54 protein-coding genes and 3 pseudogenes (2 of these 57 only partly in view) are annotated in these 57,671 nt (G+C 56.8%); 38 read left to right on the forward strand and 19 right to left on the reverse strand.

The genetic code is table 11. The features are described from left to right. From melB to LRS40_RS19885, 4 genes are all read left to right on the forward strand, one after another. On the forward strand, positions 1–70 hold the final stretch of the coding sequence (gene melB, locus LRS40_RS19870; protein WP_142489320.1) for a melibiose:sodium transporter MelB. Its footprint begins 1,358 nt before the window's first position; the window shows 70 of its 1,428 coding nt (coding positions 1,359–1,428); its start codon lies off the left edge, out of view; its stop codon occupies positions 68–70. Positions 71–72: 2 nt separating this feature from the next. Beyond that, positions 73–327, forward strand: a complete 255-nt coding sequence (locus LRS40_RS19875; RefSeq protein WP_142489319.1) for a SemiSWEET transporter — start codon at positions 73–75, stop codon at positions 325–327. Positions 328–514: 187 nt separating this feature from the next. After that, positions 515–1,942 carry a glycoside hydrolase family 32 protein gene (locus tag LRS40_RS19880; protein ID WP_142489318.1) on the forward strand — a complete coding sequence of 476 codons (1,428 nt, stop codon included), beginning with the start codon at positions 515–517 and terminating at the stop codon, positions 1,940–1,942. A gap of 83 nt (positions 1,943–2,025) precedes the next feature. Next, a complete protein-coding gene (locus LRS40_RS19885) occupies positions 2,026–3,381 on the forward strand; it encodes a carbohydrate porin (RefSeq protein WP_231312468.1) in 1,356 nt (451 codons plus the stop codon). Positions 3,382–3,523: 142 nt separating this feature from the next. On the opposite strand, the gene LRS40_RS19890 is transcribed toward LRS40_RS19885, so the two are convergent. Both LRS40_RS19890 and LRS40_RS19895 read right to left on the reverse strand, forming a co-directional pair. Beyond that, positions 3,524–3,919, reverse strand: coding sequence for an Imm63 family immunity protein (locus LRS40_RS19890; RefSeq protein ID WP_156263694.1), 396 nt, complete (start codon positions 3,917–3,919; stop codon positions 3,524–3,526). Between the two features lie 135 nt (positions 3,920–4,054). Further along, the gene (locus LRS40_RS19895; protein ID WP_231312469.1) at positions 4,055–4,576 is read right to left on the reverse strand and encodes a hypothetical protein; all 522 of its coding nucleotides are present in this window, start codon (positions 4,574–4,576) and stop codon (positions 4,055–4,057) included. A gap of 152 nt (positions 4,577–4,728) precedes the next feature. Between LRS40_RS19895 and LRS40_RS19900 the strand changes: the two genes are divergently transcribed. The 7 genes from LRS40_RS19900 to clcB all read left to right on the forward strand — a co-directional run bounded on the left by LRS40_RS19900 (position 4,729) and on the right by clcB (position 11,359). Continuing rightward, complete coding sequence (locus LRS40_RS19900; protein WP_231312470.1) at positions 4,729–5,352, forward strand: glutathione S-transferase family protein; 624 nt, start codon at positions 4,729–4,731, stop codon at positions 5,350–5,352. A 170-nt stretch (positions 5,353–5,522) separates the two neighbouring features. Further along, on the forward strand, positions 5,523–6,266 hold the full coding sequence (locus tag LRS40_RS19905; protein WP_156263691.1) for a YoaK family protein: 744 nt from the start codon (positions 5,523–5,525) through the stop codon (positions 6,264–6,266). A gap of 257 nt (positions 6,267–6,523) precedes the next feature. After that, positions 6,524–7,234 carry an osmoprotectant ABC transporter permease OsmY gene (gene osmY, locus LRS40_RS19910; RefSeq protein WP_032617901.1) on the forward strand — a complete coding sequence of 237 codons (711 nt, stop codon included), beginning with the start codon at positions 6,524–6,526 and terminating at the stop codon, positions 7,232–7,234. Positions 7,235–7,252: 18 nt separating this feature from the next. Next, positions 7,253–8,152 carry a glycine betaine ABC transporter substrate-binding protein gene (osmX, locus tag LRS40_RS19915; protein WP_231312471.1) on the forward strand — a complete coding sequence of 300 codons (900 nt, stop codon included), beginning with the start codon at positions 7,253–7,255 and terminating at the stop codon, positions 8,150–8,152. A 9-nt stretch (positions 8,153–8,161) separates the two neighbouring features. After that, the gene (osmW, locus tag LRS40_RS19920) at positions 8,162–8,809 is read left to right on the forward strand and encodes an osmoprotectant ABC transporter permease OsmW (RefSeq protein ID WP_142489310.1); all 648 of its coding nucleotides are present in this window, start codon (positions 8,162–8,164) and stop codon (positions 8,807–8,809) included. Next, a complete protein-coding gene (gene osmV / locus LRS40_RS19925; protein WP_156263689.1) occupies positions 8,809–9,960 on the forward strand; it encodes an osmoprotectant ABC transporter ATP-binding protein OsmV in 1,152 nt (383 codons plus the stop codon). The genes osmW and osmV overlap by 1 nt, the downstream gene beginning before the upstream one ends. Before the next feature lie 88 nt (positions 9,961–10,048). After that, positions 10,049–11,359 carry a voltage-gated ClC-type chloride channel ClcB gene (gene clcB / locus LRS40_RS19930; RefSeq protein ID WP_231312472.1) on the forward strand — a complete coding sequence of 437 codons (1,311 nt, stop codon included), beginning with the start codon at positions 10,049–10,051 and terminating at the stop codon, positions 11,357–11,359. On the opposite strand, the gene bioD is transcribed toward clcB, so the two are convergent. The 3 genes from bioD to LRS40_RS19945 form a co-directional block, all read right to left on the reverse strand. Continuing rightward, positions 11,294–12,001: a dethiobiotin synthase gene (bioD, locus tag LRS40_RS19935; protein ID WP_231312473.1), complete on the reverse strand. Its 708-nt coding sequence runs from the start codon at positions 11,999–12,001 to the stop codon at positions 11,294–11,296. The two genes, clcB and bioD, sit on opposite strands and share 66 nt — an antisense overlap. Positions 12,002–12,126: 125 nt before the next feature. Beyond that, the gene (gene mlc / locus LRS40_RS19940; protein ID WP_142489306.1) at positions 12,127–13,347 is read right to left on the reverse strand and encodes a sugar metabolism global transcriptional regulator Mlc; all 1,221 of its coding nucleotides are present in this window, start codon (positions 13,345–13,347) and stop codon (positions 12,127–12,129) included. A gap of 127 nt (positions 13,348–13,474) precedes the next feature. Beyond that, on the reverse strand, positions 13,475–14,374 hold the full coding sequence (locus LRS40_RS19945; RefSeq protein ID WP_231312474.1) for a LysR family transcriptional regulator: 900 nt from the start codon (positions 14,372–14,374) through the stop codon (positions 13,475–13,477). A gap of 122 nt (positions 14,375–14,496) precedes the next feature. Here LRS40_RS19945 and LRS40_RS19950 point away from each other — a divergent pair, with 122 nt between their 5' ends. The 10 genes from LRS40_RS19950 to LRS40_RS19995 all read left to right on the forward strand — a co-directional run bounded on the left by LRS40_RS19950 (position 14,497) and on the right by LRS40_RS19995 (position 25,242). Then, positions 14,497–15,750: an MFS transporter gene (locus tag LRS40_RS19950; RefSeq protein WP_231312475.1), complete on the forward strand. Its 1,254-nt coding sequence runs from the start codon at positions 14,497–14,499 to the stop codon at positions 15,748–15,750. Positions 15,751–15,951: 201 nt separating this feature from the next. Beyond that, positions 15,952–17,106 (forward strand): iron-containing alcohol dehydrogenase, encoded by a 1,155-nt coding sequence (locus LRS40_RS19955; RefSeq protein WP_231312476.1) that lies wholly within the window; start codon positions 15,952–15,954, stop codon positions 17,104–17,106. A 43-nt stretch (positions 17,107–17,149) separates the two neighbouring features. Then, positions 17,150–18,166, forward strand: a complete 1,017-nt coding sequence (locus LRS40_RS19960) for a 2-dehydro-3-deoxygalactonokinase (RefSeq protein ID WP_231312477.1) — start codon at positions 17,150–17,152, stop codon at positions 18,164–18,166. A 19-nt stretch (positions 18,167–18,185) separates the two neighbouring features. Beyond that, the gene (locus LRS40_RS19965; RefSeq protein WP_231312478.1) at positions 18,186–19,175 is read left to right on the forward strand and encodes a 2-dehydro-3-deoxygalactonokinase; all 990 of its coding nucleotides are present in this window, start codon (positions 18,186–18,188) and stop codon (positions 19,173–19,175) included. Between the two features lie 107 nt (positions 19,176–19,282). After that, positions 19,283–20,521 (forward strand): MFS transporter, encoded by a 1,239-nt coding sequence (locus tag LRS40_RS19970; protein ID WP_231312479.1) that lies wholly within the window; start codon positions 19,283–19,285, stop codon positions 20,519–20,521. A 46-nt stretch (positions 20,522–20,567) separates the two neighbouring features. Next, positions 20,568–21,215 carry a bifunctional 4-hydroxy-2-oxoglutarate aldolase/2-dehydro-3-deoxy-phosphogluconate aldolase gene (locus LRS40_RS19975; RefSeq protein ID WP_156263679.1) on the forward strand — a complete coding sequence of 216 codons (648 nt, stop codon included), beginning with the start codon at positions 20,568–20,570 and terminating at the stop codon, positions 21,213–21,215. A 123-nt stretch (positions 21,216–21,338) separates the two neighbouring features. Then, complete coding sequence (locus LRS40_RS19980) at positions 21,339–22,136, forward strand: IclR family transcriptional regulator (RefSeq protein ID WP_156263678.1); 798 nt, start codon at positions 21,339–21,341, stop codon at positions 22,134–22,136. 44 nt (positions 22,137–22,180) lie between these two features. After that, positions 22,181–23,668: a carboxypeptidase M32 gene (locus tag LRS40_RS19985; RefSeq protein ID WP_231312480.1), complete on the forward strand. Its 1,488-nt coding sequence runs from the start codon at positions 22,181–22,183 to the stop codon at positions 23,666–23,668. Between the two features lie 149 nt (positions 23,669–23,817). Next, positions 23,818–24,138: an acid resistance repetitive basic protein Asr gene (asr, locus tag LRS40_RS19990; protein WP_231312481.1), complete on the forward strand. Its 321-nt coding sequence runs from the start codon at positions 23,818–23,820 to the stop codon at positions 24,136–24,138. A gap of 279 nt (positions 24,139–24,417) precedes the next feature. Then, positions 24,418–25,242: a serine protease gene (locus tag LRS40_RS19995; protein WP_156263675.1), complete on the forward strand. Its 825-nt coding sequence runs from the start codon at positions 24,418–24,420 to the stop codon at positions 25,240–25,242. Between the two features lies 1 nt (position 25,243). Here LRS40_RS19995 and LRS40_RS20000 read toward each other — a convergent pair whose 3' ends face one another. The 3 genes from LRS40_RS20000 to mdtJ form a co-directional block, all read right to left on the reverse strand. After that, the gene (locus LRS40_RS20000) at positions 25,244–27,406 is read right to left on the reverse strand and encodes an EAL domain-containing protein (protein ID WP_231312482.1); all 2,163 of its coding nucleotides are present in this window, start codon (positions 27,404–27,406) and stop codon (positions 25,244–25,246) included. Between the two features lie 86 nt (positions 27,407–27,492). Further along, positions 27,493–27,822, reverse strand: a complete 330-nt coding sequence (gene mdtI / locus LRS40_RS20005) for a multidrug/spermidine efflux SMR transporter subunit MdtI (protein ID WP_142489294.1) — start codon at positions 27,820–27,822, stop codon at positions 27,493–27,495. Next, positions 27,809–28,171, reverse strand: a complete 363-nt coding sequence (gene mdtJ / locus LRS40_RS20010) for a multidrug/spermidine efflux SMR transporter subunit MdtJ (protein WP_156263673.1) — start codon at positions 28,169–28,171, stop codon at positions 27,809–27,811. Before mdtJ ends, mdtI begins: the two co-directional genes overlap by 14 nt. A gap of 417 nt (positions 28,172–28,588) precedes the next feature. On the opposite strand from mdtJ, the gene LRS40_RS20015 reads away from it, so the two are divergent. After that, positions 28,589–29,626, forward strand: a complete 1,038-nt coding sequence (locus tag LRS40_RS20015) for an AI-2E family transporter (protein ID WP_142489292.1) — start codon at positions 28,589–28,591, stop codon at positions 29,624–29,626. Here the strand turns inward: LRS40_RS20015 and LRS40_RS20020 are convergent. From LRS40_RS20020 to LRS40_RS20035, 4 genes and pseudogenes are all read right to left on the reverse strand, one after another. Then, positions 29,623–30,579, reverse strand: a complete 957-nt coding sequence (locus tag LRS40_RS20020) for a zinc-dependent alcohol dehydrogenase family protein (protein WP_231312483.1) — start codon at positions 30,577–30,579, stop codon at positions 29,623–29,625. The genes LRS40_RS20015 and LRS40_RS20020 overlap by 4 nt on opposite strands. Before the next feature lie 23 nt (positions 30,580–30,602). After that, the gene (locus tag LRS40_RS20025) at positions 30,603–30,797 is read right to left on the reverse strand and encodes a hypothetical protein (RefSeq protein WP_142489290.1); all 195 of its coding nucleotides are present in this window, start codon (positions 30,795–30,797) and stop codon (positions 30,603–30,605) included. A 23-nt stretch (positions 30,798–30,820) separates the two neighbouring features. Then, positions 30,821–31,384 (reverse strand): DNA endonuclease SmrA, encoded by a 564-nt coding sequence (gene smrA / locus LRS40_RS20030; RefSeq protein WP_231312484.1) that lies wholly within the window; start codon positions 31,382–31,384, stop codon positions 30,821–30,823. Between the two features lie 345 nt (positions 31,385–31,729). Continuing rightward, positions 31,730–32,233: pseudogene (locus tag LRS40_RS20035) on the reverse strand (LysR substrate-binding domain-containing protein); the annotation flags it as partial. Positions 32,234–32,290: 57 nt separating this feature from the next. Here LRS40_RS20035 and LRS40_RS20040 point away from each other — a divergent pair. Then, positions 32,291–32,991, forward strand: a pseudogene (locus LRS40_RS20040) (IS1-like element IS1B family transposase). A 16-nt stretch (positions 32,992–33,007) separates the two neighbouring features. Here LRS40_RS20040 and LRS40_RS20045 read toward each other — a convergent pair. Further along, positions 33,008–33,418, reverse strand: a pseudogene (locus LRS40_RS20045) (LysR family transcriptional regulator); the annotation flags it as partial. A 175-nt stretch (positions 33,419–33,593) separates the two neighbouring features. Between LRS40_RS20045 and LRS40_RS20050 the strand changes: the two are divergent. From LRS40_RS20050 to uspE, 6 genes are all read left to right on the forward strand, one after another. After that, on the forward strand, positions 33,594–34,904 hold the full coding sequence (locus tag LRS40_RS20050) for a M20 family metallo-hydrolase (protein ID WP_231312485.1): 1,311 nt from the start codon (positions 33,594–33,596) through the stop codon (positions 34,902–34,904). Further along, on the forward strand, positions 34,904–36,349 hold the full coding sequence (locus LRS40_RS20055; protein ID WP_231312486.1) for a M20 family metallopeptidase: 1,446 nt from the start codon (positions 34,904–34,906) through the stop codon (positions 36,347–36,349). The genes LRS40_RS20050 and LRS40_RS20055 overlap by 1 nt, the downstream gene beginning before the upstream one ends. Before the next feature lie 36 nt (positions 36,350–36,385). Then, positions 36,386–37,912 (forward strand): p-aminobenzoyl-glutamate transporter, encoded by a 1,527-nt coding sequence (gene abgT, locus LRS40_RS20060; RefSeq protein ID WP_156263667.1) that lies wholly within the window; start codon positions 36,386–36,388, stop codon positions 37,910–37,912. 10 nt (positions 37,913–37,922) lie between these two features. Next, positions 37,923–38,438: a methylated-DNA--[protein]-cysteine S-methyltransferase gene (gene ogt, locus LRS40_RS20065; protein WP_142489284.1), complete on the forward strand. Its 516-nt coding sequence runs from the start codon at positions 37,923–37,925 to the stop codon at positions 38,436–38,438. Positions 38,439–38,620: 182 nt separating this feature from the next. After that, entirely contained in the window at positions 38,621–39,373 is a 753-nt protein-coding gene (gene fnr / locus LRS40_RS20070) for a fumarate/nitrate reduction transcriptional regulator Fnr (protein ID WP_231312487.1), read from the forward strand. A gap of 135 nt (positions 39,374–39,508) precedes the next feature. Continuing rightward, a complete protein-coding gene (uspE, locus tag LRS40_RS20075) occupies positions 39,509–40,459 on the forward strand; it encodes a universal stress protein UspE (RefSeq protein ID WP_142489283.1) in 951 nt (316 codons plus the stop codon). A 35-nt stretch (positions 40,460–40,494) separates the two neighbouring features. Here the strand turns inward: uspE and LRS40_RS20080 are convergent, their stop codons facing one another. The 3 genes from LRS40_RS20080 to pntA all read right to left on the reverse strand — a co-directional run bounded on the left by LRS40_RS20080 (position 40,495) and on the right by pntA (position 44,651). Next, positions 40,495–41,610, reverse strand: coding sequence for a mechanosensitive ion channel family protein (locus LRS40_RS20080; protein ID WP_156263665.1), 1,116 nt, complete (start codon positions 41,608–41,610; stop codon positions 40,495–40,497). A gap of 112 nt (positions 41,611–41,722) precedes the next feature. Next, the gene (gene pntB / locus LRS40_RS20085) at positions 41,723–43,111 is read right to left on the reverse strand and encodes a Re/Si-specific NAD(P)(+) transhydrogenase subunit beta (RefSeq protein ID WP_142489281.1); all 1,389 of its coding nucleotides are present in this window, start codon (positions 43,109–43,111) and stop codon (positions 41,723–41,725) included. Positions 43,112–43,121: 10 nt separating this feature from the next. Continuing rightward, positions 43,122–44,651, reverse strand: coding sequence for a Re/Si-specific NAD(P)(+) transhydrogenase subunit alpha (pntA, locus tag LRS40_RS20090; protein ID WP_142489280.1), 1,530 nt, complete (start codon positions 44,649–44,651; stop codon positions 43,122–43,124). A gap of 535 nt (positions 44,652–45,186) precedes the next feature. Here pntA and ydgH point away from each other — a divergent pair. From ydgH to folM, 3 genes are all read left to right on the forward strand, one after another. Then, complete coding sequence (gene ydgH / locus LRS40_RS20095) at positions 45,187–46,140, forward strand: DUF1471 family protein YdgH (RefSeq protein ID WP_142489279.1); 954 nt, start codon at positions 45,187–45,189, stop codon at positions 46,138–46,140. Positions 46,141–46,326: 186 nt separating this feature from the next. Next, a complete protein-coding gene (locus tag LRS40_RS20100) occupies positions 46,327–47,709 on the forward strand; it encodes an amino acid permease (protein ID WP_142489278.1) in 1,383 nt (460 codons plus the stop codon). 38 nt (positions 47,710–47,747) lie between these two features. Next, the gene (folM, locus tag LRS40_RS20105; RefSeq protein WP_231312488.1) at positions 47,748–48,470 is read left to right on the forward strand and encodes a dihydromonapterin reductase; all 723 of its coding nucleotides are present in this window, start codon (positions 47,748–47,750) and stop codon (positions 48,468–48,470) included. Here folM and LRS40_RS20110 read toward each other — a convergent pair. Next, entirely contained in the window at positions 48,467–48,802 is a 336-nt protein-coding gene (locus LRS40_RS20110; RefSeq protein ID WP_142489276.1) for a GlpM family protein, read from the reverse strand. The two genes, folM and LRS40_RS20110, sit on opposite strands and share 4 nt — an antisense overlap. Before the next feature lie 128 nt (positions 48,803–48,930). On the opposite strand from LRS40_RS20110, the gene rstA reads away from it, so the two are divergent. The 6 genes from rstA to tus all read left to right on the forward strand — a co-directional run bounded on the left by rstA (position 48,931) and on the right by tus (position 54,986). Continuing rightward, the gene (rstA, locus tag LRS40_RS20115) at positions 48,931–49,647 is read left to right on the forward strand and encodes a two-component system response regulator RstA (protein WP_142489275.1); all 717 of its coding nucleotides are present in this window, start codon (positions 48,931–48,933) and stop codon (positions 49,645–49,647) included. A 140-nt stretch (positions 49,648–49,787) separates the two neighbouring features. Then, a complete protein-coding gene (locus LRS40_RS20120; protein WP_370649968.1) occupies positions 49,788–50,789 on the forward strand; it encodes an ABC transporter substrate-binding protein in 1,002 nt (333 codons plus the stop codon). 86 nt (positions 50,790–50,875) lie between these two features. Next, positions 50,876–51,838, forward strand: coding sequence for an iron ABC transporter permease (locus LRS40_RS20125; RefSeq protein ID WP_231313924.1), 963 nt, complete (start codon positions 50,876–50,878; stop codon positions 51,836–51,838). After that, a complete protein-coding gene (locus LRS40_RS20130; RefSeq protein ID WP_231312490.1) occupies positions 51,835–52,605 on the forward strand; it encodes an ABC transporter ATP-binding protein in 771 nt (256 codons plus the stop codon). Before LRS40_RS20125 ends, LRS40_RS20130 begins: the two co-directional genes overlap by 4 nt. 79 nt (positions 52,606–52,684) lie before the next feature. Next, positions 52,685–53,983, forward strand: a complete 1,299-nt coding sequence (gene rstB / locus LRS40_RS20135) for a two-component system sensor histidine kinase RstB (protein ID WP_231312491.1) — start codon at positions 52,685–52,687, stop codon at positions 53,981–53,983. Positions 53,984–54,056: 73 nt separating this feature from the next. After that, positions 54,057–54,986, forward strand: coding sequence for a DNA replication terminus site-binding protein (gene tus, locus LRS40_RS20140; protein WP_156263660.1), 930 nt, complete (start codon positions 54,057–54,059; stop codon positions 54,984–54,986). Here the strand turns inward: tus and fumC are convergent, their stop codons facing one another. Next, positions 54,987–56,381 carry a class II fumarate hydratase gene (gene fumC, locus LRS40_RS20145; RefSeq protein ID WP_231312492.1) on the reverse strand — a complete coding sequence of 465 codons (1,395 nt, stop codon included), beginning with the start codon at positions 56,379–56,381 and terminating at the stop codon, positions 54,987–54,989. Between the two features lie 194 nt (positions 56,382–56,575). Next, positions 56,576–57,671, reverse strand: partial view of a class I fumarate hydratase FumA gene (fumA, locus tag LRS40_RS20150; protein ID WP_156263658.1) — the 3' portion only. 551 nt of this gene lie beyond the right edge of the window; only the last 1,096 of its 1,647 coding nucleotides appear in the window; its start codon lies off the right edge, out of view — the gene reads right to left on this strand; it ends in the stop codon at positions 56,576–56,578.

Here is a 57,671-nt window from a genome sequence, read left to right on the forward strand (position 1 = left end):
CTCCACAGCGCCTGTAGAAACGCAATCATCCAGCATCAGCATGACGAAAACATCAGACGCGAAGGCGTAACCATGGAATGGATATCTGTAATTGGTTACATAGCGGCAAGCCTGACAACATTGTCATTCTTGCCCCAGGCGGTAAAAGTGATTTCCACACGCAATACGCAAGGCATCTCCGGCCTGATGTACGCGATGTTCGTTTGCGGACTGATGATGTGGTTTTTATATGGGCTATTAATTAACGATTTGGCTATTAGCGCGGCAAATCTTTTGACATTGCTGTTTGCTCTGCCCGTCTTAATTATGAAATACCGCTTGCGCTAAGGCAGGCCAGATAAGCGTAGCGTCATCCGGAATTTTTCTTTGGAATAACAGATAAAAAGGCGGATGACGTTATCGCTTATCCACTCTACACGATCCTTTCGATTTTCTTTTTACGAGGCAATAAGTCCTTATCCGGCGGGCGGCTATCGCAACCTCCCCCATTTGAATTATTCAGGAGTGAGTTGTTATGACGTTATTGATTGCCAATGCTGAGAAGGCCCTGAACGAAAAGCAAGACCAACTGAACATTCGCTGGTATCCACGTTACCATCTTGCTCCGCGAGCGGGTTGGATGAATGACCCCAACGGGCTGGTTTGGTTTGACGGGTGGTATCACGCGTTTTATCAACATCATCCTTACTCCCCGGAATGGGGGCCGATGCACTGGGGGCATGCGCGCAGCCGCGATATGCTGCACTGGGAACATTTGCCGGTGGCGCTGGCACCGGTTGGGCCAGAAGACAAAGATGGTTGTTTCTCGGGTTCTGCGGTAGTGAACGCTGATGAACTGTCATTGATTTATACCGGCCATAAATTTCACGGCGATCTGAGCAGTGACGACAACCTGTACCAGGTGCAGTGTCTGGCAACCAGCAAAAATGGCATCGAATTTGCGCGTCACGGGACGGTTATTGACACTCCTGCGGGACTGCATCATTTCCGCGACCCGAAAGTGTGGCAGGAAGGCGAAGCGTGGTACATGGTGGTCGGCGCGCGCGTGGGTGATACCGGGCAGGTCAGGCTCTATCGTTCAGAGTGCTTACGAAGCTGGCAAGCTGAGGGGGTTCTGGCCGAAGCGGACGAGAAGATGGGCTTTATGTGGGAGTGCCCGGACTTATTCACCCTAAACGGCAAACAGATACTTATGTTCTCGCCGCAGGGAATGGCGGCACAGGGATATGAAAATCGTAACTTATTCCAGAGTGGATATCTGGTTGGGCAGTGGCAACCGGGTGCCCCTTTCGTGCAACAGAGCGCGTTCCGGGAGATGGACCACGGACACGATTTCTATGCACCGCAGAGCTTTCTTGCCCCGGATGGCCGTCGCATCGTTCTGGGCTGGATGGCCATGTGGGGATCTCCAATGCCGGAACAACAAGACGGCTGGTCAGGCATGCTGACGTTACCACGAGAGTTGACACTCACTGCCGATAATCGCCTGCAAATGCGTCCTGTAAGAGAGCTGGAAAACCTACGCCAGCACTGGTTCAGTTGGCCCGTCAGCACCCTGAGCAACAAAATGCTGCCAGTGATGAATCACTGCGAAACAACGGAAGTCATTTTGCAGTGGGAACTGGCCGCCTGTGATGCAGAACAATACGGTATTGCGCTGGAGGACGGTATGCGCTTGTATGTCGATAACCAGGCACAACGGCTGGTGCTTGAGCGCAATTATCCGGAGCTTGGTCTTTGCGGGCAACGGAGCATTCCTCTCCCCGCTTCCGCAACGCTGAAACTGCGGGTATTCTTCGACAGCTCGTCGGTGGAAGTTTTCGTCAATGACGGCGAAGCTTGTCTGAGCAGCCGTATATATCCGCAGTCACGCATGTTGAGTCTCTTTGCCTGGTCAGGACGTGCCGAATTCACGGAGTGTGGTGCCTGGCATCTGGAATAAAGAAATAAATATAAATAAATGCCGTAGTAATTACCCTGCGGCGTCACGCGTCGGCATCATTAAAATTATACAGGTTTGATTCGATGAAAATAACAACCGGATCGGTGCTCTGCGCCGGTTTATACTCGGCCTCCGTTTTTTCCCAGACACCGTTAACTATTGAACAGCGCTTTATGGTGCTTGAACAACGATTACAGGATGCAGAAAATCGCGCTTATAGCGCAGAGGCAGAAATAGCAGCATTAAAACAAGCATCAGCCAGGAAAGATGAAAATAACACAAATTCAGCAAAGCAAACAGACGTACCTAAATTAACTTTAAATAAAGATGCGGAATTGAAATTCCATGGTGACGTGGAGTTTAATCTTGATGGTGCCAGCCGCACCGGTAGTTTAACATCGGCAAAAACCAGCGCGAATAAAAACTGGGCGCCGGGCGATAAAGAACGCTGGGATATCAATGGACGTATTCTATTAAGCATTGACGGTATACAACGTTCATCGAATGACCAGTTTGCCGGTTTTACTGTCCAACCGCTGGCGGATATGAATGGGAAAATGAACCTTGATGATGCGGCGTTCTTCTTTGGACAACAGCAAGACTGGTTAGTTAAGGTTGGGCGCTTTGAAGCCTATGATATGTTCCCCCTCAACCAGGACACCTTTATCGAGTACTCTGGAAACACAGCTAATGACTTGTATAGCGACGGTTATGGCTACATCTACATGATGAAAGAGGCGCGTGGGCGCAGTAACAGCGGAGGGAATCTGCTATTCAGTAAAACGTCAGATAACTGGTATCTGGAGGTGAATACACTGGTAGAGGATGGCAGTTCACTTTACGTAGACCAGCGTTATCACGGAACTGAACTCGATAATCAAAAAAATGTGGTTTACGTCCGCCCGGTTATTGCCTGGCGTTCAGGCGACTATTCTGTGGCGGCTGCTATGGAAACTAACCTTGTCAACAACGCTTACGGCTATAAAGATCCTGACGGAAAGTGGCACGATCAATCGGAGCGCACAGGATATGGTTTAACCATGAACTGGAATACCCTGAAAAAAAATCCGCAAGATGGTGTAGTGGTTAATATGAGCACTGCTTATATGGATGCAGAAGACGAAAAAGACTTTAGCGTAGGGGTCAATGCGCTCTGGCACCGCGTTGAGTTAGGCTATATTTATGCTCATAACAAAATTTCCGAATTCAATATATCCGGATTAAACAGTGAATGTGATAACGAATGCGCAATACTCGCGCCTGGAAATTACGACATCCATACTATCCACACTTCCTGGCAATTACCCAATATTATGAATATGCCCAATTTCAACATTTACCTTGGCGCTTACACCTCCTGGCTTAATTCAACAGCACAAGAAGAAGCTAATGACCAACCACGTTACGGCGCACGCCTGCGTTTTAAATATCTGTTTTAATTGCATTATCGCGACAGGAGTACCCTTGCAATCAGCCTGTTCATCACGCCATGACCCATAAATAGCACAGGGCCGTTTGAAGCTTTTGCAATGGTAACGGCCCTTTTAACGCAGACAGACTCACGTAATGACATTTGTAGATCTAAGCACTAAGAATTTCTGAAAATTCTTTGCGTTTCCTTGTCGCCCATTCAGGTTTAATGGAAAGCATTAAACTGTATTGTTTCCGGAAATAAACCTCCCTGAATGCCTTGCCCGGTGAGCTGTGCAAGGCTGCAAACTCTGCCGCTAAACCAGCCACGCCACATTCAACAAACCAGTAAAGAATCTCATCGTCACTCAGCGTCACTTTACGCGCTATTTCGATACCTCTTTCATTGACAATGAAGTGATATTCTTGACCATGAATTTCCAGATAGGGCGTTGCCATACCATCAGGTCCGTCAGGGATGATGAAGTAATAATTGGGCCTTATCCCCCCTCCAATTCGCTCACCTATTTTGAGAAGTTCTGCGCGTAACGCTTCGATATCTTTCATGATTGATTATTTTTTAGCCTTAAGCGAACCTCCCCGCGTAATGCGGAGAGGATTCTGAGCGAGGGGCTGATGTCCGCTCCGCGCTCTGAATGACCGGCAACAGCTTACAATGCCATGGACAATTAACCAGCCTGACTACCTGAGCACTGTTCTCAGGTTTTCATAAACATCCAGCGCTTTGGCCACGTTCGCCTCATCCATCGACATCTCGGAGAAATCGGTGAACAGGGCATCAGAGCTGTGTTTATTGATGACAAAAAGCTTTTTCCCCTGAACGAGGCGATATTCAATATCGTACTCTTTGCGCGTCAGCGAGTCTGTATCCGGGACGGTGAATCTGGTTGTCGCTGCCGTATCTTTGGGATCCCATTTCAGGAATCCGGAATAGAGGTTAATCCAGCTTTCAAGCGTGTTTTTGGTGACATAGCCGAACTGGCTTACAACGTTGCCGCCGTTATAGATCACAATCAGGGCATATTCGCCATCATCGTCCTGGCGTAACGTCCCATGAAAGGAGTCATTATATTTAGGCTCTTTAGGGAGATTGATATCAATCCCCGTACGGTACTGCGTCCAGGTATAAAAGAAAGCGGGTTTACCGGGGGTGGAACAGCCTGCCAGCAATAAGACAAATAATAATCCCAACACTTTTTTCATCGTTACTCCTTTCTTAATACTTCCATTGTGTTTCAACTATTGCATAAATCATTACTTACCGCACGTCACCACTTCCCCACCAGAATTTGCCCTAAGCTCCCTGCATAACTGCTGTATTGTTATTAACTCATCCGACAAAGGACATCTGCACCATGCTAAAAATCCTCGGCAAAACCACCTCCATTAACGTGCGCAAAGTGCTCTGGACCTGCGAAGAAACGGGTCTGGACTATCTGCAGGAAGATTACGGCAGTGGCTTTACCTCGACGGAAACGGACGCCTTCCGCGCGCTCAACCCGAACGCCATGGTACCGGTGCTGATCGAAGGCGATTTTGTGCTGTGGGAATCCAATGCGATCTGCCGTTATCTGGCGCGTAAAGCCGGGCGCGACGATCTGCTCCCCACGGATCCGCAGGCCTGCGCCAACGTCGAGCGCTGGATGGACTGGCAGGCGACCGAGTTCAACAACGCCTGGCGCTACGTATTCCCAGCCCTGGGGCGCAAAAACCCGGACTTTAACGATCCCGCGCGGATAGCGGCCGGGATTAAAGAGTGGAATCACCATATCGCGATCCTTGAGCAGCACCTGCAACGCACCGGGGCTTGGGTGGCGGGCGAGACCTTTACCCTCGCCGATGTGGTGCTGGGGCTGTCAGTAAACCGCTGGAAGATGACGCCCTTCGATCATCCGGATGTGCCCGCCATCGAGGCCTGGTTTGACCGTTTAAACCAACGCCCGGCGTTTTTACGCCACGGCAATAATGGAATGATGTGAGCCTGCCGTGTCCGATGCTTAATAATCACTTTCTTATCAAGGTTATTTTAATTAATTACTAAATCCACACAGGCCTCCGGTGCCGTAATAATTAAGCGCTATCCTGGACAACCCGTGAATTGTCTTTGCTAGCCTGATTATTCAGGCAAAGCTCAAACCGGAGGTATTCTTTGCTGATTAAACTCAAGAAAGAACGAACGCATCAGGAGGATCGCCGGCTTGCCCTCTGGCTGGCCACCTCCGCAGGATTACTGAATGCTATTGCGCTGGGGGCATTCGGGTTTTTTCCTTCCCATATGACCGGCAATACCTCGCAATTCTCCAGTGAAGTCTCCTCAACGGATCTGAACGATATTATTTTCTTTGCCACCATTATTTTGTCGTTTGTTACGGGAGCAATTATTGCCCGGATTATCGTTTTATGGGGCATCATTCAGAATGTGCGGCTCATTTTTTGTCAGGTTTTGTTTATTGAAGGGCTATTACTGGCCGGTGTGTCTCTGTATGAAATGTATTTTCATACCTTCACCACCAATCGGGAAATTATTGTTTTTCTCTGCGGCCTGATGGGGATCCATAACTCAACTTCCACCCAGCTTTCCGGCGGACGGGTAAGATCCACGCACATTACCGGCACGTTAACCGACGCAGGCATTTCGCTGGCCTCGGTGGTAGTGGCGATGCTGCGCCGGGATTACTCCAAAGATACCGCAGCACAACGAAGCCAGCTCAAAACCCATCTCACCACCCTCTTCTCATTCATTACCGGGGGTATTGCCGGGCTGATACTGTTCCGGTGGTTTGGCTTCAATGCGATGCTGGCGCTGGGGCTCATGCTGGTTTTCGTGGCTGCTTTCTCCATCATCAGCACCTCGCTACGTGTGCGAAAAGTCCGCACTGCCCTCAGCAAATAACAGACTTGCCTACTCATTAAGTGACGGTGTCACTTAATGAGAATATCTTTAAGACTATTCTGCCTCCCCCTGACCAGCCCTTATCCCATAAGGCTTAAACTATGATTACCCCTGTTTTCATAGGGTTACTGATTTTACCGCTTCGCTGGAACCCTTCCCAATCCCTTGCTATAGCTCAAATACCCCTGCCGAATCATGGCATAACAACAGGCAACCGGTGGTTGCTATAACGCATGCGCACAGGGAGACACATCGCAATGCATCCATTATTCAAACGTTCGCTGCTTTTTGTCGGCGCGATTATCGTGGTTGTCGCCCTCCTCGTCTGGGGAATTGGGCTCGAGACGATCAAAGCGCGCCAGGTTGACCTGGTCTATCTCGGACAACAGCATCTGATTTTAGTCTTCTCCTCCATGTTCTTCGCCCTGCTGGTTGGTATCCCGAGCGGTATTTTGCTGAGCCGTCCGGCCGCGCGAGGTATCGCCGAATACGTGATGCAGATCTTTAACGTCGGTAACACCCTGCCGCCGCTGGCCGTTCTGGCCCTGGCGATGGTGGTGATTGGCATTGGTGATACCCCTGCCATCATCGCCCTGTTCCTGGCCTCGCTGCTGCCGATCGTGCGTAACACCTACGCCGGGCTGTGCTCCGTGCCGGGGTCGTTGCTGGAAGCGGCGAACGGCATCGGGATGACCAAATGGCAGCGTCTGTGGCAGGTGGAAATCCCCAACGCCTGGCCGGTGATGCTCTCCGGGATCCGCATCGCTACCGCGATTAACGTCGGTACCGCGCCGCTGGCCTTCCTGATCGGCGCCAGCAGCTACGGCGAGCTGATTTTCCCGGGTATTTACCTGAACGACTTCCCGACGCTGATCCTGGGTGCTGCGGCTACCGCCCTGTTCGCCCTGATTCTGGATACGCTGCTGGCGGCGCTGGGTCGCCTGATGAGCCCGCATCTCGCGCGATAATTATAACAAGGAGCTTCTATGAGACTGTTTACCGGCCTGACGGCGCTGTGCGCCGCCGCGCTCTTCTCCAGCCAGGCGCTCGCCGCGCCGCTGATTCTGGCGACCAAGAGCTTTACCGAGCAGCACATTCTCTCGGCCATGACCGTGCAGTATCTGCAAAAGAAGGGCTTTCAGGTTCAGCCCCAGACCAACATTGCGACGGTCATCTCCCGCAACGCGATGATCAACAAGCAGATCGATATGACCTGGGAGTACACCGGTACCTCGCTGATCATCTTTAACCACATCAACAAACGCATGTCGCCGCAGGAGTCGTACGAGACGGTGAAACGCCTGGATGCGAAGCACGGCCTGGTGTGGCTTAAGCCTGCTGACATGAACAACACCTACGCCTTTGCCATGCAGCGTAAGCGCGCCGAGGCGGAGCATATCAACACCATGTCGGAGCTGGTGGCGAAGGTTGAGCTGGTGCGTAAAACCGACCCGGATAACAACTGGCTGCTGGGGCTCGATCTCGAGTTTTCCGGGCGCAGCGACGGCATGAAGCCGCTGCAGGCCGCCTACAACCTGGAGCTGGATCGCCCGCAGATCCGCCAGATGGATCCCGGTCTGGTCTATAACGCGGTGCGCGACGGCTTTGTCGATGCCGGGCTGATCTACACCACCGACGGGCGCGTGAAGGGTTTTGACCTGAAAGTGCTGGAAGATGATAAGGGCTTCTTCCCGAGCTATGCGGTGACGCCGGTCGTGCGTAAGGACACCCTGGAGGCTAACCCGGGTCTGGAAGAGGCGCTGAATACCCTCTCCGCCCAGCTCAACAACGACGTTATCACCGAGCTGAACAAGAAGGTGGATATCGATCATCAGTCACCGCAGCAGGTCGCCCGTGATTTCCTGCGTAGCAAGCAGCTGCTGTAAGGAGGCGCTATGGATACGGTTCATTACATTATTGATAATTGGGGCTATCTGTTAACCCTGACGCTGCAACATCTGTGGCTGGTGGCGCTGGCCGTGGGCTTAGCCATTATTATCGGCGTGCCGCTGGGCATTCTGATTGTGCGCCACAAATGGCTGGCGACGCCGGTGCTGGGGATTGCCACCATCGTGCTGACCATCCCGTCGATTGCCCTGTTCGGCCTGATGATCCCACTCTTTTCCATGATCGGTCAGGGTATTGGCGCCCTGCCCGCTATTACGGCGGTGTTTCTCTACTCGCTGCTGCCGATTGTGCGTAACACCCACACCGCCCTCGACAGCCTGCCGCCGGGCCTGCGCGAAGCGGGTCGCGGCATCGGCATGACCTTCTGGCAGCGTCTGCGCTGGGTAGAAATTCCGATGGCGCTGCCGGTGATCTTTGGCGGGATCCGCACCGCCGTAGTCATGAACATCGGCGTGATGGCGATTGCCGCGGTGATTGGTGCTGGCGGGCTGGGCCTGCTGCTGCTTAACGGCATTGGCGGAAGCGATATTCGTATGCTGATTGCCGGTGCGCTGATGATTTGTCTTTTAGCGATCGTGCTCGACTGGTTACTGCACCGTCTGCAGATCGTTCTGACTCCAAAGGGGATTCGATAATGATAAAACTGGAAAACCTCACCAAACAATTTTCACAGAAGCAGGGCCAGACTTTTAAGGCCGTGGATAACGTTAACCTGAACGTGCCCGAAGGGGAAATGTGCGTCCTGCTCGGCCCGTCCGGCTGCGGCAAGACCACTACCCTGAAGATGATTAACCGCCTGATTACCCCAAGCAGCGGCAAAATCCTGATTAACGGTCAGGACACCAGCGACATGGATACCGTCACCCTGCGCCGCAACATCGGCTATGTGATCCAGCAGATTGGTCTGTTCCCGAACATGACCATCGAAGAGAACATCACCGTGGTGCCACGGATGCTGGGCTGGGACAAAGCCCGCTGTAAAACCCGCGCCGAAGAGCTGATGGATATGGTGGCGATGGATCCGCATAAGTTCCTCAACCGCTATCCGCGCGAAATGTCCGGCGGCCAGCAGCAGCGTATCGGCGTGATCCGCGCCCTGGCGGCAGATCCTCCGGTACTGCTGATGGATGAGCCGTTCGGCGCGGTCGACCCGATTAACCGCGAGGTGATCCAGAACCAGTTCCTGGAGATGCAGCGCAAGCTGAAAAAGACCGTGATGCTGGTCAGCCACGACATAGACGAGGCGCTGAAGCTGGGGGATCGCATCGCCGTCTTCCGTCAGGGGAAAATTGTCCAGTGCGCCAGCCCGGACGAACTGCTGGCTAAACCGGCGAATGAGTTTGTCGGCTCATTCGTCGGCCAGGACCGTACCCTGAAGCGCCTGCTGCTGGTTTCTGCAGGAGATGTAACGGACCAGCAGCCGACGATCACGGTTCGCCCGGCCACGCCGCTGCCTGAGGCCTTCGCCACGATGGACGATAACGATATCCGCGCGGTGACCGTGGTGGATGAAAACGGCAAGCCGCTGGGCTTTGTGAAGCGCCGGGAAGCGCGTCATGCCACCGGTACCTGCGCCGACCTGATCCATCCGTTCCGCATGACCGGCAAGGCGGAGGACAACCTTCGCGTGGTGCTCTCCCGCCTGTATGAGAGTAACACCAGCTGGATGCCGATTGTGGATGAGGACGGCCGCTATAACGGCGAGATTTCCCAGGACTATATCGCGGAATACCTCAGCTCTGGCCGCACCCGCCGGGCGCTGAATATTCATAGCGAGAACTCATAAAGTCAGCCGGGCCCTGCCCGGCGCTTTACGTTGCTAACCCCGCGATTTCCCCTCACAATATTGTATCTTCCCTGTTTACGCGTAACCCATGCATCGACTCCATGCTTACCCTGACATCCGCGCGATGTTTCGCAGGCTGCTGATTGCCACCGTCACCGGCGTGCTGGCGGCGCTGGCCGTGGCGGTGTTTCGTCACGCCATGTACCTGCTGGAGTGGCTGTTCCTGAGTAACGAAAGCGGCAGCCTGGTGAATGCCGCCAGCGCGCTTTCGCCCTGGCGGCGCGCGCTGACGCCTGCCCTGGGCGGACTGGTGGCCGGACTGTTGCTGTGGGGATGGCAGCGGATGACGGCGCAGCGTCCCCATGCCCCTACCGACTATATGGAAGCTCTGGAAACGGGCGACGGGCGGTTCGATTACGGTGCCAGCCTGGTGAAATCCCTGGCGTCGTTACTGGTAGTTGCCAGCGGCAGCGCCATTGGTCGTGAAGGGGCGATGATCCTGCTGGCCACCCTCGCCGCCTCCTTTTTTGCCCAGCGCTTTACGCCGAAATCAGAATGGAAACTGTGGATCGCCTGCGGGGCCGCCGCCGGGATGGCCAGCGCCTACCACGCGCCCTTAGCCGGGAGCCTGTTTATTGCCGAGATCCTGTTCGGTACCCTGATGCTGGCGTCCCTCGGCCCGGTGGTGATAGCCGCGGTCGTTGCACTTCTCACCACCCGCCTGCTCAGTCCGGGTGCGAGCACGCTGTATGAGGTGCATCTCAGCGAAACTCTGACCGGGGTGGATTACGCTTTGATGGTCGGCATGGGCCTGCTAGCGGGCGTCTGCGGCCCGGCGCTGATGTGGCTGATGTCCTTCAGCCACGCTCTGTTTCTGCGCCTGAAACTCTCGCCGCCGTGGCAGCTGGCGCTGGGCGGGCTGATTGTCGGGCTGCTGTCGCTGCTGACGCCCAAAGTGTGGGGCAATGGCTACAGCGTGATGCAGGCGTTTCTGCTGGCGCCGCCTGTGCTGTCGGTGATTGCGGGGGTATTCATTTGCAAGCTGCTGGCCGTGCTCGCCAGCAGCGGTTCGGGCGCACCGGGCGGGGTCTTCACGCCAACGCTGTTTGTCGGCATGGCGACCGGGATGCTGTTTGCGCAAATCTTTATGCTGTGGTTGCCGGGGTCTGAAACTGCGATTTTGCTGGGGCTGGCGGGTATGGCGACACTGCTTGCCGCCACGACGCACGCACCGATCATGTCGGCGCTGATGGTCTGTGAAATGACCGGGCAGTATCTTCTGCTGCCCGGCTTGCTGATTGCCTGCGTGGTGGCGTCGGTCCTGTCCCGGACGTTACGCCACGACTCTGTCTACGGTCAACACACTGCCGAGAGCCGAGAGATCGATATAGTGCGCTAGCTCGCGCTGCTCTGCGCGCGGCAGATACGGCAGCTCGCCCACCAGCGGGCCAGGCAGTTTTTTACTCAGCACGTCAATGATTTCAGCGTAGTGGGCCAGGCCCGGATTGATGCGGTTTGCCACCCAGCCCACCAGCGGCAGACCATCATTGGCAATGGCCTGCGCCGTCAGCAGGGCATGGTTAATACAGCCTTCCTGAATGCCCACCACCATCAGCACCGGGAGCTGCTCCTGCACCACCCACTCCGATAACGGACGCAAATCATTCATCAGGCTACGCCAGCCGCCGGTCCCTTCCACCACCACATGATCGACCTGCTCGCTCAGGCTGGCGAGCCCGTCCGACAACAGGCTGTAATTGACCCGCCCGCTGTGCGCCACGCTGTGCGCCACGCTGCTCTCATCTTCGCTGAGGGCGATGGGGTTTACCGCATGATAGGGCAATTCAATCGAGGAGACGCTTTGTAACACCAGCGCATCTTTATTGCGCAATCCCTCTGGCGTCTCTTTACTCCCTTTTGCTACCGGTTTGTACCCTGCAACGCTCTTGCCGCTTGCCATCAGGGCTTGCAGCAAGGCGCGGGACACCACCGTCTTACCGACAGAAGTATCAGTACCCGTTACAAAGAAACGCTTAAGCATCACTCACTCCACCGTTATGCTTTGGAAATATAAATCAAGGAAATAATTCAGTGGGGGAAGTCTAAGGCATGCGCTATCCGCTCAGTTTGAGATAGCGCAATTTTTAGTAAGTCTGTAAGAAACGGTTAACCCTGTAGCAGACGGATCAGCAGTGAACCGTTATACATCGCATCTTTTACCAGCGCGGCACCGGCCATCGTGCCCTGATTGGTAAACTGGGTGCTCTCCACCACGATATGCCTACTGTAGGCTGGCAGGGATTGCTGGCGGATGGAGTCGGCGATGGCCGGGAAGAGAACCTCTGCCGCCTGGCTCAGGGGCGAGCCGATGAGGATCTTTTGCGGGTTAAAGAGGTTAACCATAATGGCAATAATGCGCCCGACGTTGGTGCCGACGCCGGTAATGATATCTTTAGCCAGTAGATCGCCCTGCTGGGCAGCCGCGCAAAGCGACGCCACCGTCAAAGGCTGCCCGTGCAGCGACGAGCTCATCGACTGGCCGAGGCGGAGCTGGGCCAGCTCCAGCACGCTGTCGACGCTGGCAATGGTCTCCAGACACCCATGATTGCCGCAGTAGCAGCGTTTACCATAGGGATCGACCTGGGTATGACCAATCTCTACCAGGCTGCTGCTGCCGGCGTGCAGCAGACGGCCATCGGTAATCACCCCGGCCCCCACGTTGTGGTCGATCACCACCTGAATCACGTCCCGCGCCCCGCGTGAGGCGCCGAACAGCGCCTCGGCCATCGTCCAGGCGCTGATGTCATGCTGAATATAGACCGGCACGCCGGTGTGGTTTTTCAGCACCTCTCCCAGCGGCATCTCTTTGACGTCATCATAGAACGGCATCCGGTGGACAATACCGTTTTCGGTATCAATGATGCCTGGCATGGTAATGGCGATGGCGGTCAGACGCTCCAGCTTCTGCTGGTGATGAATAAAGAATTGATCGATAAGCGCGGTGATCCGTACCTCCAGCGGCAGCTCGGCTTTCAGCTCAAGCGGCAGTTGCTCTTCCACCACCAGCTTGCTGCTGAGATCGCGCAGCGCCAGGTAGATTTCACCCCGGCTGATACGCAACGAGAGGTAGTGCCAGGCTTCGGTTTCCACCACCAGACCTACTGCCGGACGGCCGCGGCTGCCCGGCTCCTGAATTTCCGTCTCCTGCACCAGATGCGCTTCGAGCATTTCTCGTACGATCTTGGTGATACTGGCAGGTGCCAGTTGCGCAAGGCGGGAAAGATCGATGCGCGAGACCGGCCCAAGCTGATCAATCAGGCGATATACTGCACCCGCATTGGTCTGCTTAATCTGATCGATATGCCCAGGCTGACTATCAGCAACCACCACGTACTCCCTTATTTTCGAGCTTCGAAATAAACTGTGGGCTATGGTGAAGCACTTCTACAGTAATCGTCAAATTTTTACTTAGCCTTGTGATTTACAGCACATTTTTGCCCGCCTTTTTTGCGGCTTAGCCGCCGGAAGGGGCATTAATCAGTAGATTTTTGAAACGTTGTGCCGCCGCGCTGAGCTCATGATGTTTCGACCACACCAGCCACATCTCCGACACCGCATCCGGTTCGGCTATCGCCACCCAACGCATTTCATTCAGCTGAAGGCGCTTGAACGAGGCGGGCAGGATCGACACGCCCAGCCCCGCCGCCACCAGTCCGATAATGGTCATCGCCTCGCCCACCTCCTGGGTGATGACCGGGGTAACCCCGTAGCGGCGCAGCAGCCCCAGGATGTCGTCATACAGGCCGGTGCCGACATGCGGGTCGAAAAAGACAAACGGCTCATGGGCCAGCTCCGCAAGCGAAACCACAGGCTTTGCCGCCAGAGGGTGATCCCGGTGGATCATCGCCAGCAGCGGCTCGCGCAGCACCCGCTGCCACGCCAGGGTATCCGGCAGCTGGGTATTTCGCATCAGGCCGAGGTCGAGCGAGCCTTCGCTCAGCGGGACGATCTGCTCCCGGGTGTTGATCTCCCGGGTCTGGATATGCACATCCGGGGAGAGGCGGCGAAACGACGACAGGGTTTGCGAGATGGCGCGAATAAAGGGCGCGGAAGAGGTAAACCCGAGGCGCAACTCCCCGGTTTCGCCATGATGCAGGCGTTCCGCCCGGGCTGCCGCCTCATCCACCTGGCTCAGGATCTGCCGACTGTCCGCCAGAAACTGGCGTCCTGCCGCCGTCAGCGCCACGCTGCGGTTGGTGCGCGCCAGCAGACGGGCCCCCACCTGAAGCTCCAGGGCCTGAATTTGCTGGCTCAGCGGCGGCTGGGAGATATTCAGCCGCGCCGCCGCACGACCAAAATGCAGCTCCTCCGCGACGGCCACAAAGTAGCGCAGATGACGCAGTTCAATATTCATATTTTTAACGTATCATTTGAGATTATTAATATATTAGACAGAATATTTACATTTTCCTACCCTGATCCCTGTGGTCATACCCGTCACCAGAAATCACGGGGATGTTGAAGCAAGGAACTTACGTGAGTCGTACAACAACGGCTGATATCGCCCCGACAGATGATATCGATCTCTTACCGGCCAAATCGCGCCCGGTGCAGTTAATCAAACGCGGCACCCCGCAGTTTATGCGCGTCACCCTGGCGCTCTTCTCCGCCGGACTGGCGACCTTCGCCCTGCTCTACTGCGTGCAGCCGATCCTGCCGGTGCTGGCGCAGGAGTTTGGCGTGACGCCCGCCAGCAGCAGTATTTCGCTCTCCATTTCCACCGGGATGCTGGCGGTCGGCTTGCTCTTTACCGGCCCGCTGTCGGATGCCATCGGGCGTAAACCGGTAATGGTTACCGCCCTGCTGCTGGCCTCGGTCTGTACCCTGTTGTCGACGATGATGACCAGCTGGCACGGGATACTCATCATGCGTGCGCTGATCGGCCTTTCTCTCAGCGGCGTGGCGGCGGTAGGCATGACCTACCTCAGCGAGGAGATCCACCCCAGCTTTGTCGCCTTCTCGATGGGGCTCTACATCAGCGGTAACTCCATCGGCGGGATGAGCGGACGGCTGCTCAGCGGGGTCTTTACCGACTTCTTCAGCTGGCGGATTGCGCTGGCGGCGATCGGCTGTTTTGCGCTGGCGTCAGCGCTGATGTTCTGGAAAATCCTTCCGGAGTCGCGCCACTTTCGTCCTACGGCCTTGCGGCCAAAAACGCTGTTGATTAACTTCCGTCTGCACTGGCGCGATCGGGGCCTGCCCCTGCTGTTCCTCACCGGATTCTTGCTGATGGGCTCGTTCGTCACCCTGTTTAACTACATTGGCTACCGGCTGATGCTCGCCCCCTGGCACCTGAGTCAGGCCCTGGTTGGCCTGCTGTCGGTGGCCTACCTGACCGGCACCTGGAGCTCACCGAAAGCCGGGGCGATGACCACTCGTTTTGGCCGCGGTCCGGTGATGCTGGCGTCGACAGGCATCATGCTGGCCGGGGTGCTGTTAACCCTCCTCGCCAATCTGTGGGTGATTTTCGCCGGGATGCTGCTCTTCTCTGCCGGCTTTTTCGCCGCCCACTCGGTCGCCAGCAGCTGGATTGGCCCGCGCGCGCGCCGCGCCAAAGGCCAGGCCTCGTCGCTGTATCTCTTTAGCTACTACCTGGGCTCCAGCATTGCCGGGACGCTGGGCGGCGTGTTCTGGCATCAGTACGGCTGGAACGGCGTGGGGGCATTTATCGCCCTGATGCTGTGTGCCGCATTGTTGGTGGGCGCCAGCCTGCATAAACGTCTGCATTAATTCTCCGCCTGCTCTGGCGCCTCCCCTTTGTCAGAGCAGGCTTAAGCACTTTTCCGAAAACCCTGCCCATCTTTCCTTTACAGAAAAAAATGTGAGTCCGCTCATTGTTCAGACAAAACGGATTATGCATCGGAAAAATATCGCCCCATAATAAACACATATCCGAACACTGTCCGCATTTACGAACAAAGGGAAAAACAAATGACCGATTTCATCTTCAACAACCCCGTCAAACTTCACGTCGGCCCAGGCAAATTCAATCAGCTCGGGACCATTGCTCAGCACTATGGCAAGAAGGCCCTGCTGGTGGTGTCTGACAGCACCAAGCCGACCGGCCAGCTCGCCCGGGCTCAGGAAGCCTTATCCGCAGCAGGCCTGACCTTCGCCGTTTATGACGAATTCATGCAAAACCCGCTCTCTACCCTCGTGGAAGCCGGAGCAAAGCTGGCGCAGCAGGAACAATGCGATCTGGTCATCGGCATCGGCGGTGGCAGCGCGATGGATATGGCGAAAGGGATTGCGTTTTGCGCGCTTAACGAAGGCAGCATCTGGGATTATGTGTTCGGCAGAAAAGTGGCCCAGCACGCGCTGCCGATTATTCTGGTACCGACCACCGCTGGCACGGGCAGCGAAGCTAACCGTACCGCGGTATTTACCAACCCGGAAACCCACGATAAGAAAGGGCTGGTGAATCCGCTGATTTATCCGGTGGCGTCAATTATCGACCCGGAACTGATGCTGACCCTGCCGAAACGTGTCATTGCCGGGCCGGGGGCAGATGTGTTGTTCCACGCCCTGGAATCGTACATCTCCCGTAACGCGCATCCGTTCAGCGAAATGCTCTCCCTGCGCGCCATTACCCTGCTGGCGCAAAACCTGCCGCGCGTGTACGCCGATGTCACCGATCTGGCGGCCTGGGAGCAGGTCTCCTTTGCCAGTACCCTGGCCGGTATGGCCATCGACTGCGCAGGCACCACGCTGCCGCACGCGCTACAACATCCTATGGGCGGTTTACTGGATGTGATCCACGCAGAAGGTATCGCCGCCGTCTATCCCGCGTTTATGGAATATACCTGGTCGGCCGCACCGGAAAAATTTGCCGCCATCGCCGCCGCCATGGGTGTCGACACGCGGGATATGGATACCGAAGCCGCCGCTTACAGCAGCGTTAAGGCGGTGACCGATTTCCTTCAGTCCGTCAACATGCTGCCTTCATTAACCGAGCTGGGCGTTAAGGAAGAACATTTCGACTGGATCATTAATAACGTGCAAACCACCATGAAGGTGGTTCTGGAAAATAACCCGCGCGTGCCGGATGCACAAACCTTACGCGATATTTTACAGCGCAGCCTGTAATCCCTCCCGGTAATGGCGAACAGATAACGATAAAGGAGCGAATATGTTTGTGGTTATTGATTCAGGTTCGTCAGCAACGCGTATTTATTTGCTGAAGTTTTCCGATACCCGCGTTATTGATAAAGTAATAATTACCGAAGGGGTGAATTCCACGCTGACTTCCGGGAGTAGCGACATATTACGTCAGTCGATGGCGAATGGCGTAAAACAGTTGCTGGCAAGAAACGGCCTCGCTGAAAATGATATTGCCTTTATTATTGCCTCGGGGATGATTACCTCTAACCTGGGGCTGCATGAAGTTCCGCATCGTATTGCCCCCGCCAGCATTGCCGAGCTGGCGCAGCACACGGTAAAATTTGCCGAAAACGAACTGCTGGCCCTTTCTATTCCGGTGATATTAATTCCGGGGATTAAAAACGACACAACGCCTTCATGGGCTAACCTGCGCGGTATCGATCTCATGCGTGGCGAAGAGACGCAGGCGGCGGGAATTCTGCTGGGCTACCAGCCGCGTCTGCCCTGCACGTTGATTGAGTTAGGCTCTACCACCAAGCTGATTTCCATTAACGAACAGGGGCAGATCGCGGGTAGCATTACCTCACTCAGCGGCCAGATTTATGCCGCCATAGTGAAACAGACGTTTGTATCATCCAGTGTCACCACCTCTGCGGAAGAACCCGCCGAGGAAATTGATCGAGATATTATTGATGCCGCCTGCCGTTCCGTGGCCGACAGTGGATTTTTACGCACCGTATTAATGACGCGCTTCTTGCAATTTTCATTTCCAACCACCGCCTCTCAGCGCAAATTATTCCTTGAAAGCGCCATGGCCGGTGACGACGTAAAATTGTTCGCCGACGCGCAACAACAGGGGTTTAATTTCGATGGCGACGTCTTCTTAATTGGCAACGCCAGACGCTGCGAGATATATCAGCACGTCATTCAGCAACAATTAAATATTTATAATCCGTTACGCATTATATCTGACGAAGAGCAAATAGATCTGTTAGCCATTACCGGCGCCAGCGCTATTGCCAATATTCTTCACACCCTACAGTGATAAGAAGAGCGAGAAAGATATGTACATTATTACTATTGATACCGGCACCACCAATACCCGCGTGTGTGCCTGGCAGGATACGCGTTTGCTCGCCGAGGCAGCCCGTCCGGTGGGCGTGCGTGATACCGCCATTTCCGGCAGTACCGAAACATTAATGCGAGGCGTTAGCGAAGCCGTTCAGGATGTGCTTAGCCAGGCACGGATCCCGGCAGGAGAAAAAGTGGTTTATCTCTCTGCCGGGATGATCACCTCCAATGTGGGACTGTGTGAAATACCCCATTTACTGGCCCCCGCAGGCCTGGATGAGCTGGCGCAGGGGATGGTTAGCGCACATTTGCCGGCGATTACCGACGAGCCCGTCTGGTTTGTGCCGGGCATTCGTAACCATAACGCGCCGGTCACGCTGGACAATGCCGAGCAAATGGACATGATGCGCGGGGAAGAAACTGAGGCCATCGGCGTGCTGGCCAGCCTTGATATAGCCGGTCCGGCGCTGATTATCCTGCCGGGCTCGCACTCGAAGTTCGTGAAAATCGATGCCCAAAATCGGATCGAAGGCTGTGTAACCACTATTGGCGGGGAAATGCTGGATGTGATCACCCGCCATACGATCCTCGCCAGCTCGCTTAACCTGCAGTTTGCCAGCGAAATTGACGCGCCATCCCTGATGCAAGGGGCGAATCAGTGTCTGACTACCGGCCTGTCCCGCACCTGTTTCTCGGTTCGCGTGCTAGATATGTTCGGTGAGTTAACGCTGAACCAGAAAGCCAACGTGCTGCTCGGTGCAGTATTACAGGATGATTTACAGGCGGTTAAAAACAGCAAGGCCTTTACGGTTACGCCGGATACGCATGTCATCGTATGCGGTAAAGATACCCTGAAATTTGCTTTTGCCACCTTAATTGATAACGACCCCTGGTTTACCGGAAAAATAACAATCGCACCGGCAAACCGTTCTCTTTCCAGTTCCGGGTTATTTGCCATGGCGTCTCGCCGACAGATTATTTAATTCCTTTGTACCCTACACAAAATTAAAAGGTCTGCTTTATGAATACTATCGTTAATGAAAGAGCAGTTGCTAAAAAAAGAGGAAATAAGCGCTGGTTCGTGGTTTTCATGTTACTGGTTGGCGGCATTATTAACTATCTCGACCGCGCCAGCTTATCCATTGCTGCGCCGGACATGATGAAAGATCTTAATTTATCCAATACCGATATCGGTTTATTAGGATCGGTCTTTGCACTGATATACGCGCTCTGCCAGCTGCCAGCGGGTTTTCTGGTAGACCGCTTCGGGCCGAAAAAAGTCTACGGCTGGGCAATCGCGTTATGGAGCGGTGCGACCATGTTGACGGGTGCGTGCAGCAATATGGTCACCCTGATTTTTGCCCGAGGCATTCTGGGCGTAACGGAGGCACCCTGCTGGCCGGGTGCGGCGAAGATCACCGCCTCCTGGTTCCCGAAGAGCGAGCGCGCCCTGGCAACCGGCTTCTGGGATGCCGCCTCTAAATGGGGTCCGGCGATTGCGCCGCCTATCCTGGTCGCCATCATCGTTCCCTTTGGCTGGCGCGCGCTGTTCTATATTGCCGGGGCAATTGGTTTAGTGTTTGTCGTGTTCTTTATCTTTGCCTACCATCAGCCAGAAAAGCACCCGACAATCAGCAAAGAAGAGCTGGATTATATTAAAGAAGGCGGCGGCGGCACCGCAGTAAAATTAACGGGCGACGCGGAAAAAATTAGCTGGGGCGGGTTATTTAAATACCGCTGCATCTGGGGAATGATTTTAGGCTGGTTCTGCTACGTGTGGATGATGAATATTTTCACCACCTTCCTGCCGCTCTATTTAATGAAGACCCAGAACATTCAGTTTAAAGAATTAGGTATCTACGCCAGTATTCCATATTTCGGCGGTATCGTTGGCGCGATTGCCGGTGGCTATATTTCGAAATGGCTGGTTGATAAAAACATTTTCAGCGAGTCGTTAAAAGCCAAACGCGTGACCATCAGTATTTCCGCGCTGTTAGCCGGTGTCGCCGTGATTGCCGTACCTATGGTCGACAGTTTATCCGCAACCCTTGCCCTGCTGGTGGTGGCTATGGGACTGCTTTCTGCATTGTCGGCCACCGGCTGGGCATTGCCGGGGGATGTTGCTCCTGCGTCGATGGTGGCGTCGGTGGGCAGTATTCAGAACTTCGGCGGCTATTTTGCCGGTTCATTATCACCGCTGGTTACCGGTTATATCGCCGACGTGACCGGGTCATACACCCTGGCGTTCACCAGCGGCGGGATTATCGCAGCCTGTGCTGCACTGTGTTACTGGTTCATCGTCAGAGAGCCTGTGACCGTAAGGGATTAATGTCATCAGGGAGGAGACTCCCTGATTTTTGTCTAAGAGGTTATTCATGATTAAACATCGCGTGATTGGCGCTATTGAAGAGACCGGCATCATTGCCATTGTACGCGGCGTCGCGCCCGAAGGCATTTTGCCGCTGGCGAGCGCCTTGTACGACGGCGGTATCCGGGTTATTGAAGTGACCTGTAATTCGACCCGTCACCTGGAAAGTATCAGCGCCCTGAAACAAGAGATGGGCGACAAAATGTATGTGGGCGCCGGGACGGTCATCAATCCGGTGATGGCGCAGCTGGTACTGGATGCCGGGGCCGATTTTGTTCTGTCGCCCGACTTCAATCCTGACGTCGTGTCAATGGTGCATGAAAAGCAGCGGCTGATGATCCCGGCGGTGATGACGCCGTCAGAGATTTTACAGGCCTGCCGTCTGGGCGTGGATTTACTGAAGCTCTTCCCGGCCAACAGCCTTGGCGTGAACTACATGAAAGAGATACAAGGTCCGCTGGATAACCTGTCCTTAATCCCGGTTGGCGGCATCACGCTCGACAACACCCGCGACTTTGCCAAAGCTGGCGCCTTCGCCGTGGGGGTCGGCAGCGCGCTGACCAACAAAGCCTGGATAGCACGCGGCGACTGGGGTGCGATCGCCCAGCAAGCAAAGGCGTTCATACACACCTTTCACGACGGCAAAAGAGCCTGACTGAACAGCCCAAAAGCCACTGTATGTGGCTTTTTTATTGTTCTTTCCCGCCGCCTGGCCGCTGTTTTCACTGCGGTTACCTCGCTATACTGCCCGCTATAACAATGACAGTGAGGTAAACCCGTGTCGGAAAAGATAAATCGCTCGGTTGCCCGGGCGCTTGAGATGCTGGAGTTAGTGGCTGCAAGTAAAGATGAGCTGACGATCACCGAGATCAGCAAGCAACTTGGCATTCCCAAGAGCACCACCTTTGATATTCTCTACACCCTGCTTGATAAAGGCTATCTGGAACAGGCCAATGAAAAACAGAAATCGTTCAAACTGGGCGTAAAGCTGTTTCAGACCGGCGCATGTTACCTTGAACAGACCCCTTTCCAGAACGTAGCGCACTCGGTACTGGAACGGCTGGCCGAAGTGGCCGGAGAAACCGCCTTTCTGGCGCTGTTAAACAATGATGAACTGGTCTACTTCGATAAAGTCGAGAGCCCGAACTCGGTGCGCACATCGGCCCGAATTGGCTCCAACAATCCGCTTTATTGTACCGGCCTCGGTAAAGCCATCCTCGCCGCACTGCCCGATGAAGAGGTAAAAGCGATACTGGCCCGTACCGGGGGCTTAAAACCCGTTACCCCCTATACCTGCACCGATGAAACGCAGTTTTTTGCTATTCTCAATCAGGCACGCCAACAGGGTTACGCCATTGATGACCGTGAACATAACGCGGAAGTGTTTTGCCTGGCGGCACCGGTTTATAACCTGCAAGGCAAAATCTATGCGGCGATTAGCGTTGCCAGCCTGTATACCAAAATTAACCACCAGCCCGAAAAAATCACCGCCCTGGGTAAAATGATCGCTGATGCGGCACTGGACCTTTCCCAGCGGATCGGCTATCGCGGCCCGCGCCTGTATGCGGACTTTTAATCGGGTTCACACCTTAAACGCTTCATAAGGACAAGAGAAACAGAATGACGAACAACGAGAACTATCAGTCTCTTACCCGCACCTTCCAGCGCCTGTCCCGCTTCTCCCACCTCTCCGCCATCGCCAGCTGGGACATGTTCACCATGATGCCCGCGGGCGGCAGCGCCGCCCGGGGCGAAGCGCTGGCAGAGCTGAGCGTACTGCAACATCAGATCCTGACCGATAAAAAAGTGGCCGACTGGCTGCGTAACGCTGAAAGCGAAGATCTTAACGACGTCGAACAGGCCAACCTGCGGGAAATGACCCGCCATTATCAGCAGGCCGCGCTGCTGCCAGAGTCGCTGGTTGAAGCCAAATCGCTGGCGGGCAGTAAATGCGAGCATGCCTGGCGCACCCAGCGTCCGGCGAATGACTGGCAGGGCTTTGCTGCCAACCTGAAAGAGGTGGTAAAGCTGAGCCGGGAAGAGGCCCGCCTGCGCGCCGAAGCCAAAGGCTGCACCCCTTACGATGCGCTGCTGGATATCTTCGAGCCGGACATGACCAGCGCCCGGCTTGACGAGCTGTTTGGCGATCTCAAATCCTGGCTACCGGATCTGCTGAACCAGGTTGTCGAAAAGCAGGCGCAGCAGTCCTTCGTGCCGCCGCAGGGCCCGTTCCCGACGGCGATCCAGCGCGAGCTGGGGCTGGAGGCGATGAAGACCCTCGGCTTCGACTTTAATGCCGGTCGTCTGGACGTCAGCGCCCACCCGTTCTGTGGCGGCGTGCCGGAAGACGTGCGCATCACCACCCGTTACGATGAAGACGAGCTGCTCAGCGCCCTGTTTGGGGTGATCCATGAAACCGGCCACGCCCGTTACGAGCAGAACCTGCCGCGCAACTGGCTCGGCCAGCCCATCGCCCTGGCACGCTCTACCGCTATTCACGAATCCCAGAGCCTGTTCTTTGAGATGCAGCTTGGCCGCAGCAAGGCGTTTCTCAACCACCTGCTCCCGGCGGTGCATGAGCGCTTCGGCAGCCAGGCGGCCTTCACGCCGGAGAACTTTGTCGCCTGGAACCAGCGCGTTAAGCCGGGCTACATCCGCGTGGATGCTGACGAAGTGAGCTATCCGGCACACGTGGTGCTGCGCTATGAGATCGAACGGGCGCTGATTAACGGCGAGATCGAGGTGGAGGACATTCCGGCCCTGTGGGATGAGAAGATGCAGACGTGGCTGGGCCTGTCCACCAAAGATAACTACCGCAACGGCTGTATGCAGGATATTCACTGGACGGACGGCGGCTTTGGTTATTTCCCGTCGTACACCCTGGGTGCGATGTACGCCGCCCAGCTGTTCGCTGCTGCGAAAAAGGCCCTGCCGGGATTGGACGCCGCCATCGCCGTGGGGGATTTCAGCGCCCTCTTCGACTGGCTGCGTCAGAGCATCTGGCAGCACGGCAGCCGCTTCACCACTGCCCAGCTGATTGAGCAGGCGACCGGGGAGGATCTCAACAGCCGCTACTTCCGTGACCATCTTACCGCCCGCTACCTGTAACCCTCCGCGCCGGGTATCGTACCCGGCGCTGTACAATCCGTTACACGCCGTCACCAATCACTCACGGAAGCCCCGTAGTTTCAGGGATATAGTTCTTTCAACGGCCCCGCAGTGGGGTTAAATGAAAAAACCAATTCGAGGGTAGGATGATGAATAAAGTATTAGCTCTGGTTGTTGCCGCTGCAATGGGTCTCTCTTCTGCTGCGTTTGCTGCTGACACCGTCGCCAACACCGCTGCACCTGCTGCAACCGCGACCACCACCGCAGCACCGGCTGCGAAAACCGTGCACCACAAAAAACATAAAAAAGCTGCCGTCCAGAAAGCACAGGCAGCGAAAAAGCATCACAAAAAAGACGTGAAAAAAGCGGAAGCCGCTCCGGTTGCCCAGAAAGCCCAGGCAGCCAAAAAACACCACAAAAAACCAGTGAAACACGAAGCTGCAGCCCCGGCAGCTAAACCGGCTGCATAAGCCGACTTACCTTAACGTGCCCTGAGGGGCGCGTTGGTCCCCGGCGCTGAACCCGCAAGGTCGCAGCGCCGTTTTTCTATCCGGAGGGCGTTATGTTTCAGCGCTATCGGTTTGAGTTCATTCTTATCACGCTTATTTTGTGCGCACTTGTCGCCAGTGTGTTTTATATTTCCTGAGTGTAGCACGCTGATTTTACTCCCACTTTCGCGCTGTCCCGTCTATAGTTATTAACCAGGGTTCATATTTAATAATCATAATTATCCCCCTTCAGAGTGTGATATGCGTAAATCTGTTGTGGTTGTACTGGGAACGTTTTTTCTCTTTTCTGGGCTGAGTCATGCGGACGATGGCGGTGTCGACGCTGCGAACGTCAAAAAAGAAGTACAAACGCTGTTTTTTGGTCATGACGACCGCACGCGTGTCGCCGATCCTTCCCGCTCGCCGTGGGATGCCATTGGCCAGCTGGAAACCGCCAGTGGAAATCTGTGTACTGCGACTCTCATCACCCCTCAGCTGGCGCTGACCGCCGGCCACTGCCTGCTTGTGCCGCCAAACGGTAAACCGGATACCGCCGTTGCCCTGCGCTTCGTGTCGCTAAAAGGCAGCTGGCGCTATGAGATCCACGGCATTGAAGGGCGCGTCCCGGCGTCACTGGGACGACGGCTGAAAGCCGACGGCGATGGCTGGATCGTGCCGCCTTCTGCCGCCTCCTGGGATTTTGGTCTGGTGGTGCTGCGTAATCCGCCATCGGGGATCACCCCGCTGCCGCTGTTTACCGGCGACAAAGACGCCCTGACCGCCGCCCTGAAAGCGGCCGACCGCAAGGTGAACCAGGCAGGCTATCCGGAAGATCATCTCGACGTGCTCTATACCCATCAGGACTGTATCGTCACCGGCTGGGCGCAAACCGGCGTGCTGTCGCATCAGTGCGATACCCTGCCCGGCGACAGCGGCTCGCCGCTGATGCTGAAAACCGCCGAAGGCTGGCAGGTCATCGGGGTACAAAGCTCCGCCCCGGCGGCGAAAGATCGCTGGCGGGCGGACAACCGCGCCCTGTCGATTACCGGCTTTCGTGACAAGCTGGAAGAGCTGGCCCGGCAGTGATTTAGCACTGCCGCTGCTGGCGTAGCGCCATGATCGCCTCTATCGGCATCGGCTGGCTGTACCAGAAGCCCTGCAGCTGATCGCAGCCCGCCAGCCGCAGCAGTTTCATCTGTATCTCGTTCTCCACCCCTTCGGCCACGACGGTCATCCCGAGGGCGCTGGCGATGCGCACCGTGCCGCTGACCAGGGCCGCGGCCTGCTCGTCATGATCCACCAGCCCGGCCAGCGATTTGTCGATCTTGATGGTGTCGAAGTTAAAGCGCCTGAGATAGCCGATGCTGGAGTAGCCGGTGCCAAAATCATCCAGCGCCACGGCGATCCCCTGGGCTCTGAGGTTGTTGATAGCTGAACGCGCCCGCTCGGGATTTTCCAGAACGTAGGTTTCCGTCACCTCCAGCTGCAGGCGCGTGGCCGGGAAGTGGCTGACGTCGAGGGCGCCTTCCACTTTGGCCTCAAATTCCGGGTCGCGGAACTGCGCGGGCGAGATGTTGACCGACAGTTTGAGATCCGCGTAAGGCTCCAGATCCTGACAGGCCCGGCGCAGGACAAACTGCCCCAGACCATAAATCAGCCCGCTGGTCTCCGCGATAGTGATAAACACGTCCGGCGGCAGCGGCCCCTCCGGGCGGCGCGGCCAGCGCACCAGCGCCTCCACGCTGACCATCTTCTGGCTGCGCGCATCGATGATCGGCTGATACCAGACATCGAACTCGTCGCGCTCAAGGCCGCTGCGGATCTGACTCTCAATCGCCACCTGGCGCTCACGCACGCTGTTCAGCTCCGTATCGTAGTGCGTCACCCGCCCCTTGCCGGTGATTTTGGAGTGGTACATGGCGATATCGGCGCGACGGAACAGCTCCGAGCTGGTGCACTCCACCAGGGTGCCGCTGGCAATACCGATGCTGGCGCCAATATGGATGGTGCGCTCCCCGACGCGGATCGCATTGTTCAGATAATCGAGAACAAAACCTGCAAAGGCGGAGGCCAGCGCTTCGGCATTGTCCCCGCCGATGGTCATGGCAAACTCATCCCCGCCCATGCGGGCCAGCATGCCGTCTTTCGGCACGTTGTCGCGTAGCGCGCCGGCAATGATAACGATCAGCTCATCGCCCACCTCGTGGCCGTAGATATCATTGACGTCTTTAAAGCCGTCGAGATCGATAAAGACCACGCTTTTACGATCGGTATCGCCGCGCTGGCTCACCCGCTCCAGCTCTTCAATCAATGCCCGGCGGTTAGGTAAATGGCTGAGCCAGTCGGTGCGCGCCACCTTTCTCGCCAGGTTCTCACCTCGTGCCAGTTTATACAGCCCCACGCAGCTGAAGAGGATAAACAGCAGGATCAGCGCTGCGGAGAAGAGCACGATCTGGGTGATATCCAGCGAAGCAGCTTTGGCCGCGGCAGCCCCTGGCAGGCGCGGCTTCCACGACAGATACCCCAGCACCTCCCCCGAAGAGCTCTTCAGCGGCACGTTAACGTCGCTGACCTGCTCCGGGGTGAAGGTCAGGTCGTCGATCTGAAAGGTGTTTCCCAGATCGCGCAAAATTTGCGGATTGATGTGGCGGGTGATGACCAGAAAGCGGCGGGTATTGTCCCCCGCCTGCAAACTGCCTATCGTCGGGCGGATCAGTCCGACGCCCACGAAGGCGATCCCCGCCCGGGTGCGGGTGATCCCGGCATAGATGTTTTTATCCGATTTCAGGGCGTTGGTGTGCATCAGGATCAGCGACTTTAAGCCATCGCCAAAGAAGTCGAGGTTTTTTTCCGCGAAAGGCTGGCTTTTAAACGATCCCCACAGCACCCGGAAGCGTTCGTCGAGTACAAAGGTGCCGTCATACAGGTTATTGACCTTATAGCCCGCCCCCCAGGTGTTGTAGAGCCAGTCTATGTCCAGCGCCGGACGATAGGCTTCGCGCACCGCGTCATCCCAGACGGCGTTGTCGATCACCAGCGACCAGACCCGGTTAATCGAGGTCTGAACGGCGCCCTGCACGGAGAGGGCCGTACGCTGCTCGTCGATTTCATTGGCTTTACTGCTGATGAGGTTCAGCGAGAGGTACAGCAGGGTCACAACGGAGAAAATTAAGCCGAGCCCTGCCATAAAAATCATGACAAACAAAGTTTTCGCAGAGGGGATTTTACGCCAGCTTAAAGGGGTATGCATTCATTCCTCGTCCTTTTTAATGCTTTCAGTCTAAGCGTAATACAGGAGATGAATTTCGCTGCCTGTAATGACAGGCAGCGATGTTATCAGGCCAGTTTTATCATGATCATCCCGGCCAGAAGCAGAAGCAGGCCAATCCAGCCCTTCTGGTTCAGCCGCTGACCAAACAGGATCCAGCCCGCCGCCAGCGTCGCCGCAATCCCGAACCCGCCCCACAGGGCATAGGCCACCGACAGCTCAATACCTTTAACCGCCTGCGACAGGGCGCTGAACGCGCCCAGTACCGCCGCAATCGACAGCAGACCATAGGCTTTGCGGCGAAAACCGTCGGAAAACTTCAGCAGCACGTTAGCGGCAATCTCCAGGACGATCGCCAGCGCCAGCCAGGCGCCATGAACCCACTCAAACTGTGGCATGGGTCGCCTCCTTGCGCTGTTTTACCGGTTTGCGGGTGCCGGATTTGATGAATATTATTCCCGCTACCAGCGTCGTCAGTCCGGCCATTTTCATCAGCGACAGCGACTCATCAAACAGTAAAACGCTAAACAGGGTGATTAAGAAAATACCTACCCCTTCCCATAATGCATAGGCTACGCCCAGCGCGATTTTTTTAACCGCAAAAGACAAGAAAATATAGGACAGCGCAATCATCGACAGCATTAAAATATAACCGGTGTGACCGCCGCTGACGCTGGCCCATTTCATGGAGAGGGTGCCGGTTATTTCAGCAACAATAGCCAGGGCTAAGAGGATCCAGTAAAACATGTTTTTCTCCTGCTTGAGAATATAATCCTTCGCGGCTCGCCAGTGATGGCAGCCGGGTAAAAAACGAATGAAGATTCAGCCGGGCGCAAGGCGCCAGCTCAGGCAGAGAGAGGGTCTACAGCGCGGTGCGCCAGTGTTGCTCGCCAGACAGCAGGCAAAAAGAGGAGAGTAAAACAGAGAGGTTTGAAAAATAGGTCCTGAACAGATTGTCCATAAAATTACAATTATCTGCGGTGTTGCTTCTCGTCAGTGCAGATGAAAATTGTCTCCGGTAGTTAAACACAGCTGATTTTTACCATAAGCCAGGATTTTACTCAAAGCCTTTTCATTTCTTTACCCTCGCCGTTTGCGTTTGGTTAATTTATTAAAAGCGCCGCGCCGTTAGAATATATAAAAAGGACGGCATCAGGAGCCAGTATGGCCAAACCCATTATTACCCTCAACGGATTAAAAATAGTCATCATGCTCGGCATGCTGGTGATTGTGCTGACGGGGATCCGCATTGCGGCGGATATTATTGTGCCCTTTATCCTGGCGCTGTTTATCGCCGTGGTGCTGCACCCGCTGGTGCGGCGTCTGGTGCGCCTGCGTCTTCCCCGGGTGCTGGCGATCGTCCTGCCGATCCTGCTTATCGTGGTTTTTATGGCGTTACTGGTGGCCTATCTGGGCACCTCGCTGAATGAGCTGGCGCGCACCCTGCCGCACTACCGTACCTCGCTGGCCGTGCCTTTGCTGCATCTGGAGCCCTGGCTGCAGCGGGCCGGGATCGAAGTGTCGATGGAGGAGCTGCTGAAGTATATCGACCCTAATGCCGCCATGACGCTGGTAACCGCCCTGCTGGCGCAGCTCTCCAGTGCCATGACGTCTATCTTTCTGCTGCTGCTGACCGTGGTGTTTATGCTGCTGGAGGTGCCGCAGCTGCCGGCGAAGCTCCAGCCGCTGATGTCACGCCCGGTAGAGGGGATGGCCGCCATTCAGCGCGCCCTCGACAGCGTCTCGCACTATCTGGTGCTGAAGACCGCCATCAGCCTGGTGACCGGGCTGGTGGTCTGGGGGATGCTGGCGGCGCTGGAGGTACGGTTTGCCTTTGTCTGGGCTCTGCTGGCCTTTGCCCTGAACTATATCCCCAACATCGGATCGGTGCTGGCGGCCATCCCGCCCATTGCGCAGGTGCTGGTATTCAGCGGCTTTTACCCGGCGCTGGTGCTGCTGGCGGGGTATCTGATCGTCAATCTGATCTTCGGCAACATTCTCGAGCCCCGGTTAATGGGGCGCGGGCTGGGCCTCTCCACGCTGGTGGTTTTCCTGTCGCTGATCTTCTGGGGCTGGCTGCTGGGGCCGGTGGGGATGCTCCTGTCGGTGCCTCTGACCATTATCGTGAAGATTGCGCTGGAGCAGACCACCGGCGGCAAAAGTATTGCGCTGCTGCTCAGTGATATGAGCCGGGCGAACTAAGGATTATCGCGGGTAAAGTCCAGCAGCGGCTTGTGGGTACGCCCCGCCTGGCGGTAGCTGGCCAGCGCCGACGGCCAGGCACTAAAGGGGATCAGCATGGCGTCGCTGTACTGGCTCTCAGCCAGCAGCGGCCAGATTTCACTAAACGCCGCCTGCCACACCTGCGGGCTAAGCGCCGCGAAGTGGTTGCGAATATGGAACCAGTGCGTCGGCGGAAAATGACGCTGTAACGAAAAGGGCTGGCCTGCGAGCAGCCCGTAGCAGACAAACGTTGCGCTGCTGCGCATCGAATTGAGGATGGTCTGGGCCAGCTCGCCGCCGGTGGCGTCATAGACAATGTCGCTGGACGCGGCGAGGGCGCGCACGGTATCGCTGTCCTGCTGCGCAACCGGGAAGATCCCCATTGCCCGCAGCCTGTCGGCGTGGATCGCCGAGCGGTGAATGCCGTACACCGCCGTCGCCCCCCGCCGCTGTGCCCACTGCCCGAGCAGAATGGCGCAGTCCGACCCGGCGGCGGTCAGCAGTACCCGTTTACCCTGCACAGGCCAGAGGTTGAGCATCAGCCAGGCCGCCATCGGGTTGATAAACGCCCGCGCCGCCAGCGCGTCCTCAACGAAATCGGGAACCGGGATCGCCAGCGCCGCCGGGCAATCAACATATTGCTGCCAGGTGCCTTCCCCGCGCAGGGGCAAAACCCGCTGTCCCGGCAGAAGCGCAGCGCCGTCCGGAGCGGCAATCACCTGACCCATGCCTTCATATCCGGCGATGGCGGGCAACGTGATGCGATGACGGTAGGCCCCGGTGATGGGGATCAGATCTGAGGCGTTGACCGGGGCGAGTCGCATCTGCACCCGGAGGATTCCCGGCTGTAGCGGCGCTTTTTCGCTGATTTCCCTCTGGAGTACAGATTCAGGTTCACCAAACTGGCGGTAGCGTAATGCGGTATTTTCCATGGATGCGCGGCGTTCTGTCAGAATCATTCAGCCCGCAAATGTACCATATCCGGGGTGTGTGCCAGCAGATACTCGCCCAGACGGGTAATGGCCTGCTGCTTACTGCTGTCGCCCGGCGACACCAGATAATAGCCATCGCCGGTGCGGACGATGCGTGAGAAGGGCCGCACCAGCAGGCCCTTCTCCAGCGCGTTCAGGCTCAGCGCGACATCGCCCACCGATACGCCGTGCCCGCTCTGGGCTAGCGGCTGCGTTTAGCCAGACGTTCACGGGTTTCGAGCTTCGCCTCACTGGACTTGCGCAGTGCAACATAGCAGGCGCCGCTGCCGCCGTGATGCGGCTGGGCCACGGTAAACGCCTGTACCGCCTCGAACTCCGGCAGCCAGCGCCCCAGATAGCTGCGCACGATGTTGGCGTGGGACTTATCGTCGCGCCCTTTACCGTGAATGATAATCAGGTTACGCAAGCCGTCACGCTCCGCCTGGCGAATGAAGGTAAACAGCTGCTGGCGGCACTGCTCCACGGGCTGACGCAATAAGGTGAGGCTCGCCTCGCGGGGGTATTTGCCCGAGCGCAGCTTATCGAACACCCCCTGTTGCACCCCTTCCCGCTGAAACGCCAGCGGCTCTGCCAGAGGCAGAACATCCAGAAAGCCGGTGGTGAGAAAGTTATCCAACTGGCTGGTGTCCACAGGCTGGCGAGTGCGCGGGGTGGCGGCGGGCTGCCAGTGGACGTCGGTACAACGCCTGAGAGGCTGGACATCCTCCATCGCATCGAGAAAAAGCGATTTATCGTCTGGGTTCATGGCATCCTCCTGCTTAGCTGACAGGGTACTATACCTGCCCCTTTCACGTGGCTCAATGCGGCGTTACAGGTCGGTTAATCATTCCAAAAACAATAATTAATAAACTAAATTTAATGGATAATGCATGTGGACTGAAATTAATTTTTATTAATGATTAACTTTATGACTTACATTAAATTTTTATGATCCCGTTACGTTAATTCCTTTATTTATCACTAAAAGATGTTATATATGAAGTTATCTGCACAACGGAAATAATAAGCAGAGTTGCATCTGGAGCAATGCTGTGTGTACTGTGGAGTCTGTTGGATGTCGACGGGCTCCATTTTTTTATCCTTATACTGTCTAATAAATAACCTGCCGGGCATGACGTCTGAATTGTGTGATTAATGAGGTGGTCAACGGTGTCTGTCGGGAGTCCCTTCGTTGAATAAGGTAATAGGTCGCTTTCGGTAACGACTCTTTCACCGGCAACATCACCAGCCTGTTGGCCAACAGCGGGTCGCAGCCCAGCTCCTGCGGCAGTATGCTGAGAAAATCGCTCTGCGCCACCAGGCTAATACAGGACGAAAATGTCTCACATACCACGCCAATATGGGGGATCTGAGCCCGGTGGGAAAACATCTCCTCCAGTTGCTTATAATAACTGCCTCGCGGGGTTGGCATCGTCCAGCTATATTTCAGCAACGCATTAATGGATTCCGCACCTATTGCCGGATGATCTGCCCGACAAAATATCGCAAAAGGCTTCTCAAACAATTTTTCGAACGTGAATTCATGATCATACGGCCCCTGGTAATAGGTATTGATGGTAAAATCAAGCTCCCCCTGGCGTAATTCATTAATCATCGGGTGATGCTGCCAACTTACTGATTTAGTGTATGATGGTGTTTTTGAGGTGCTCCAGTGGCTTCTGTTTCTATCAGCTGTCCCTCCTGTTCAGCTACTGACGGGGTGGTGCGTAACGGCAAAAGCACTGCCGGACATCAACGCTATCTCTGCTCTCACTGCCGTAAAACATGGCAACTGCAGTTCACTTACACCGCTTCTCAACCCGGTACGCACCAGAAAATCATTGATATGGCCATGAATGGCGTTGGATGCCGGGCAACCGCCCGCATTATGGGCGTTGGCCTCAACACGATTTTTCCGCCATTTAAAAAAACTCAGGCCGCAGTCGGTAACCTCGCGCATACAGCCGGGCAGTGACGTCATCGTCTGCGCGGAAATGGACGAACAGTGGGGGATACGTCGGGGCTAAATCGCGCCAGCGCTGGCTGTTTTACGCGTATGACAGGCTCCGGAAGACGGTTGTTGCGCACGTATTCGGTGAACGCACTATGGCGACGCTGGGGCGTCTTATGAGCCTGCTGTCACCCTTTGACGTGGTGATATGGATGACGGATGGCTGGCCGCTGTATGAATCCCGCCTGAAGGGAAAGCTGCACGTAATCAGCAAGCGATATACGCAGCGAATTGAGCGGCATAACCTGAATCTGAGGCAGCACCTGGCACGGCTGGGACGGAAGTCGCTGTCGTTCTCAAAATCGGTGGAGCTGCATGACAAAGTCATCGGGCATTATCTGAACATAAAACACTATCAATAAGTTGGAGTCATTACCTAATCATCGAAACTAATTGCCCCTCCATAATACGCACCTTGACCTGCGGGTGCTGCTGATGGAAACGGGTAATGACCGCAGGCATTAACAGGCGGGCAATACTGGCGCCCATGCCGATATTAATCTGCCCGGCCTGCTGGCCCTGCCGCTGGCGAATATCGTCCTGCGCGCTACGTAACTCTTCAAGTATCAGCCTGGCGTGCTGATAAAAACTCTCTCCGCACTCGGTTAATGTCACCCCTTTGCTGCGGCGGATGAATAGCTGCGCCGCGATGCCCTCTTCCAGCTCTTTAATCGATTTGGTTAACGCCGGCTGCGACAGGTTCAACACCCGACCCGCCCCACGGATGCTCCCCTGCTGCGCCACTTCCACAAAGGCTCGCAGCTGATGAAATTTTACCTGGAATGTCATGTCGGCACCGATAACCGTTGTCTATCAGAGTAAAGAAACTGTCATCTACTGTAATGGAATTGATTGTGCCAGGGTAAGCCACGAACGGTTAAATCTGTGAAAAAACGGTTAGTGATAAGTAAAAACTATCACAGTGTGAAGCAGTTCACATATTCTAATGATGACAGGAAACGATATGCATACACTGGCGCAGGACCTGCAAACTCTCTTCCCGCAACTCATCGCCTGGCGACGCGATTTCCATCACTTTGCGGAGTCGGGCTGGGTGGAGTTTCGCACCGCGGCAAAAGTCGCAGAGGTGCTGGATCAACTGGGCTACACGCTGGCGATGGGCCGCGATGTGATCGATGCCGACAGCCGCATGGGTCTGCCCGACGATGCCACCCTGGCCCAGGCCTTTGCCCGCGCGCGTCAGCAAGGTGCGCCGGAAAAATGGCTCAGCGCCTTTGAAGGCGGTTTTACCGGCATTGTTGCCACGCTGAATACCGGCCGCCCGGGGCCGACGCTGGCGTTTCGGGTCGACATGGACGCGCTGGATCTGGATGAATCCGCTCAGGACGATCATCTCCCTGTCCGGGAAGGCTTTGCCTCCTGCAACAGCGGCATGATGCATGCCTGCGCCCACGACGGCCACACCACCATCGGCCTCGGTCTGGCGCATCTGCTGATGCAGTACCGCGCGCAGCTGAACGGCACCATCAAACTCATCTTCCAGCCTGCCGAAGAGGGCACCCGCGGCGCGCGGGCCATGGTTGCCGCCGGCGCGCTCGACGGCGTGGACTACTTCACCGCCATCCACATTGGCACCGGCGTGCCGGCGGGTACCGTGATCTGCGGCAGCGATAACTTTATGGCCACCACCAAATTTGACGTGCGCTTCACCGGCGTGGCGGCGCATGCGGGTGGCAAGCCCGAAGAGGGTCGCAATGCCCTGCTGGCCGCAGCCCAAGCCGCCATTGGCCTGCACAGCATCGCCCCGCACAGCGAAGGCGCGTCCCGCGTAAACGTCGGCGTAATGCAGGCGGGCAGCGGTCGTAACGTGGTCCCCGCCAGCGCGCTGCTGAAGGTAGAGACCCGCGGCGAGAGCGAAGCCATTAATCACTATGTGTTCGAGCGCGCAAAAGCGGTCATTGACGGCGCGGCGGCGATGCACGGCGTCAGCACCGAGCTGCGTCTGATGGGCGCAGCGACCTCCAGCGCCCCCTCTCCGGCATGGGTGAACTACCTGCGCGAGCAGGCATTGCAGGTTGCCGGTGTGGAACAGGCCATCGATAAGGTAAAAGCCCCTGCCGGATCGGAGGATGCCACCCTGATGATGGCCCGCGTTCAGCAGAACGGCGGCCTCGCCTCCTATATGGTCTTTGGCACCACCCTCAGCGCCGGACACCACAACGACAAATTCGATTTCGACGAGTCGGTGATGCCGATCGCCATCGAAACCCTGGCGCGTACCGCGCTTAACTTCCCGTGGACGCGAGGTGTGTAATGCAGAGCATGTACCGTTTTGTTGAGGATGCTATCGACACGCGATCTCAGCACTTTACCAGGATTGCCGATGAGATCTGGGATCATCCTGAGACCCGCTTCGAAGAGTTCTGGTCCGCCGAACGGCTGGCCTGCGCCCTGGAAGAGGCCGGCTTTAGCCTGGCCCGCGAGGCCGGCGGCGTGCCGAACGCCTTTATTGCCAGCTACGGCGAAGGCAAACCAGTGATCGCCATTCTGGGGGAGTACGATGCCCTGGCAGGCTTAAGCCAGCAGGCGCACTGCGCCACTCCGCAAACCGATACCCCGGGCGCCAACGGCCACGGCTGCGGGCATAACCTGCTCGGCACCGCCGGGCTGGCGGCTGCGGTGGCGGCAAAAAGCTGGCTGGAGCAGCACGGCGGCAGCGGCACCCTGCGCTTTTACGGCTGCCCTGGCGAAGAGGGCGGATCGGGTAAAACCTTTATGGTGCGCGAAGGGCTGTTCGACGACGTGGATGCCGCCGTCACCTGGCACCCCGAGGCCTTCGCCGGAATGTTTAACGTCAGTACCTTAGCCAACATCCAGGCAGCGTGGCGTTTTCACGGTACCGCAGCCCATGCCGCCAACTCTCCGCATTTGGGGCGCAGCGCGCTGGACGCCGTCACCCTGATGACCACCGGCACCAACTTCCTCAATGAACACATCATTGAAAAAGCCCGCGTTCACTACGCCATCACCGATACCGGCGGGATCTCCCCGAACGTGGTGCAGGCCCAGGCGGAAGTGCTGTATCTGATCCGCGCCCCGGAGATGGCCGATGCGCAGCAGATCTATGAGCGGATCGAAAAGATTGCCCAGGGTGCCGCGCTGATGACCGAAACTACCGTCGAACGCCGTTTCGATAAAGCCTGCTCCAGCTACCTGCCGAACCGCAGGCTGGAGGCCGCGATGTACAGCGCCCTGCAGCATTACGGCACCCCGGCGTGGAGCGATGATGAGCGCGCGTTTGCGGCGGAGATCCGCGCCACCCTGACCGATAACGATCTGCAAAACAGCCTGAAAAATATCGCCGCCACCGGCGGGGAAGACGGCAAGCAGTTTGCCCGTCGCCATCAGCACACCCTGCTGGTGGACGAGGTGGCCCCGTATGCCATTACTGATAACGTCCTGGCGGGCTCCACCGACGTGGGGGATGTCAGCTGGAAAATGCCGGTCGCCCAGTGCTTCAGCCCCTGCTTTACCGTCGGCACGCCGCTGCACACCTGGCAGCTGGTGGCCCAGGGCCGCACCTCCATCGCCCATAAGGGGATGCTGCTGGCTGGTAAAGTGATGGGTGCCACCGCGCTGGCGCTGCTGCAGGATCCGGCGCTGCTGGCCGCCTGCCGCGAGGAGTTTACGCAACAAGTAACCGAAAAACCGTACGTCTGCCCGATCCCAGAAAACGTGACGCCGTCACTTTTAAAATAATAAAACACAACAACACAACACTCCCGAGGAACGCCCATGAGTATGTCATCCATACCTTCGCATTCCCCTACCGGTAAGCTCTATGGTTGGGTTGAAAGGATCGGCAATAAAGTGCCGCACCCTTTCCTGCTTTTCGTTTATTTGATTGTGATCCTGGCGGCAGCCACCGCCGTGCTGTCGGCCTTTAACGTCAGCGCCCGCAATCCGGCCGATGGCAGCATGGTCGTTGTCAAAAATCTGCTGAGCGTTGAAGGGCTGCACTGGTTTTTACCTAATGTGATTAAAAACTTCAGCGGCTTTGCCCCGCTGGGGGCGATCCTGGCCCTGGTGCTGGGTGCCGGCCTGGCCGAACGTTCCGGCCTGCTGCCTGCCCTGATGGTGAAAATGGCCTCTCACGTCAGCGCGCGTTACGCCAGCTATATGGTGCTGTTTATCGCCTTCTTCAGCCATATCTCGTCCGATGCGGCGCTGGTGATCATGCCGCCGATGGGCGCGCTGATCTTCCTCGCCGTCGGACGCCATCCGGTGGCGGGCCTGCTGGCAGCCATTGCCGGTGTCGGGTGCGGTTTTACCGCCAACCTGCTGATCGTCACCACCGACGTGCTGCTCTCCGGCATCAGCACCGAAGCGGCCAAAACCATTGATGCCGCGATGCACGTCAGCGTGATCGACAACTGGTACTTTATGGCCAGTTCGGTGATTGTGCTGACTGTTGTCGGCGGGCTGATCACCGACAGGATCGTTGAGCCGCGTCTGGGCAAGTGGCAGGGCAGCAGCGACGAGAAGCTGGATGCGTTGTCGCCGGAGCAGCGCCGCGGGCTGCGCGTTGCCGGGGGTGTATCGTTGCTGTTTATCGCCGCCATCGCCCTGATGGTGGTGCCGGAGAACGGCATTCTGCGCGATCCGGTCCAGCACACCGTACTGCCCTCGCCGTTTATTAAAGGCATCGTGCCGCTGATCATCCTGTTCTTTTTTGTGGTGTCGCTGGCGTACGGCATCGCCACCGGGAAAGTGCGTCGTCAGGGCGATCTGCCCCAGCTGATGATCGAGCCGATGAAAGAGATGGCCGGGTTTATCGTGATGGTGTTCCCGCTGGCGCAGTTTGTAGCCATGTTCAACTGGAGCAACATGGGCAAGTTTATGGCGGTGGGCCTGACCGACCTGCTGGAAACCGCCGGGCTGAGCGGCGTGCCCGCCTTTGTCGGCCTGGCGCTGCTCTCCTCCCTGCTGTGCATGTTTATCGCCAGCGGATCGGCCATCTGGTCGATTCTGGCCCCTATCTTCGTGCCGATGTTTATGCTGCTCGGCTTCCATCCGGCGTTTGCGCAGATCCTGTTCCGCGTGGCGGATTCATCGGTGATCCCGCTGGCCCCGGTGTCGCCGTTCGTACCGCTGTTTTTAGGCTTCCTGCAGCGCTATAAGCCCGAGGCCAAACTGGGTACCTACTATTCGCTGGTGCTGCCGTATCCGCTTATCTTTTTAGGAGTATGGTTGCTCATGTTGGTGGCGTGGTATCTTGTCGGCCTGCCCATTGGGCCGGGAGTGTACCCGCGACTGAATTAAGGAAGAGCACATGCTGAGATTACTCGAAGATAAAATTGCTACCCCGCTAGGGCCGCTATGGGTGATTGCGGACGAGCAATTTAACCTGCGCGCCGTGGAGTGGGAGGAGCACAGCAACCGGATGGTGGAACTGCTGAATATCCACTACCGGGCGCAGGGCTACGAGCGCATCAGCGCCAGCAATCCGGGCGGGCTTAGCGATAAGCTGACCGCCTGGTTCGAGGGCGATCTCAGCATTATCGACACTCTGCCGACCGCCACGGCTGGCACCCCCTTCCAGCGTGAAGTGTGGCAGGCGTTGCGATCCATTCCCTGCGGCCAGGTGATGCATTATGGCCAGCTGGCGGAACAGCTTGGTCGCCCCGGCGCAGCGCGCGCCGTGGGTGCGGCGAACGGGTCAAATCCGGTCAGTATTGTGGTGCCCTGTCACCGCGTTATTGGTCGCAACGGCACCCTGACAGGCTACGCGGGCGGGGTGCAGCGCAAAGAGTGGCTGCTGCGTCACGAGGGCTATTTATTGCTGTAGTTCCAGGCTTTTAGTGCTTAATTTTCCTTAAGTTAGCGATAAAGTCCGCAGCTAATTTGTGGAATTTCAAGAAGATGCTGGCGCATTCACGCTTCTTGTCCTGATTGATGGTTTACCAGGCTTACGTAGGGTCCAAAAAGATGTTAAAATTGACCAATATCAATTAAGGCTTGAGCAAACCTATGATCCCGGAAAAGCGAATTATTCGACGCATTCAGTCTGGCGGTTGTGCTATCCATTGTCAGGACTGCAGCATCAGCCAGCTCTGTATCCCGTTCACCCTGAATGAGCACGAGCTGGATCAGCTTGATAATATTATCGAGCGTAAAAAGCCGATTCAGAAAGGGCAAACGCTGTTTAAAGCGGGAGACGAACTGAAATCGCTGTACGCTATCCGTTCTGGCACCATCAAGAGCTATACCATTACCGAACAGGGCGACGAGCAGATCACCGGCTTCCACCTGGCGGGCGATCTGGTGGGCTTTGATGCGATCGGCACCGGTAACCACCCGAGCTTCGCTCAGGCGCTGGAAACCTCAATGGTTTGCGAACTCCCGTTTGAAACTCTGGACGATCTGTCAGGCAAAATGCCTAACCTGCGCCAGCAGATGATGCGTCTGATGAGCGGTGAGATCAAAGGCGATCAGGACATGATCCTGCTGCTGTCCAAAAAGAATGCCGAAGAGCGTCTGGCCGCGTTTATCTATAACCTGTCCCGTCGTTTCGCCGAACGTGGTTTTTCTCCGCGTGAGTTCCGTCTGACCATGACCCGTGGCGATATCGGTAACTACCTGGGCCTGACCGTTGAAACCATCAGCCGTCTGCTGGGTCGTTTCCAGAAAAGCGGCATGCTGGCGGTAAAAGGGAAATATATCACCATCGAAAACGGTGAAGCGCTGGCGGTGCTGGCGGGCCATTCCCGTAACGTGGCATAAACCTCTCCGATTCCCCTGCCAGATCGATAATTTTACTGATTTATTGATCTGGCAAATCTTCCCCTCTGTTTCATTTCAGATATATAGGTTACTCTTTTAATTACAGACTGTGGTGACAGTAGTAAGGAGACCTGTATGGCAAAGTATCAAAACATGCTGGTGGCCATCGATCCTAATCAGGACGATCAACCGGCGTTACGACGAGCTGTCTATTTACATCAACGGATTGGTGGCAGGATAAAAGCGTTTCTGCCGATATATGACTTTTCTTACGAAATGACCACCCTTCTGTCGCCTGACGAACGCACCGCTATGCGTCAGGGAGTGATCAGCCAGCGTACCGCGTGGATCCGCGAGCAGGCAAAATTCTATCTTGATGCCGGTGTGCCCATTGAGATCAAAGTAGTGTGGCACAACCGTCCGTTTGAAGCCATCATCCAGGAAGTGGTGAGCGGCGAGCACGACCTGCTGCTGAAGATGGCCCACCAGCACGACAAGCTGGAAGCGGTAATCTTTACCCCGACAGACTGGCACCTGCTGCGTAAATGCCCGTGCCCGGTGTGGATGGTGAAAGACCAGCCGTGGCCGGAAGGCGGCAAAGCGGTGGTGGCGGTAAATCTCGCCAGCGAAGAGAACTACCACAATGCTCTGAACGAAAAGCTGGTGAAAGAGACGCTACACCTGGCCGAGCAGGTCAACCATACCGAAGTCCACCTGGTGGGCGCCTACCCGATTACCCCGATTAACATTGCCATCGAACTCCCGGAATTTGATCCCAGCGTGTATAACGACGCCATTCGCGGCCAGCATCTGCTGGCGATGAAAGCGCTGCGGCAAAAATTCGGTATTGATGAGAAGTTGACCCACGTCGAGAAAGGCCTGCCAGAAGAGGTGATCCCGGACCTCTCAGAGCATCTGCAAGCCGGTATTGTGGTGCTGGGCACGATTGGCCGCACCGGTATCTCTGCCGCCTTCCTCGGCAATACCGCGGAGCAGGTTATCGATCACCTGCGCTGCGACCTGCTGGTCATTAAGCCGGACCAGTATCAGACCCCGGTCGAGCTGGACGACGACGAAGACGATTAGCCATGAGAAAGCCCGCCGTAACGGCGGGCTTTTTTTTAGCTCTCGATGGCGGGCTGAGGCGACTGTTGCATGCCTTCGCCCTCTTTCATCCAGGGCGCATGCAGCACCATGCTCGGCAGGGCCAGTTTCACCCCCTCATCATTCAGGCTCTCCAGAATACGGATGTTGATCTCCTGCTGGATATCCATGTACTTGTTGTAGTCCGCCGTGTTGACGATATGTACCACTTCAAAGGTAAGCCTGTCCTTATCAAACCCGAGCAGATGGGCACGGTCAAAACGCGTTTCGCCGATATCCGTAATGATCTTCTTCACGTTATCGCCAATAACCCGCAGCTTTTCCGGGGGCGTATCGCTGGCCACGCCAAAGGTAAAGACGATACGACGGGTCTGCATACGCTTGTAGTTATGCAGGGTCTGCTGAAGCAGGATCGCATTCCCACATACAATCTGTTCCCCACTCAGGCTGCGAATACGCGTCGTTTTGAGGCCAATGTGCTCTACCGTGCCGGCAACGTCGTTAAACACCACAAAATCCCCGATCTCGAAGGGCTTATCAAAACCTATCGAGAGCGAGGCGAAGACGTCGCTGAGAATGGTCTGTACCGCCAGCGCAATGGCAATCCCCCCCACCCCAAGGCTTGCCACCAGCGCAGTAATGTTGACGCCCGCGTTGGCAAGAATCGACAGCAGCATCACTGACCAGACAATTGCCCGCAGGATCATGCCGGTGATCACCAGGGTGACAGGGTTTTTATGGCTCCCCGGTGCCAGCATCACGTGCCGGAGCCAGGAGACCACCCCCTGATCCATCCACAGCGCCACCTGAATCGCCAGCACCAGGAACCAGGCATGGCTCAGGGCGCCATAGAGGCGATCCGGCAGTTCGACAAACCGCAGGCTAAACAGAAAGGCCACCACAAACAGCAGAACCCGGCTGGTTCTGTTAAGTATTTCCGTGAGGATAAAATGCATCTTGTGGGTAGCGGGATGTTTATCACCCCAGTTGGTGATGCCCTTATGGACAAAGGTGATGAGGCGCTTCAGTAGCCAGTAGATCAGCAGGGTGACCACCGTCACGGTGGCAAAGCCAATCCAGAATCTGGGGGTCATCATTAAGGTCAAAAAATCGAAACGTGACAAAAACTGCATGTCCCTTCTCCCTTTACGCAAAAAAGGAAAGTATAGACAGTGAGCGCGAGGAGCCTGCAGAAATGAGAAAACCGCCCGGTGGGGCGGTTTTTTTAGGGTGCGTAACGCCGTATTACAGCGCTTTCAGGATCGCATCCACGCTGGCTTTGGCGTCGCCAAACAGCATGTGGGTGTTCTCTTTGAAGAACAGCGGGTTCTGCACGCCGGCATAACCGGTGTTCATGGAGCGTTTGAAGACGATAACGTTCTGCGCCTTCCACACTTCCAGAACCGGCATACCGGCGATCGGGCTCTTCGGATCGTCCTGCGCCGCCGGGTTCACGGTATCGTTCGCGCCAATGACCAGCACGGTGTCGGTGTCGGAAAAGTCGTCGTTGATTTCATCCATCTCCAGCACGATGTCGTAAGGCACTTTCGCTTCCGCCAGCAGCACGTTCATGTGGCCCGGCAGACGCCCGGCAACCGGGTGAATACCAAAGCGCACCTTGATGCCGCGGGCACGCAGGCGCTCGGTGATTTCCGCAACCGGATACTGTGCCTGCGCTACCGCCATGCCGTAGCCCGGGGTGATGATCACCGAGTGCGAATTTTTCAGCAGGTCAGCGGTATCTTCGGCATTGATCTCACGATGCTCACCCACCTCTTCGTCACCGTCGGAGGTTTGTCCGTCGGTACCAAAGCCCCCGGCAATCACGCTGATGAACGAACGGTTCATCGCCTTACACATGATGTAAGAGAGGATCGCACCGCTCGAGCCGACCAGCGCACCGGTCACGATCAGCAGGTCGTTACTCAGCATAAAGCCCGCCGCCGCTGCCGCCCAACCGGAGTAGGAGTTCAGCATTGAGACCACCACCGGCATATCTGCCCCACCGATGGAGGCCACCAGGTGCCAGCCGAAGGCCAGCGCGATGATGGTCATCACCAGCAACGCCAGCACCTGCATGCCCACACTGTCGGTGCGTACGAACACCACCAGCAGCACGAAGGAGACAACCAGCGCAGCCAGGTTCAACTTATGGCGGTTTGGCAGCATCAGCGGTTTAGAGGAGATCTTGCCGCGCAGTTTGCCGAACGCCACGATAGAACCGGTGAAGGTCACCGCACCGATGAAGATCCCGAGGAACACTTCGGTCAGGTGGATGTTCACCAGAATCGGCTCCATCCCCGGCTCGTGATACAGGTAGCTGTTAAAGCCTACCAGCACCGCCGCCAGACCCACGAAACTGTGCAGGATCGCTACCAGTTCCGGCATTTCGGTCATTTCAACGCGTTTGGCGAGTCGGATACCAATGGCGCCGCCGATGATCATCGCCACCAGGATCCACGCAACGTTGCCGGTGTCCGGCCCGAAAATCGTGGCAATCAGCGCAATCGCCATCCCGGCGATACCAAAGTTGTTACCCTGCTGCGACGTTTCATGTTTTGAAAGCCCCGCGAGGCTGAAAATAAACAGGACCGCAGCAACAATGTATGCAGCGGTAACTAATCCTCCAGACATAAGTTACCCCTTATCCCTTACGAAACATTTTCAGCATGCGCTGAGTCACGGTGAAGCCACCGAAAATATTGATACTGGCGATCAGTACCGCGATAAAACTGAGGAAACTGACCCAGCCGCCGTGACCAATCTGCAGTAATGCCCCGACCACGATGATCCCGGAGATGGCGTTGGTGACCGACATCAGCGGCGTATGCAGCGCATGGGAGACGTTCCAGACGACGTAGTAACCCACCACGCAGGAGAGCGCAAAGACGGTAAAGTGCCCCAGGAACTCTTTCGGTGCGACGTCCGCCAGCCAGCCAAACAGCACGATCGCCAGCGCCATAAAGGCAAACTTACGCCACGGCGAAGCCGGTTTTTCCGGCTCTTTCGGTGCCGGAGCGGCTTTGGCTGCCGCCTGCGGTTGCGCGGAAACCTGAATCGGCGGTGCCGGCCAGGTAATTTCACCCTCGCGAACCACGGTTACGCCGCGCACGACCACGTCGTCAAAATCAACGGTGATGGTGCCGTCTTTCTCTTTGCACAGCAGCTTCAGCAGGTTGACCAGGTTGGTACCGTACAGCTGGGAGGACTGGGTCGGCAGACGACCCGGCAGGTCGGTATAGCCGATCACCTTCACGCCGTTGGCGGTGGTGGTAACCACGCCCGGGACGGTGTATTCGCAGTTGCCGCCGTTTTGCGAGGCCAGATCGACGATCACGCTGCCGGCCTTCATGGAGTCGACCATCTCGCGGGTGATCAGCTTCGGCGCCGGTTTACCCGGGATCAATGCGGTGGTGACAATAATGTCCACCTCTTTCGCCTGAGCGGCGAACAGCGCCATCTCGGCTTTAATAAAGGCTTCGGACATCACTTTTGCGTAGCCGTCGCCGCTGCCTGCCTCTTCTTTAAAGTCCAGCTCAAGGAACTCGGCGCCCATACTCTGCACCTGCTCTTTCACTTCCGGACGGGTGTCAAAGGCACGGACGATAGCGCCCAGGCTGTTGGCTGCGCCAATGGCGGCCAGCCCGGCAACGCCTGCGCCGATAACCATCACCTTCGCCGGGGGAACTTTACCCGCCGCGGTGATCTGCCCGGTAAAGAAGCGACCAAACTCATGCGCGGCTTCGACGATGGCACGGTAGCCCGCGATGTTCGCCATCGAGCTCAGGGCATCCAGCGACTGCGCACGCGAGATGCGCGGCACGGAGTCCATCGCCATCGCGGTCACGCCGCGTGCCGCCAGTTTCTCCATCAGCTCCGGGTTTTGTGCCGGCCAGACGAAGCTCACCAGTGTGGTGCCCGGATTGAGCAGTGCGATTTCATTCTCTTCCGGCGCATTTACCTTCAGAATGATGTCTGAATGCCAGACGTTAGCGCCGTCTACAATTTCTGCGCCAGCCTGAATAAACGCCTCGTCATCGAAACTTGCCAGCTTGCCTGCGCCGCTTTCAACCGCGACGGTAAAACCCAGTTTAAGCAGCTGTTCCACCGTTTTTGGTGTCGCCGCTACGCGGGTTTCATTGGCAAACCGTTCTCTTGGTACCCCAATACGCATAGTAATCCCTTCCATCGGTTTTTGATGATGGTTTGTCGAACGTTCATCACGGGTATACGCCGGCAGTGACAGTCTTAACCTGCCACGCACGTTTACCCGCAGAAAATAAAACAGTAACAAACTTTCTATAACCTACTGAAAATACCGCCTGTGATCCACAGCAAGAAAACACTATTTATGACTTTAACTGTCAAAAATAAGCGATCGGCGTCTCAGACAGGCATATCTACCTTTATTTCCCCGCCAGGGCCGATGTTTAGCTCAGGCGAAGCGGCAAAAACACGATATAGCCCCAGCAAGAAACAACTTATTAACATTAAATCAACTTGTGAAAGTCATATGCTTTATTAGTTTTACTGGTCAAACGTGTGTTTTTTCAACATATCACTAAAGGTTATATATTTTGATGACTTACTCCGCACCGGTCGCGAAAAATCGCGCAGACAGCGACAGGTGTTAAATGCAATAATCAACAACGTTTTCAAATTAACAACTACGCCAGTACCTGGTTTGCGTAAGGCGAAGGATTATTTTTATGAAGCTTAAGAACACTCTCCTGGCGTCCGCACTCCTTGCTGCGACCGCCCTGTCTGCCAATGCCGCAACAGAGTTAACGCCGGAGCAAGCGGCTGCAACGAAACCTTACGATCACGTTACGATCGTAGGTCGTTTTAACGCCATTGGCGATGCAGTTAATGCCGCCTCCAAACGCGCCGATAAAGAGGGCGCTGCCGCATTCTACGTCGTGGATAACTCCGAATACGGCAGCAGCGGCAACCAGCGCGTGACCGTTGCGCTGTATAAGGAGAATGCCCCGAAAGCGGAAGTGCCGAAAAACCGCGTCATTAACGGCGTGATGGAGCTGCCGAAAGAGCAGGCCGTTATGCTTGAGCCGTTTGATACCGTCACCATTCAGGGCTTCTACCGCAGCCAGCCGGAAGTGAACGACGCCATCACCAAAGCCGCGAAAGCGAAAGGGGCTGACGCCTTCTTCATCGTTCGTCAGATTGATGCCAACCAGGGCGGCAACCAGCGGATCACCGCCTACGTCTACAAGAAAGACGCCAAAAAACGTGTGATCCAGAGCCCTGATGCCATCCCGGCTAACTCTGATGCTGGCCGCGCGGCCATTGCCAAAGGCGGCGAAGAAGCGAAGAAAGTCGAGATCCCGGGCGTAGCGACCAGCGCAGCGCCAGGCGCCTCCGCTGCCGGTGTGGGCCGTTTCTTTGAGACCCAAACCACTCAGGGCGGCCGTTACAGCGTTACCCTCAACGACGGCACCAAAATTGAAGAGCTGAACAACGCCACTGCCGCGCAGATGATTCCGTTCGACAGCATCAAGTTTACCGGTAACTACGGCAACATGACCGAAATCTCCTACCAGGTGGCGAAGCGTGCGGCGAAGAAAGGGGCCAAGTATTACCACATCACCCGCCAGTGGCAGGAACGCGGTAATAACATGACCATCAGCGCCGACCTGTACAAATAAGTAAACAGATACACAGAGGCGGCGTAATGCCGCCTTTTTTTTGGCTTTTTACGCAGAATTCCGCCCTTCCTGATTGCATGCCTTCGTCACACTCCGTAAAATCCCGCGCCTTAGTGTGATCCACCATTATTATGCGTTTCGACGAAATAATTATTCTGGATCTGACCCTTTTTAAAAAGGAAGCCAATGGAAAAGAAACTTGGCCTGAGCGCTTTAACTGCGCTTGTTTTAAGCTCCATGCTCGGTGCAGGTGTATTCAGTCTGCCGCAGAATATGGCTGCCGTTGCCAGCCCGTCAGCATTGCTTATCGGCTGGGGCATCACCGGCGCCGGGATCCTGCTGCTGGCCTTTGCCATGCTGCTGCTGACGCGCATCCGTCCCGATCTCGACGGCGGCATCTTCACCTACGCCCGCGAAGGCTTTGGTGAGCTGGTGGGTTTCTGTTCCGCATGGGGTTACTGGCTGTGCGCGGTGATCGCCAACGTCTCCTATCTGGTGATCGTTTTTTCTGCGCTGAGTTTCTTTACCGATACGCCTGAACTGCGCCTGTTTGGCGATGGCAATACCTGGCAGTCCATCGTCGGATCTTCGGTGCTGCTGTGGTTCGTCCATTTCCTGGTACTGCGCGGCGTGCAGACCGCGGCGAGCATCAACCTGGTCGCCACCCTGGCGAAGCTGGTGCCGCTGGGGCTGTTTATCGTGCTGGCGTTTATCGCGTTTCGTCTCGATGTGTTTAGCCTGGACTTTACCGGCGTGGCGCTGGGCGTCCCGGTCTGGGAGCAGGTCAAAAACACCATGCTCATCACCCTGTGGGTCTTTATCGGGGTGGAAGGCGCGGTAGTGGTCTCGGCCCGGGCGCGCAATAAACAGGACGTCGGTCGCGCCACGCTGCTGGCGGTACTGGCGGCGCTGGGGGTCTATCTGCTGGTCACCCTGCTCTCCTTAGGCGTGGTGGCGCGTCCTGAGCTGGCGGAGATGCGTAACCCGTCGATGGCGGGCCTGATGGTCAAAATGATGGGTTCCTGGGGCGAAGTGGTGATTGCCGCCGGTCTGATCGTGTCGGTATGTGGGGCCTATCTGAGCTGGACCATTATGGCGGCAGAGGTGCCGTTCCTGGCCGCGACGCATAAGGCGTTTCCTCGTCTGTTTGCCCGTCAGAACAAGAACAATGCGCCTTCCGCCTCGCTGTGGTTGACCAATATCAGCGTGCAGGTTTGTTTGGTGCTGATCTGGCTCACAGGTTCGGACTATAACACGCTGTTAACCATCGCCTCTGAGATGATTCTGGTACCCTATTTCCTGGTGGGCGCATATTTGTTAAAAATAGCCACCCGCCCGATGCACAACGTCGTGGGAATGGGAGCCTGTATTTATGGCTTATGGCTGCTTTATGCCTCCGGCCCGATGCATCTGCTGCTCTCCGTGGTACTTTATGCGCCGGGGCTGCTGGTGTTTATTTATGCCCGTCGCACGCACCAGCTGCAACACGCGCTGAAACGCCGTGAAATGGTGTTGATTGGAATGTTACTGGTTGCCGCATTACCGGCAACGTGGATGCTGATGGGATAAGCGAGTTATCCCATCGTCGAACGGTTAAGGAGAATACGATGGGACACGCAAAGCCGCTCCCGATCCTGATTACTGGCGGAGGCCGTCGCATCGGTCTCGCGCTTGCCCACCATTTTCTGAATCTTCACCAGCCGGTGATTGTCAGCTACCGGACAAAATATCCTGCTATCGCCACCCTGTGCGAGGCGGGTGCGACCTGCATTGAGGCCGATTTTTCCACCGACGAGGGGATCCTGGCCTTTGCAGAGCGCGTAAAAGCCGAGACCCCTGCATTACGCGCCATCATTCATAATGCCAGCGCATGGATGCCAGAAACGGCTGACAACTCGCTCAGCGAAACGCTCTCCTGCATGCTACAGATCCACGTTCACGCGCCCTACCTGCTGAACCATGCTCTGCAGGATCTGCTGCGCGGGCACGGCCATGCGGCCAGCGACATCATCCACTTCACCGACTATGTGGTTGAGCGCGGCAGCGATAAGCACATTGCCTATGCCGCCAGCAAAGCCGCGCTGGATAACATGACCCGCTCGTTTGCCCGCAAGCTGGCGCCGGAAGTGAAGGTCAACGCCATCGCCCCGTCGCTGATCCTGTTTAACGAGCACGACGATGCCGACTATCGTCAGAAGGCGCTGAATAAATCGCTGATGAAGATCGCCCCCGGAGAAAAAGAGGTGATCGACTTAATCGACTACATCCTGACCAGCTGCTACGTTACCGGCCGGTCGTTTGGCGTCGACGGCGGGCGGCCGTTACGTTAGTGAAAACGGCCCCAGCAGAAGATTAATACCCAGGCGCTGAGGCACCAGCAGACCACCGCCCCGCCCAGCGCCAGGGGCAGACGCATCACGCCGACGAAGTACCAGAGCGAGAGCAGATAAAGGAAGTACGGAATAATCGCCCACATCCCAAAGATGATGGTGGCGCGCAGCGCCTCGATGCCGCGCTCAGAGGCGACAATATAGTGGGCAATCAGGGCAAAGGTCGGAAACAGCGGGAGCAACCCGGCTATGTAATAGTTTTTGGTTTTGGCCAGTATCCCTATCAGTAGCACCACCAGCGCGCCTATCGCCGCTTTTATAAACAACCCCATCCTTTTTCCCTTAACAACTCACTAACAGTGCCGGGCAGCATAACGGAACGGCAATAATTTGCGAACGATTAATGGAAGGTTAAGGTTCTGCGGTGTATGTTGGCGTTTTCCGCAGACACAGACTTGCTATGAACAAGATCGTATACGTTGAGGATGAACCCGAAGTGGGCCAGCTGATTGCCGCTTATCTGGGTAAACATGATATGGAGGTCATCGTCGAAGCCCGTGGAGACCGTGCTGAAGAGGTAGTGGCGCGGGAAAATCCCGATCTGGTGCTGCTGGACATTATGTTACCCGGTAAAGATGGCATGACCCTGTGCCGGGATCTGCGTGCCCGCTGGCAGGGCCCGATTGTGCTGCTGACCTCCCTCGATAGCGACATGAACCATATCTTGTCCCTGGAGATGGGTGCTAACGACTATATTCTCAAAACCACCCCGCCGGCGGTGCTGCTCGCACGTTTGCGCCTGCATCTGCGCCAGCGCGTTGCGGCCACCAGTGATACCTCCGCCCCGCTGCTAACGCCGCACAAAGCGCTGCGGTTTGGCACCCTGTCCATTGATCCGGTGAATCGTCAGGTGCTGCTGTCCGGCGAACAGGTGGCGCTGTCGACGGCGGATTTCGATCTGCTGTGGGAGCTGGCGACCCATGCCGGGCAGATTATGGACCGGGACGCGCTGCTGAAAAACCTGCGCGGCGTCAGCTACGATGGCCTGGACCGCAGCGTGGACGTGGCCATCTCCCGCCTGCGCAAGAAACTGCTGGATAACGCCACCGAACCTTTCCGCATTAAAACCGTACGTAACAAAGGCTATCTCTTCGCGCCGCACGCCTGGGATATTTAGCCCCCTCAGCCTGCCGGGCATTGCAGGCTGCTTCCGCTGACAGACACCTTCTTCTGCGATTAATCTTTTGCTCCCATCCGCATATTATGTATTATGTTATAACATAACAATTATGGGATGGGATTGTGATAATCAAAAAGATGATACTGGCGTCCGTTCTCGCGGCCCTCGCGAATTCGGTTTCTGCGGCGCAGGTTTATCCGCTGACGGTAGAAAACTGTGGGGTTAAAGAGACCTTTACGCGCGCCCCGCAGCGGGTGGTGACGGTCGGGCAACACGAGACAGAACTCCTGCTAGCGCTGGGGCTCGAAAAGAAAATCAGCGCGACGTCAGTCTGGTTTGGCCCCCTACCCGATACGCTGGCGGAGCGCGGTAAGGGAATAAAAAAACTGGCGGATAACGCCCCTTCCTTTGAGGCTGTCACCGCTCAACATCCCGATCTGGTGCTGGCGCAATATCACTGGCATATCGGGCCGCAGGGGGAAACGGGTACCCGCGAACAGTTTGCTTCGCTTGGCATCCCGACCTGGGTTTCACCCGCCGACTGCATCGGCAAAAGCGTGACCGACAGTTCGAATGGCGACGGGGCGCGCAGCACGCCTTTCTCCATCGCGGAGATCGAGCGTGAAATCAGCGAGCTGGCGGCCATTTTCGACGTTCAGTCGCAGGGCAAAAAACTCAACGAGGCGCTGACCCTTCGTATTCAGAAGGCACAGGCGCGCGCCGCTGCGCAGCACACCAGGCCACTGAAAGTTGTGTTCTGGTTCTCCAGCAACCGGCTGAAAGGCGACCCTTGGGTGGCGGGCGACTATGGCGCGCCGGGCTGGATCGGCCACACGCTGGGGCTGAAAAACGTTATTGATTCCCATGATGAATGGCCTGCCGTCACCTGGGAACACATTGCTCAGGCGCAACCTGACGTTATCGTGATTGCTGAGATGTCCCGGCGACTTTACCCCGCTGATGATGTTGCTGTTAAAAAAGCCTTTTTGTATCAGGACCCGGTAACCAGAAACCTGCCCGCCGTAAAAAAAGGACACATCATTGTCGTCCCCGCGATGTCACTGAATCCCTCATTGCGTAATGTCGATGCCGTCGAGGCGATAAGTGAAAAACTGGCGACCTTTCAGGCTGAACCATGAGCATACTGACTTTCCGCGTCCCCTCTACAGTGCCGCGCTGGCGGCAGCACAGCCTGACGGCAGTCGGGTTACTGGCGCTGCCGTTAATGCTGGTATTTGCCGCCACCGTCGGGGATATGCCAGTTTCGTATGCGAATGCGGGTAAAGCCATTCTCAACGGTCTCGGTCTGGGAGCCTGGCCGTTGCCGCAGGTTGAGGAGGGCATTGTCTGGCAGTACCGCATGAGCCGGGCCCTGATGGCGGCCTGTAGCGGAGGCGGACTGGCGCTGTGCGGCCTGGTGATGCAGGCGATTCTGCGCAACCCGCTGGCTGAACCTTATCTGCTGGGGATCTCTTCCGGCGCGTCGCTGGGTGCGGTCTGCGTCATGTTGCTGGGGGTGGGTGGCAGCACGCTGGGCATCAGCGGCGGTGCCTTTATGGGCGCCTGCTGCGCATTTGGGCTTATCATGCTGATCACCCATGGCATGACCGACAGCCCGCCACGCATTTTGTTGGCGGGTATCGCCGGTACCCAGCTGTTCAACGCCATGACCGCCTATATTGTCAGCACATCCGCCAATGCGGAGCAGTCGCGCAGCGTGATGTTCTGGCTGCTGGGGAGTTTGAGCGGCGTTCGCTGGCCGGATGCCCTCCTGGCTCTGGGGGTGGTGCTGGCCGGGTTTATGGTGATCTTCGCCTTTTCACGAACGCTTGATACCTTCACCTTTGGCGATGACGTCTCGACCACCCTGGGCGTGCCGGTCACCCTCGTGCGCATGATATTGCTGCTCACCTGCGCGCTGGTGACCGCGGTGATGGTCAGTATCATTGGTGCGGTGGGGTTTGTCGGGCTGGTGATCCCCCATATAACCCGGATGCTGTGCGGCCCCGGGCACCGCCGTTCAGTTCCTCTGACCTTCCTGATCGGCAGTCACTTCATGATCCTCGCCGATGTGGTTTCCCGTACGCTGATTACGCATCAGGTGCTCCCCATCGGCGTGGTCACCGCGCTGGTAGGCGCACCTGCTTTTGTAGTCCTGCTGTATCGCAGCCGGGAGAAAAGAGTATGACCATTTCATTACGCGGACTGCAGGTCTCCCTGCAGTCCCGAAAAGTGCTGCACGATATCGATCTGGAGCTGGCGACGGGTGACGTCGTCGGCCTGCTGGGGCCTAATGGTTCCGGTAAATCCACGCTGCTGCGCTGTCTGGCCGGGCTATTTCCGCGTCACGCCCATCATATCCGGCTGGATGGAACGCCGCTCAACGAGATCTCCCTGCGGGAGCGTGCCAAACAGCTGGCGTTTGTGCCCCAGCATGCCGAGGTCGACGGCGATCTGTGCGTTGAACAAATTGTCCGTCTGGGGCGTACCCCGCACCGCAGGGGGCCCTTTGGCTGGAGCGATACCGACGACAGCGCGGTTGAGAACGCGATCCGGTTAATGAAACTCTCCGGCCTGCGCCACCGGCTGTGGCGGCAGCTGTCCGGCGGGGAGCGGCAGCGCGCGCAAATCGCCCGCGCCCTGGCCCAACAGCCGGGACTGCTGATCCTCGATGAGCCCACCAACCACCTGGATATTGAGTATCAGCTGGAACTGATGACCTTAATTACGCAGCTGCCCGTTACGGTGGTAGTGGCGCTGCACGATCTCAATCTCGCCGCCAACTACTGCCAGCGGCTGGTCCTGCTGAAAGCCGGATCGGTGATAGCCAGCGGGCCACCTGAAGCCGTGCTGACCTCAGATCTGATCGAAAATGCCTGGCATGTTAAAGCGAACGTCATAAAACAGGGCGACATGCTAAATATTCGCTATGCCATGAAGCAGCCCATTGCGTAAAGTGTGCGATGTCCCGCCAGAGAAGGTAAATCGTCTGGTCGGGCGGCATCATTAACGCGTGGTATTTGGGTGATATTCGATGAAAAAACTGTTCGTGCAGTTTTACCTCCTGCTGTTTGTCTGCTTCCTGGTGATGACCATGCTGGTCGGGCTGGTCTACAAGTTCACCGCCGAGCGCGCGGGCAGACAGTCGCTGGATGACTTGATGAAAAGCTCGCTCTATCTGATGCGCAGCGAACTGCGTGAGATCCCCCCTCACGACTGGGCGCGGACCATCAAAGAGCTGGATCTGAACCTGTCATTCAAACTGCGCATCGAACCCCTGAAAAAGTACAATCTGGATGCCCCGACCATGCAGCGACTTCGCGGCGGTGACATCGTCGCGCTGGACGATCAGTACACCTTTATCCAGCGTATTCCGCGCAGCCACTATGTGCTGGCGGTTGGCCCGGTGCCCTACCTCTACTTCCTGCACCAGATGCGCCTGCTGGATATCGCCCTGCTGGCCTTTATCGCCATTTCGCTGGCCTTCCCGGTGTTTATCTGGATGCGCCCCCACTGGCAGGACATGCTGCGCCTCGAGGCCGCCGCCCAGCGTTTTGGCGACGGGCACCTGACCGAGCGGATCCACTTCGACAGCGGGTCCAGCTTTGAGCGCCTCGGGGTGGCCTTTAACCAGATGGCCGACAATATAAATGCTCTGATCGCCAGCAAAAAACAGCTGATCGACGGTATCGCCCACGAGCTGCGCACCCCCCTGGTGCGGCTGCGCTACCGGCTGGAGATGAGTGAGAACCTGACCGCAGCGGAGTCGCAGGCCCTGAACCGCGATATCGGTCAACTTGAGGCGCTGATTGAGGAGCTACTGACCTATGCCCGCCTCGACCGTCCCCAGAACGAGCTCAAGCTCACCACCCCGGACCTGCCCGCCTGGCTGCGCAGCTACGTGGAGGACGTGCAAAGCGTCAACCCGCAGCGCGCGCTGCGGATCGACAGCATGGACGGCGACTATGGCGCGCTGGATATGCGTTTGATGGAGCGGGTGCTGGATAACCTGGTCAACAACGCCCTGCGCTACAGCGATAACACCCTGCGTATTTCTTTGCAGCTGAACGGCAGCCGCGCCACGCTGGCGGTGGAGGATGACGGCCCCGGTATCGCGCCAGAGGCCCGCCAGCGGGTGTTTGAGCCCTTTGTCCGTCTCGACCCGAGCCGGGACCGCGCCACCGGCGGCTGCGGCCTCGGGCTGGCGATCGTCTATTCTATTGCCCAGGCGCTGGGGGGCGATGTTAGCTGCGAAGCCAGCGCGCTCGGCGGGGCCCGGTTCTGCTTTAACTGGCCCGTCTGGCATCATATCGCCCTGCCCATCCCTGACTGACCTAAACCGCACGCTGGCCTGACCCGGCGTGCTGTGCTATATAATAAGTATGTTGTAACTAATGTGGTGTGCCATGGCAACTTACGATCTTATTGAACGCTTGAACTCAACCTTTCGCCAGATGGAGCATGCGCTGGCCCGGCTCACGGACGATCTGAAAAGCTGCCGCTTACTGGCGGGCCGCGTCTTCTCCCTGCCGGACGTCGCCAAAGGTGCCGAGCACGATCCGCTCAACGCCATCGCGGTGAAACAGCACCTCGGCCAGGAGGCGCTGACGATGGCGCTGCAACACTATCGCCACCTGTTTATCCAGCAGCAGTCCGAAACCCGCAGCAGCAAGGCCGCCGTGCGCCTGCCGGGGGTGATCTGCCTCCAGAGCGATGCCGCCAACCGCATCCAGCTCACGGACCAGATCGCGGGCATTAACGCCTTAAAAGCGGAATTTGAAAAAATCGTCACCGAAGAGTCGGGCCTGGCCCCCGCCGCCCGCTTTGAGTGGGTGCATCACCAGCTGCCAGGTTTGATTACCCTCAACGCCTATCGCACGTTAACGGTCATCAACCACCCCGCCACCCTGCGCTTCGGCTGGGCCAATAAGCACATCATCAAAAACTTCACCCGCGATGAGGTGCTGGCGATGCTGGAGAAAAGCCTGAAGTCCCCGCGCGCCGTGGCCCCCTGGTCGCGTGATCAGTGGGTAGAGCGGCTGGAGGCAGAATATACCGCCATTCACGCCCTGCCGGCGGAGGCGCGGCTGAAGATCAAGCGGCCGGTGAAGGTGCAGCCTATTGCCCGGGTCTGGTATGCCGGACAGCAAAAACAGGTCCAGTACGCCTGCCCGACGCCGCTGATCGCCTTGTATGATGACGATCGGGGGGCGGTGATCCCGGATATTGGTGAACTGCTGAATTACGATGCTGAAAATGTTCAGCACCGTTATAAGCCGCAGGCACAGCCGCTGCGATTGATCATCCCGCGGCTGCACCTTTACGTTGCAGAGTAGCTATTTCAGGCTGCCGACCATCTCTTCCGGGCGGACCCAGCTGTCGAACTCGGCCTCGGTGAGATACCCCAACGTCAGGGCGGCGGCTTTGAGGGTCAGCCCCTCCTTGTGCGCTTTCTTGGCGATTTCAGCCGCCTTGTCGTAGCCGATATGGGTATTGAGCGCCGTCACCAGCATTAACGACTCGTTGAGCAGCTGGCTGATGCGCTCGCGGTTCGGCTCGATGCCCACCGCGCAGTGCTCGTTAAAGCTCTCCATCCCGTCCGCCAGCAGACGCACCGACTGCAAGAAGTTATGGATCACCATCGGGCGATAGACGTTCAGCTCAAAGTTGCCCGACGCGCCGCCCATATTCACCGCCACGTCGTTGCCCATCACCTGACAGCAGAGCATCGTCATGGCTTCACACTGGGTCGGGTTGACCTTGCCCGGCATGATAGAGCTGCCCGGCTCGTTCTCCGGAATGCCGATCTCTCCGATGCCGCAGCGCGGCCCGGAGGCCAGCCAGCGCACGTCGTTAGCGATTTTCATCAGCGAGGCCGCCAGCCCTTTCAGCGCCCCGTGGGCATGCACCAGCGCATCACAGGTCGCCAGCGCCTCGAACTTGTTCGGCGCGGTGACAAACGGCTGGCCGGTGATGGTCGCCAGCTCTTCAGCCACCCGTACCGCGTATTCCGGATGGGTATTGAGCCCGGTTCCCACGGCGGTGCCGCCCAGCGCCAGCTCCGCCAGGTGCGGCAGGCTATGGTCGATATGGCGCAGGTTGTGCTCGAGCATCGCCACCCAGCCGGAGATCTCCTGGCCAAGGGTCAGAGGCGTGGCATCCTGCAGGTGGGTACGGCCAATTTTGACGATATCGCTAAAGGCGTGAGCTTTGGCATCAAGAGTGCGTTTCAGCACGTTCAGCTGGGGGATAAGTTGCTCGCGCAGGGCGATCAGTGCCGCCACGTGCATCGCCGTCGGGAAGACGTCGTTGGAGCTTTGACTTTTGTTGACGTCGTCGTTGGGGTGGATCTTGCGCTCCATGCCGCGCACGCCGCCGAGCAGCTCGCTGCCGCGGTTCGCCAGCACCTCGTTCATGTTCATGTTGCTCTGGGTGCCGGAGCCGGTCTGCCAGATGGCGAGGGGGAATTCATCAGGATGCTTGCCCGCCAGCACTTCATCGGCGGCGCTGATAATGGCGGTGGCTTTTTCCGCCGCCAGCAGGCCTAAATCCTGGTTCACTTTGGCGGCAGCACGTTTGGTCAGCGCCAGGGCCTGGATCAGCGAGACCGGCATTTTTTCAGTGGAAATACGGAAATGTTCCAGCGAACGCTGGGTTTGCGCGCCCCAGAGTTTGTCCTGCGGGACGTCGATGGCGCCCATCGAATCTTTCTCACTGCGTGAGGTGGTCATTACTTTCTCCTTGATAACACTGAAGTGGATTGCTCACAGCTCAAAGAAACAAGTATTGATGAGAACGGGGAAAGGGTATGGCGCTTTGTGCGCTCTTTTTGTTGCCCGGCTGTGCCGGGTGGCGGCTACGCCTTACCCGGCCTACCGAACATGTAGGCCGGGTAAGCGCAGCGCCACCCGGCAGGGTTTTCAAACTACTTCACACAGGCCGAACACTGCGAAGACTGGATCTGTTTGAAGAAGTCGTTGCCTTTGTCATCCACCAGGATAAACGCCGGGAAGTCTTCCACTTCAATTTTCCAGATCGCTTCCATGCCCAGCTCCGGGTACTCCACGCACTCGAGGCTCTTGATGCTGCCCTGCGCCAGTACCGCTGCCGGGCCGCCGATGCTGCCGAGATAGAAGCCGCCATGCTTGTGGCAGGCATCGGTCACCTGCTGGCTGCGGTTGCCCTTCGCCAGCATGATCATGCTCCCGCCGTTAGCCTGGAGCTGATCCACGTAGGAGTCCATCCGCCCTGCGGTGGTTGGGCCTAATGAGCCGGAGGCATAGCCGTCCGGAGTTTTCGCCGGGCCGGCGTAGTAGATCGGGTGATCCTTGATGTACTGCGGCAGCCCTTCGCCATTATCCAGACGCTCTTTCAGCTTGGCGTGCGCGATATCGCGGCCCACGATGATGGTGCCGTTCAGGGAGAGACGGGTGGAGACCGGGTATTGCGACAGCTGGGCCAGGATCTCGCTCATTGGACGGTTCAGGTCGATGCGTACCGCCTCGCCCTCGCCCGCTTTACGCAGCGCTTCCGGGATGTATTTGCCTGGGTTGTTTTCCAGTTTTTCGATCCAGATACCGTCGCGGTTGATCTTGGCCTTGATGTTGCGGTCCGCCGAACAGGAGACGCCCATGCCCACCGGACAGGACGCGCCGTGACGCGGCAAACGGATCACGCGGATGTCGTGGGCGAAGTATTTGCCGCCAAACTGCGCGCCGAGGCCGAGGTTCTGCGCTTCCACCAGCAGCTCCTGCTCCAGCTGGACGTCGCGGAACGCCTGACCATGTTCGTTACCTTCGGTCGGCAGGCCATCGTAGTACTTGGTCGACGCCAGCTTGACGGTTTTCAGGGTGCTTTCCGCCGAGGTGCCGCCAATAACAAACGCGATGTGGTACGGCGGGCAGGCCGCGGTGCCGAGGGTGCGCATCTTCTCCACCAGGTAGTTCTTCAGCTTGCCCGGAGAGAGCAGCGCTTTGGTCTCCTGATAGAGATAGGTTTTGTTCGCTGAACCGCCGCCCTTG

Source organism: Leclercia sp. G3L, from assembly GCF_021117075.1.
In the GTDB taxonomy this organism is placed as follows: domain Bacteria; phylum Pseudomonadota; class Gammaproteobacteria; order Enterobacterales; family Enterobacteriaceae; genus Enterobacter; species Enterobacter adecarboxylatus_C.

Coding starts and splice junctions, on each gene's coding strand:
- osmX (WP_231312471.1), top strand. CDS start 7,253: ATGAGACTGTTTACCGGCCTGACGGCGCTGTGCGCCGCCGCGCTCTTC.
- clcB (WP_231312472.1), top strand. CDS start 10,049: ATGCATCGACTCCATGCTTACCCTGACATCCGCGCGATGTTTCGCAGG.
- fnr (WP_231312487.1), top strand. CDS start 38,621: ATGATCCCGGAAAAGCGAATTATTCGACGCATTCAGTCTGGCGGTTGT.
- smrA (WP_231312484.1), bottom strand. CDS start 31,384: ATGAACCCAGACGATAAATCGCTTTTTCTCGATGCGATGGAGGATGTC.
- osmW (WP_142489310.1), top strand. CDS start 8,162: ATGGATACGGTTCATTACATTATTGATAATTGGGGCTATCTGTTAACC.
- uspE (WP_142489283.1), top strand. CDS start 39,509: ATGGCAAAGTATCAAAACATGCTGGTGGCCATCGATCCTAATCAGGAC.
- LRS40_RS19970 (WP_231312479.1), top strand. CDS start 19,283: ATGTTACTGGTTGGCGGCATTATTAACTATCTCGACCGCGCCAGCTTA.
- asr (WP_231312481.1), top strand. CDS start 23,818: ATGAATAAAGTATTAGCTCTGGTTGTTGCCGCTGCAATGGGTCTCTCT.
- LRS40_RS19985 (WP_231312480.1), top strand. CDS start 22,181: ATGACGAACAACGAGAACTATCAGTCTCTTACCCGCACCTTCCAGCGC.
- ydgH (WP_142489279.1), top strand. CDS start 45,187: ATGAAGCTTAAGAACACTCTCCTGGCGTCCGCACTCCTTGCTGCGACC.
- LRS40_RS20020 (WP_231312483.1), bottom strand. CDS start 30,579: ATGGAAAATACCGCATTACGCTACCGCCAGTTTGGTGAACCTGAATCT.
- osmV (WP_156263689.1), top strand. CDS start 8,809: ATGATAAAACTGGAAAACCTCACCAAACAATTTTCACAGAAGCAGGGC.
- fumC (WP_231312492.1), bottom strand. CDS start 56,381: ATGACCACCTCACGCAGTGAGAAAGATTCGATGGGCGCCATCGACGTC.
- LRS40_RS19995 (WP_156263675.1), top strand. CDS start 24,418: ATGCGTAAATCTGTTGTGGTTGTACTGGGAACGTTTTTTCTCTTTTCT.
- bioD (WP_231312473.1), bottom strand. CDS start 12,001: ATGCTTAAGCGTTTCTTTGTAACGGGTACTGATACTTCTGTCGGTAAG.
- LRS40_RS20055 (WP_231312486.1), top strand. CDS start 34,904: ATGCAGAGCATGTACCGTTTTGTTGAGGATGCTATCGACACGCGATCT.
- LRS40_RS19965 (WP_231312478.1), top strand. CDS start 18,186: ATGTACATTATTACTATTGATACCGGCACCACCAATACCCGCGTGTGT.
- pntA (WP_142489280.1), bottom strand. CDS start 44,651: ATGCGTATTGGGGTACCAAGAGAACGGTTTGCCAATGAAACCCGCGTA.
- LRS40_RS20130 (WP_231312490.1), top strand. CDS start 51,835: ATGACCATTTCATTACGCGGACTGCAGGTCTCCCTGCAGTCCCGAAAA.
- LRS40_RS20125 (WP_231313924.1), top strand. CDS start 50,876: ATGCTGGTATTTGCCGCCACCGTCGGGGATATGCCAGTTTCGTATGCG.
- LRS40_RS20110 (WP_142489276.1), bottom strand. CDS start 48,802: ATGGGGTTGTTTATAAAAGCGGCGATAGGCGCGCTGGTGGTGCTACTG.
- mdtI (WP_142489294.1), bottom strand. CDS start 27,822: ATGCCACAGTTTGAGTGGGTTCATGGCGCCTGGCTGGCGCTGGCGATC.
- LRS40_RS19900 (WP_231312470.1), top strand. CDS start 4,729: ATGCTAAAAATCCTCGGCAAAACCACCTCCATTAACGTGCGCAAAGTG.
- LRS40_RS19880 (WP_142489318.1), top strand. CDS start 515: ATGACGTTATTGATTGCCAATGCTGAGAAGGCCCTGAACGAAAAGCAA.
- osmY (WP_032617901.1), top strand. CDS start 6,524: ATGCATCCATTATTCAAACGTTCGCTGCTTTTTGTCGGCGCGATTATC.
- rstA (WP_142489275.1), top strand. CDS start 48,931: ATGAACAAGATCGTATACGTTGAGGATGAACCCGAAGTGGGCCAGCTG.
- LRS40_RS19875 (WP_142489319.1), top strand. CDS start 73: ATGGAATGGATATCTGTAATTGGTTACATAGCGGCAAGCCTGACAACA.
- mdtJ (WP_156263673.1), bottom strand. CDS start 28,171: ATGTTTTACTGGATCCTCTTAGCCCTGGCTATTGTTGCTGAAATAACC.
- tus (WP_156263660.1), top strand. CDS start 54,057: ATGGCAACTTACGATCTTATTGAACGCTTGAACTCAACCTTTCGCCAG.
- abgT (WP_156263667.1), top strand. CDS start 36,386: ATGAGTATGTCATCCATACCTTCGCATTCCCCTACCGGTAAGCTCTAT.
- LRS40_RS19895 (WP_231312469.1), bottom strand. CDS start 4,576: ATGAAAAAAGTGTTGGGATTATTATTTGTCTTATTGCTGGCAGGCTGT.
- LRS40_RS20015 (WP_142489292.1), top strand. CDS start 28,589: ATGGCCAAACCCATTATTACCCTCAACGGATTAAAAATAGTCATCATG.
- LRS40_RS19975 (WP_156263679.1), top strand. CDS start 20,568: ATGATTAAACATCGCGTGATTGGCGCTATTGAAGAGACCGGCATCATT.
- ogt (WP_142489284.1), top strand. CDS start 37,923: ATGCTGAGATTACTCGAAGATAAAATTGCTACCCCGCTAGGGCCGCTA.
- rstB (WP_231312491.1), top strand. CDS start 52,685: ATGAAAAAACTGTTCGTGCAGTTTTACCTCCTGCTGTTTGTCTGCTTC.
- LRS40_RS20000 (WP_231312482.1), bottom strand. CDS start 27,406: ATGCATACCCCTTTAAGCTGGCGTAAAATCCCCTCTGCGAAAACTTTG.
- LRS40_RS20050 (WP_231312485.1), top strand. CDS start 33,594: ATGCATACACTGGCGCAGGACCTGCAAACTCTCTTCCCGCAACTCATC.
- folM (WP_231312488.1), top strand. CDS start 47,748: ATGGGACACGCAAAGCCGCTCCCGATCCTGATTACTGGCGGAGGCCGT.
- LRS40_RS19890 (WP_156263694.1), bottom strand. CDS start 3,919: ATGAAAGATATCGAAGCGTTACGCGCAGAACTTCTCAAAATAGGTGAG.
- LRS40_RS20120 (WP_370649968.1), top strand. CDS start 49,788: ATGATACTGGCGTCCGTTCTCGCGGCCCTCGCGAATTCGGTTTCTGCG.
- LRS40_RS19945 (WP_231312474.1), bottom strand. CDS start 14,374: ATGAATATTGAACTGCGTCATCTGCGCTACTTTGTGGCCGTCGCGGAG.
- LRS40_RS19960 (WP_231312477.1), top strand. CDS start 17,150: ATGTTTGTGGTTATTGATTCAGGTTCGTCAGCAACGCGTATTTATTTG.
- LRS40_RS20100 (WP_142489278.1), top strand. CDS start 46,327: ATGGAAAAGAAACTTGGCCTGAGCGCTTTAACTGCGCTTGTTTTAAGC.
- pntB (WP_142489281.1), bottom strand. CDS start 43,111: ATGTCTGGAGGATTAGTTACCGCTGCATACATTGTTGCTGCGGTCCTG.
- LRS40_RS19955 (WP_231312476.1), top strand. CDS start 15,952: ATGACCGATTTCATCTTCAACAACCCCGTCAAACTTCACGTCGGCCCA.
- LRS40_RS20080 (WP_156263665.1), bottom strand. CDS start 41,610: ATGCAGTTTTTGTCACGTTTCGATTTTTTGACCTTAATGATGACCCCC.
- LRS40_RS19885 (WP_231312468.1), top strand. CDS start 2,026: ATGAAAATAACAACCGGATCGGTGCTCTGCGCCGGTTTATACTCGGCC.